Source organism: Pseudomonas sp. fls2-241-R2A-110, from assembly GCF_030209165.1.
In the GTDB taxonomy this organism is placed as follows: Bacteria; Pseudomonadota; Gammaproteobacteria; order Pseudomonadales; family Pseudomonadaceae; genus Aquipseudomonas.
In genome coordinates, this window is the sequence record NZ_JARVSN010000030.1 from 57672 (window position 1) to 113433 (window position 55762).

The 55762-nt window shown below is 59.2% G+C and carries 50 protein-coding genes and 2 pseudogenes; 29 read left to right on the forward strand and 23 right to left on the reverse strand.

Annotated features, from left to right (window positions below; genetic code table 11):
- Window positions 1-192 precede the first annotated feature (192 nt).
- A complete protein-coding gene (locus QRN31_RS24645) occupies window positions 193-402 on the forward strand; it encodes a co-regulatory protein PtrA N-terminal domain-containing protein (RefSeq protein WP_285435102.1) in 210 nt (69 codons plus the stop codon).
- Between the two features lie 73 nt (window positions 403-475).
- Window positions 476-1270 carry a glycosyltransferase gene (locus tag QRN31_RS24650; RefSeq protein ID WP_285435103.1) on the forward strand — a complete coding sequence of 265 codons (795 nt, stop codon included), beginning with the start codon at window positions 476-478 and terminating at the stop codon, window positions 1268-1270.
- A gap of 182 nt (window positions 1271-1452) precedes the next feature.
- Here the strand turns inward: QRN31_RS24650 and QRN31_RS24655 are convergent, their stop codons facing one another.
- On the reverse strand, window positions 1453-1764 hold the full coding sequence (locus QRN31_RS24655; protein ID WP_285435104.1) for a hypothetical protein: 312 nt from the start codon (window positions 1762-1764) through the stop codon (window positions 1453-1455).
- Between the two features lie 268 nt (window positions 1765-2032).
- On the opposite strand from QRN31_RS24655, the gene QRN31_RS24660 reads away from it, so the two are divergent.
- The 6 genes from QRN31_RS24660 to QRN31_RS24685 all read left to right on the forward strand — a co-directional run bounded on the left by QRN31_RS24660 (window position 2033) and on the right by QRN31_RS24685 (window position 8215).
- Complete coding sequence (locus QRN31_RS24660) at window positions 2033-2977, forward strand: chromate resistance protein ChrB domain-containing protein (protein ID WP_285435105.1); 945 nt, start codon at window positions 2033-2035, stop codon at window positions 2975-2977.
- Window positions 2970-4328, forward strand: coding sequence for a chromate efflux transporter (chrA, locus tag QRN31_RS24665; RefSeq protein WP_285435106.1), 1359 nt, complete (start codon window positions 2970-2972; stop codon window positions 4326-4328). The genes QRN31_RS24660 and chrA overlap by 8 nt, the downstream gene beginning before the upstream one ends.
- Window positions 4329-4476: 148 nt before the next feature.
- Window positions 4477-5328: a class I SAM-dependent methyltransferase gene (locus QRN31_RS24670; protein WP_285435107.1), complete on the forward strand. Its 852-nt coding sequence runs from the start codon at window positions 4477-4479 to the stop codon at window positions 5326-5328.
- 105 nt (window positions 5329-5433) lie between these two features.
- Window positions 5434-5880, forward strand: coding sequence for a GNAT family N-acetyltransferase (locus QRN31_RS24675; RefSeq protein ID WP_285435108.1), 447 nt, complete (start codon window positions 5434-5436; stop codon window positions 5878-5880).
- A 167-nt stretch (window positions 5881-6047) separates the two neighbouring features.
- On the forward strand, window positions 6048-6593 hold the full coding sequence (locus QRN31_RS24680) for a DinB family protein (protein WP_285435109.1): 546 nt from the start codon (window positions 6048-6050) through the stop codon (window positions 6591-6593).
- 989 nt (window positions 6594-7582) lie between these two features.
- Window positions 7583-8215, forward strand: coding sequence for a VOC family protein (locus QRN31_RS24685; protein ID WP_285435111.1), 633 nt, complete (start codon window positions 7583-7585; stop codon window positions 8213-8215).
- Between the two features lie 54 nt (window positions 8216-8269).
- Here the strand turns inward: QRN31_RS24685 and QRN31_RS24690 are convergent, their stop codons facing one another.
- The 5 genes and pseudogenes from QRN31_RS24690 to QRN31_RS24705 all read right to left on the reverse strand — a co-directional run bounded on the left by QRN31_RS24690 (window position 8270) and on the right by QRN31_RS24705 (window position 11740).
- Window positions 8270-8968 (reverse strand): ion channel, encoded by a 699-nt coding sequence (locus tag QRN31_RS24690; protein ID WP_285435112.1) that lies wholly within the window; start codon window positions 8966-8968, stop codon window positions 8270-8272.
- A 169-nt stretch (window positions 8969-9137) separates the two neighbouring features.
- Window positions 9138-9272: pseudogene (locus QRN31_RS31465) on the reverse strand (DUF6632 domain-containing protein); the annotation flags it as partial.
- 20 nt (window positions 9273-9292) lie between these two features.
- Window positions 9293-9814 (reverse strand): annotated as a pseudogene (locus tag QRN31_RS24695) (PLP-dependent aminotransferase family protein); the annotation flags it as partial.
- A 436-nt stretch (window positions 9815-10250) separates the two neighbouring features.
- On the reverse strand, window positions 10251-10736 hold the full coding sequence (locus QRN31_RS24700) for a YybH family protein (protein WP_285435113.1): 486 nt from the start codon (window positions 10734-10736) through the stop codon (window positions 10251-10253).
- A 17-nt stretch (window positions 10737-10753) separates the two neighbouring features.
- Window positions 10754-11740 (reverse strand): zinc-binding dehydrogenase, encoded by a 987-nt coding sequence (locus QRN31_RS24705; protein WP_285435114.1) that lies wholly within the window; start codon window positions 11738-11740, stop codon window positions 10754-10756.
- A gap of 136 nt (window positions 11741-11876) precedes the next feature.
- Here QRN31_RS24705 and QRN31_RS24710 point away from each other — a divergent pair, with 136 nt between their 5' ends.
- The gene (locus QRN31_RS24710) at window positions 11877-12764 is read left to right on the forward strand and encodes a LysR family transcriptional regulator (protein ID WP_285435116.1); all 888 of its coding nucleotides are present in this window, start codon (window positions 11877-11879) and stop codon (window positions 12762-12764) included.
- 82 nt (window positions 12765-12846) lie between these two features.
- Here the strand turns inward: QRN31_RS24710 and QRN31_RS24715 are convergent, their stop codons facing one another.
- From QRN31_RS24715 to QRN31_RS24735, 5 genes are all read right to left on the reverse strand, one after another.
- The gene (locus QRN31_RS24715; RefSeq protein ID WP_285435117.1) at window positions 12847-13428 is read right to left on the reverse strand and encodes an eCIS core domain-containing protein; all 582 of its coding nucleotides are present in this window, start codon (window positions 13426-13428) and stop codon (window positions 12847-12849) included.
- A gap of 168 nt (window positions 13429-13596) precedes the next feature.
- The gene (locus tag QRN31_RS24720) at window positions 13597-14715 is read right to left on the reverse strand and encodes an agmatine deiminase family protein (RefSeq protein ID WP_285435118.1); all 1119 of its coding nucleotides are present in this window, start codon (window positions 14713-14715) and stop codon (window positions 13597-13599) included.
- A 23-nt stretch (window positions 14716-14738) separates the two neighbouring features.
- The gene (locus QRN31_RS24725) at window positions 14739-15836 is read right to left on the reverse strand and encodes an extracellular solute-binding protein (RefSeq protein WP_285435119.1); all 1098 of its coding nucleotides are present in this window, start codon (window positions 15834-15836) and stop codon (window positions 14739-14741) included.
- A 1-nt stretch (window position 15837) separates the two neighbouring features.
- On the reverse strand, window positions 15838-16746 hold the full coding sequence (gene aguB, locus QRN31_RS24730) for an N-carbamoylputrescine amidase (RefSeq protein WP_285435120.1): 909 nt from the start codon (window positions 16744-16746) through the stop codon (window positions 15838-15840).
- Between the two features lie 4 nt (window positions 16747-16750).
- Window positions 16751-17803, reverse strand: a complete 1053-nt coding sequence (locus QRN31_RS24735) for an agmatine deiminase family protein (protein ID WP_285435122.1) — start codon at window positions 17801-17803, stop codon at window positions 16751-16753.
- A gap of 134 nt (window positions 17804-17937) precedes the next feature.
- Between QRN31_RS24735 and QRN31_RS24740 the strand changes: the two genes are divergently transcribed.
- Window positions 17938-18810 carry a LysR substrate-binding domain-containing protein gene (locus tag QRN31_RS24740; protein ID WP_285435123.1) on the forward strand — a complete coding sequence of 291 codons (873 nt, stop codon included), beginning with the start codon at window positions 17938-17940 and terminating at the stop codon, window positions 18808-18810.
- 3 nt (window positions 18811-18813) lie between these two features.
- Here QRN31_RS24740 and QRN31_RS24745 read toward each other — a convergent pair whose 3' ends face one another.
- Complete coding sequence (locus QRN31_RS24745; RefSeq protein WP_285435124.1) at window positions 18814-20166, reverse strand: dicarboxylate/amino acid:cation symporter; 1353 nt, start codon at window positions 20164-20166, stop codon at window positions 18814-18816.
- Window positions 20167-20259: 93 nt separating this feature from the next.
- Window positions 20260-21315, reverse strand: a complete 1056-nt coding sequence (locus tag QRN31_RS24750) for a tartrate dehydrogenase (RefSeq protein ID WP_285435125.1) — start codon at window positions 21313-21315, stop codon at window positions 20260-20262.
- A gap of 136 nt (window positions 21316-21451) precedes the next feature.
- Here QRN31_RS24750 and QRN31_RS24755 point away from each other — a divergent pair, with 136 nt between their 5' ends.
- The 8 genes from QRN31_RS24755 to QRN31_RS24790 all read left to right on the forward strand — a co-directional run bounded on the left by QRN31_RS24755 (window position 21452) and on the right by QRN31_RS24790 (window position 33637).
- Entirely contained in the window at window positions 21452-22363 is a 912-nt protein-coding gene (locus tag QRN31_RS24755; RefSeq protein ID WP_285435126.1) for a LysR family transcriptional regulator, read from the forward strand.
- Between the two features lie 668 nt (window positions 22364-23031).
- On the forward strand, window positions 23032-24201 hold the full coding sequence (wecB, locus tag QRN31_RS24760) for a non-hydrolyzing UDP-N-acetylglucosamine 2-epimerase (protein ID WP_414921826.1): 1170 nt from the start codon (window positions 23032-23034) through the stop codon (window positions 24199-24201).
- Window positions 24202-24242: 41 nt separating this feature from the next.
- On the forward strand, window positions 24243-26456 hold the full coding sequence (locus tag QRN31_RS24765; RefSeq protein WP_285435127.1) for a hypothetical protein: 2214 nt from the start codon (window positions 24243-24245) through the stop codon (window positions 26454-26456).
- Between the two features lie 12 nt (window positions 26457-26468).
- On the forward strand, window positions 26469-28583 hold the full coding sequence (locus QRN31_RS24770) for a glycosyl transferase family protein (protein ID WP_285435129.1): 2115 nt from the start codon (window positions 26469-26471) through the stop codon (window positions 28581-28583).
- Window positions 28580-31129, forward strand: coding sequence for a bacteriophage N4 adsorption protein A (locus QRN31_RS24775; RefSeq protein ID WP_285435130.1), 2550 nt, complete (start codon window positions 28580-28582; stop codon window positions 31127-31129). Before QRN31_RS24770 ends, QRN31_RS24775 begins: the two co-directional genes overlap by 4 nt.
- Before the next feature lie 8 nt (window positions 31130-31137).
- Window positions 31138-31791: an alginate O-acetyltransferase AlgF gene (locus QRN31_RS24780; RefSeq protein ID WP_285435131.1), complete on the forward strand. Its 654-nt coding sequence runs from the start codon at window positions 31138-31140 to the stop codon at window positions 31789-31791.
- Window positions 31788-32777 (forward strand): alginate O-acetyltransferase AlgX-related protein, encoded by a 990-nt coding sequence (locus QRN31_RS24785; protein WP_285435132.1) that lies wholly within the window; start codon window positions 31788-31790, stop codon window positions 32775-32777. Before QRN31_RS24780 ends, QRN31_RS24785 begins: the two co-directional genes overlap by 4 nt.
- A 77-nt stretch (window positions 32778-32854) precedes the next feature.
- Window positions 32855-33637 carry an alpha-amylase family protein gene (locus QRN31_RS24790; protein ID WP_502942522.1) on the forward strand — a complete coding sequence of 261 codons (783 nt, stop codon included), beginning with the start codon at window positions 32855-32857 and terminating at the stop codon, window positions 33635-33637.
- A gap of 24 nt (window positions 33638-33661) precedes the next feature.
- On the opposite strand, the gene QRN31_RS24795 is transcribed toward QRN31_RS24790, so the two are convergent.
- Complete coding sequence (locus QRN31_RS24795; RefSeq protein ID WP_350310393.1) at window positions 33662-34750, reverse strand: NAD(P)H-dependent flavin oxidoreductase; 1089 nt, start codon at window positions 34748-34750, stop codon at window positions 33662-33664.
- On the opposite strand from QRN31_RS24795, the gene QRN31_RS24800 reads away from it, so the two are divergent.
- From QRN31_RS24800 to QRN31_RS24815, 4 genes are all read left to right on the forward strand, one after another.
- Window positions 34695-34841, forward strand: coding sequence for a hypothetical protein (locus QRN31_RS24800; protein ID WP_285435170.1), 147 nt, complete (start codon window positions 34695-34697; stop codon window positions 34839-34841). The genes QRN31_RS24795 and QRN31_RS24800 overlap by 56 nt on opposite strands.
- Window positions 34842-35152: 311 nt before the next feature.
- On the forward strand, window positions 35153-36199 hold the full coding sequence (locus QRN31_RS24805; protein WP_285435135.1) for a GlxA family transcriptional regulator: 1047 nt from the start codon (window positions 35153-35155) through the stop codon (window positions 36197-36199).
- Window positions 36200-36420: 221 nt separating this feature from the next.
- The gene (locus tag QRN31_RS24810) at window positions 36421-39243 is read left to right on the forward strand and encodes a 2-oxoglutarate dehydrogenase E1 component (RefSeq protein ID WP_285435137.1); all 2823 of its coding nucleotides are present in this window, start codon (window positions 36421-36423) and stop codon (window positions 39241-39243) included.
- A gap of 122 nt (window positions 39244-39365) precedes the next feature.
- A complete protein-coding gene (locus QRN31_RS24815; RefSeq protein WP_285435138.1) occupies window positions 39366-40133 on the forward strand; it encodes a metallophosphoesterase in 768 nt (255 codons plus the stop codon).
- 23 nt (window positions 40134-40156) lie between these two features.
- Here the strand turns inward: QRN31_RS24815 and QRN31_RS24820 are convergent, their stop codons facing one another.
- A complete protein-coding gene (locus QRN31_RS24820; RefSeq protein ID WP_285435139.1) occupies window positions 40157-40636 on the reverse strand; it encodes a VOC family protein in 480 nt (159 codons plus the stop codon).
- 151 nt (window positions 40637-40787) lie between these two features.
- Between QRN31_RS24820 and QRN31_RS24825 the strand changes: the two genes are divergently transcribed.
- The gene (locus QRN31_RS24825) at window positions 40788-41459 is read left to right on the forward strand and encodes a class I SAM-dependent methyltransferase (protein WP_285435141.1); all 672 of its coding nucleotides are present in this window, start codon (window positions 40788-40790) and stop codon (window positions 41457-41459) included.
- Window positions 41460-41473: 14 nt separating this feature from the next.
- Here QRN31_RS24825 and QRN31_RS24830 read toward each other — a convergent pair whose 3' ends face one another.
- Entirely contained in the window at window positions 41474-42223 is a 750-nt protein-coding gene (locus QRN31_RS24830) for a glucose 1-dehydrogenase (protein WP_285435143.1), read from the reverse strand.
- 192 nt (window positions 42224-42415) lie between these two features.
- Here QRN31_RS24830 and QRN31_RS24835 point away from each other — a divergent pair, with 192 nt between their 5' ends.
- Window positions 42416-43297 carry an AraC family transcriptional regulator gene (locus QRN31_RS24835; RefSeq protein ID WP_285435145.1) on the forward strand — a complete coding sequence of 294 codons (882 nt, stop codon included), beginning with the start codon at window positions 42416-42418 and terminating at the stop codon, window positions 43295-43297.
- A gap of 98 nt (window positions 43298-43395) precedes the next feature.
- On the opposite strand, the gene QRN31_RS24840 is transcribed toward QRN31_RS24835, so the two are convergent.
- From QRN31_RS24840 to QRN31_RS24850, 3 genes are read right to left on the reverse strand one after another with little or no spacing between them, the layout of a single operon-like run.
- The gene (locus QRN31_RS24840) at window positions 43396-44373 is read right to left on the reverse strand and encodes a saccharopine dehydrogenase family protein (RefSeq protein ID WP_285435146.1); all 978 of its coding nucleotides are present in this window, start codon (window positions 44371-44373) and stop codon (window positions 43396-43398) included.
- On the reverse strand, window positions 44370-44771 hold the full coding sequence (locus QRN31_RS24845; RefSeq protein WP_285435147.1) for a VOC family protein: 402 nt from the start codon (window positions 44769-44771) through the stop codon (window positions 44370-44372). Before QRN31_RS24845 ends, QRN31_RS24840 begins: the two co-directional genes overlap by 4 nt.
- A gap of 29 nt (window positions 44772-44800) precedes the next feature.
- Window positions 44801-45544, reverse strand: coding sequence for an SDR family NAD(P)-dependent oxidoreductase (locus QRN31_RS24850; RefSeq protein ID WP_285435148.1), 744 nt, complete (start codon window positions 45542-45544; stop codon window positions 44801-44803).
- 138 nt (window positions 45545-45682) lie between these two features.
- Between QRN31_RS24850 and QRN31_RS24855 the strand changes: the two genes are divergently transcribed.
- Window positions 45683-46576, forward strand: coding sequence for an AraC family transcriptional regulator (locus QRN31_RS24855; protein WP_285435149.1), 894 nt, complete (start codon window positions 45683-45685; stop codon window positions 46574-46576).
- Window positions 46577-46599: 23 nt separating this feature from the next.
- Here the strand turns inward: QRN31_RS24855 and QRN31_RS24860 are convergent, their stop codons facing one another.
- From QRN31_RS24860 to QRN31_RS24870, 3 genes are all read right to left on the reverse strand, one after another.
- Window positions 46600-49173, reverse strand: coding sequence for a bifunctional diguanylate cyclase/phosphodiesterase (locus QRN31_RS24860; protein WP_285435150.1), 2574 nt, complete (start codon window positions 49171-49173; stop codon window positions 46600-46602).
- Window positions 49174-49282: 109 nt separating this feature from the next.
- Window positions 49283-49672 (reverse strand): c-type cytochrome, encoded by a 390-nt coding sequence (locus tag QRN31_RS24865; protein ID WP_285435151.1) that lies wholly within the window; start codon window positions 49670-49672, stop codon window positions 49283-49285.
- A 38-nt stretch (window positions 49673-49710) separates the two neighbouring features.
- Window positions 49711-50676, reverse strand: coding sequence for a GlxA family transcriptional regulator (locus QRN31_RS24870; RefSeq protein ID WP_285435152.1), 966 nt, complete (start codon window positions 50674-50676; stop codon window positions 49711-49713).
- A 105-nt stretch (window positions 50677-50781) separates the two neighbouring features.
- On the opposite strand from QRN31_RS24870, the gene QRN31_RS24875 reads away from it, so the two are divergent.
- Both QRN31_RS24875 and QRN31_RS24880 read left to right on the forward strand, forming a co-directional pair.
- Window positions 50782-51351 (forward strand): acyl-CoA thioesterase, encoded by a 570-nt coding sequence (locus QRN31_RS24875; RefSeq protein WP_285435154.1) that lies wholly within the window; start codon window positions 50782-50784, stop codon window positions 51349-51351.
- Window positions 51352-51402: 51 nt separating this feature from the next.
- Entirely contained in the window at window positions 51403-51705 is a 303-nt protein-coding gene (locus tag QRN31_RS24880) for a DUF7693 family protein (protein WP_285435156.1), read from the forward strand.
- Here the strand turns inward: QRN31_RS24880 and solA are convergent.
- Window positions 51695-52870 carry an N-methyl-L-tryptophan oxidase gene (gene solA / locus QRN31_RS24885; protein WP_285435157.1) on the reverse strand — a complete coding sequence of 392 codons (1176 nt, stop codon included), beginning with the start codon at window positions 52868-52870 and terminating at the stop codon, window positions 51695-51697. The two genes, QRN31_RS24880 and solA, sit on opposite strands and share 11 nt — an antisense overlap.
- A 556-nt stretch (window positions 52871-53426) precedes the next feature.
- Between solA and QRN31_RS24890 the strand changes: the two genes are divergently transcribed.
- Together QRN31_RS24890 and QRN31_RS24895 are read left to right on the forward strand one after the other, a co-directional pair.
- On the forward strand, window positions 53427-53786 hold the full coding sequence (locus tag QRN31_RS24890) for a DUF6124 family protein (protein ID WP_285435158.1): 360 nt from the start codon (window positions 53427-53429) through the stop codon (window positions 53784-53786).
- Window positions 53787-53929: 143 nt separating this feature from the next.
- Window positions 53930-55618 (forward strand): diguanylate cyclase, encoded by a 1689-nt coding sequence (locus tag QRN31_RS24895; protein WP_285435160.1) that lies wholly within the window; start codon window positions 53930-53932, stop codon window positions 55616-55618.
- Window positions 55619-55762: the final 144 nt, after the last annotated feature.

Consider the following 55762-nt stretch of genomic DNA (forward strand, 5'->3'; position numbering starts at 1 on the left):
GGCGTGGGCCGAAACACGCAACGCGATAAAACCTCCCGCCGTATTGATCTCCCCTCGCCCCCCAAAAATCCAGCCTCGCCGCCAACCTGTCGAAAAATTCATTTTGCGGAGAACAGGGCGAAAGGCCGTGAGCGTCAAGATGAGTTCAAGCCAACAAACAGTGTTGGCTCAACTCACTACTGGAGAACACTCATGAACAGCCTTAAAGCCCTTTTGATCGTGACCTTGATGACCGCCTCCGTCGCCGCAATGGCAGAGGGCGGTGGCGATACCGTGATGGACAAAATGGAAGCGGCAAGGGCGACCGCCATGATCTCGCTTCAACAGTCAGGGTCTGCCACGGCTACAGCCACTGCCAGCACCCAGAACACCTCCTCCAGTGACGTCTCGCGCTCGAATTGACCTTGTGTACGTCCCGTCACCGTTAAGAACGGTCTAGCGCGATATCGGTTAAATCATCGAGGTTCCACGGATTATGACTCGTCCAATTCCAGCGGCAGCCAACTACAGCATTGTGTTGGTTAACTACAAAACGCTTGATCTGACCAGAACCTGCCTCACGCTTCTGCAGGAGGCTCTGCGTGGGACAAATGTTCCGGTGATTGTGGTGGATAACCACTCCGACGATGCGAGCAGCGAGTACTTGCGCTCGCTGGACTGGATTGAGCTGATCGAGCGCAAGCACACAGGCCCCGAAGCCGGAAACATTGCCCATGGCCGTGCTCTGGATCTCGCTTTGGCACAGGTTGAAACCGACTATCTGTTTCTGTTGCACACCGATACCTTCATTTACGATCCGGCAGTCTTTGCCATGATGCTCGACCAATGCACGGAGCACCGCGACGTGGCCGCCGTCGGATGCCTGGAGCAACTGGATCGGGGTGTCGTTCGCTCGGCCTGGCGCCTGGCTTCACGTTTTTGCAAACACTACACCCGACGGAGTTTGCTGGCGCTCGGCGTTCAGGCAAGGGCGCCCAAGCCGTATCGAGAGGTCCACCTGAAGAGCTTTTGCACGCTGTGGAACGTGGCGTTCATCAAGCAACACGGCTTTCACTTTCAAATGGATAAACGTAATCCGGGCTATGAACTGCAGGATCGAATGACTGCCCTGGGCTACCAGGTACGTTTTATTTCACCGCAAAAGATCTTCCGTTACCTGGATCACATTCAAAGCGGCACCGTATCGGCGATGGGCGGTTATGCGCGAAGTCACCGGAGGGTCCGTATGTACGAGCAGGTGACCCAAGGGAAAACCCTGAGAGTCTGGTGAATGGATAGAACCGCATGCGCAAGTTCGAGGCAGCCTGGACTGTTGGCCACAACTTGCGCCGGTGCCTACAGACACACTCTGGGCCAGAGTGCAGTAGAAATGGCGTATTACCGTGCTTTGAAGGCAACCGGAAAACCCTGCTCGCACAGGATTCGCCAGCCTTTTGCAGTGCATCCGAGCGATTACGCTTTAGTGTTGATGAGCTCGCCGGTGATCTGCCCGTTACCATTCACAACACCAGCCGTTGGCGCTGCTGTGCTAGCGGGTTGATGTTGGTGCTTTTGCATCAAGCGCTGTGCCTGACGGTCACCATGCCCCGCCTCTTGTGCGGTTTGCGCGGCAGTCTCGGTAGCTTCTTTCAGTGCGGCTGCAACATTGCTGGCCGAGGAAGCAGTGGCCGTCGCCTGACTTTCTTTCGCCTGTGGCTGACTTTGGGTAGAACTCTGCCCATTGATAGTCACTGGATTTGATGCGGATACGGCTCCGATGGACATAGGTAACCCCTGATTGAGTGAGTTGCGCGTGCGTTCTTGGTTATTGCGATTACGTCAACAGTACCCATCAAGTCCCGGCTATCAGGACTGCCTTACTTGCCCTCCTCAATACCAACCCAAGGCAGCAGCCAGAGTAGGCGCGCAATTGTCTGGCCTCTGTCGGATCAATGTGAAAGCTTCGTGGTATTGAGTGACGACAGGGCAACTTTCCAATCCCCAAAACCCAGAGTAATGTAGTTGTTTCTACATAATGACTAGCTAACTCTACATGAACAATTGGCTAACCCTGATTCTTGGCTTGCCCACCGCCAATGCCACCGAACGCATGCGCGCCTGGCGTGCGTTGAGAGCTGCTGGTGCGGCAGTTCTGCGTGATGGTGTCTATCTGTTGCCGGACACCGACGCCTGTCGTGAAACCCTCGCCGCTGTCGAGCGCGACATCCTGGCGATCAATGGCACCGCATTTATCCTGCCCGTCGTCGATCCTGACGGGGAGCGTTTTGTCGAGTTGTTCGACCGTAGCGATGACTACAGCAAGCTACGCGCAGAGATCGAAGAGTGCCGTGGGCAGCTCAATCCTGAAAACGCATTGGCCATCACGAAACAGGTTCGCAAACTGCGCAAAACCTACGAGCAGTTGAGCAACATCGATTACTTCCCCGGCAAACCGAAAGAGCAGATTGATGCAGTCTTGCAGGAGCTTGAGATTGCCGTCAGCAGAGCCCTGTCTTCAGACGAACCGCACAGCCACAACCAACCCATCACGGTGCTCGACCGTAACGATTACCAAGGACGTGTTTGGGCAACCCGCAAGCGTCCTTGGGTTGATCGTCTTGCCTGTGCCTGGTTAATCCGCCGCTTCATTGACCCTGGCGCTAAAATCCTCTGGCTGGACACTCCACAGGACTGCCCCGCCGATGCCGTGGGGTTCGACTTCGATGACGCGGCGTTCAGTCATGTCGGCAACCGCGTGAGCTTCGAAACGTTGCAAGCCAGTTTTGCGCTTCAAGCGTCTGGCCTGGACCGCATTGCGGCTTTGGTGCATTACCTCGATGTCGGAGGCATTCAACCGGTGGAGGCTGCCGGCATCGAGCGCGTGCTCGCAGGGTTGCGTGAAACCATTCCCCATGACGACCATCTGCTGGCTGCTGCGAGCGCCATCTTCGACGGTCTGCTCGCCGTGTTTGTGAAAGAGGAACAACTCGATGAATAAGGTGGTGGCACCCATGGTTGAAGAAGAGCTGTCGAGGCCGCAAGCCGTCAGTTTGCGTGAGGCGTTCTGGTTTTGGCTGAAGCTCGGCTTCATCAGCTTCGGTGGGCCAGCGGGGCAAATTTCGATCATGCACCAAGAGTTGGTAGAGCGGCGGCGCTGGATATCCGAGCGCCGATTCCTGCATGCCCTCAACTACTGCATGTTGCTGCCCGGGCCGGAGGCCCAGCAGTTGGCAACGTACATTGGCTGGCTGATGCATCGAACCTGGGGAGGCGTGATTGCGGGGGCACTGTTTGTCCTGCCCTCATTGTTCATCCTGATCGCGCTGTCGTGGATGTATATCGCGTTCGGCGAAGTACCCGTGGTGGCCGGGCTCTTCTATGGGATCAAGCCCGCCGTGACGGCCATTGTGGTGCAGGCGGCCCATCGGATCGGCTCTCGGGCGTTGAAAAACAATTGGCTGTGGGTGATAGCGGCGGCGTCATTCACCGCCATTTTTGCGTTCAATGTTCCGTTCCCGTTGATTGTGCTGGGTGCTGCATTGATCGGTTATGTCGGCGGACGCCTGGCGCCCGAGAAGTTCAGAACCGGTGGCCATAGCGCTGCGAAAAAATCCTTCGGTCCGGCCTTGATCGATGATGACACCCCCTCCCCGGAACATGCCCGGTTCAGTTGGTCAAAACTGGCACTGCTGGCAGTGATCGCCGTCGGGCTATGGGCATTGCCGATGGGCGTTTTGACCGCAGTTTTTGGTTGGGAAGGCACCTTGACCCAAATGGGATGGTTCTTTACCAAGGCGGCATTGCTGACCTTTGGTGGCGCCTACGCGGTGCTCCCGTATGTCTACCAAGGCGCGGTCGGTCACTATGGCTGGCTAACCCCAACACAGATGATCGACGGTTTGGCGCTGGGCGAAACCACACCGGGGCCACTGATCATGGTGGTGGCCTTTGTCGGTTTTGTCGGCGCCTATGTCTCGCAGGTTTTCGGGCCCGACCAGGTGTTTCTGGCCGGGGCTGTGGCCGCCTCGCTGGTGACATGGTTCACTTTCCTGCCTTCGTTCCTGTTCATCCTCGCGGGCGGCCCGCTGGTGGAGTCGACCCACAACGAACTCAAATTTACTGCACCACTGACCGCCATTACCGCCGCAGTGGTTGGCGTGATCCTCAATCTGGCGTGCTTCTTCGGCTATCACGTGCTTTGGCCAAAGGGCTTCAACGGCAGCCTCGACTGGCCTTCAGCGTTGATCGCGATTGCTGCCGCGATTGCCCTGTTTCGCTTCAAGCGGGGCGTCATCCAAGTGTTGATGGGCTGTGCGCTCACAGGCCTGGCCGTGCATCTGCTGCGCTAGAGCACCCATAAAGGAGTTTGTGCTCTGCATAGAGGGAGATGCGCCGTTACTGTAGTATCGCCGCGCGCCGATTTTTGGATGCTGAGTGGTGATTACCCTTGCATCGCGCATCGGAATGGAGCTGTTTAATGGCTAACAAGGATATGGAATGAGTTTGCCTATAGATTTTTCTGCTGAGCAATACCTGTATCTACACCCTGACGTTAGATTGGCAGGAATCGATCCTGCAGTTCACTACTTGACGTGGGGGGTTCGAGAAGGCCGTCCTTACAAACCGAATACAGACCCGCTACTTCCTAAAGTAAAGGGAGAATTCCATTCGGATGGATTGAGGACGGTGCACAATCACGACTTCATGAGTGATCCACGTTATATCGCTGCGTATGACCGAGGCATGGAGGCCTCAGGCGCCGACTATCAATGGTACTGGCGCGTTCATCTAGGGCTTTGGGCCGCACGGACCGCAGCGAAACGCCAAGGTGATTTTGTCGAATGTGGTGTCAATTATGGCTTTCTAAGTTCAGCGATCATGAAAGACCTGGACTGGGACAGCACCGGCAAGATGTTCCATCTTCTGGACACTTACTCGGGCATCGATGACCGGTTTTTATCTGATGAAGAGAAAGACGGCGGTGTCTCTGGTAAAAGCCAGAAGTGGGTTGAAGACGGGACGTACACATCAAACATTGATGCGGTAAGAGCAAACTTCTCGGAATGGTCAAATGTAAATATCATTCAAGGCTCCATTCCTGAAACGCTGTCCCAGATCGACTCGACACAAATTGCTTACTTGCACATCGACATGAATTGCGTGCAGCCAGAAGTGGCGACCATTGAGTTTCTGTGGGATCGACTGGTGTCGGGGGCGGTCATTTTACTGGATGACTACGCCTACTTTGGCTATCAGCCGCAAAAGGACGGGATGGATCAATGGGCCGCAAAAAGGGATATTGCGATTGCCAGCCTGCCTACTGGACAAGGACTTTTGATAAAACCATAACCGGCGGCCTACACACCTGAAGATGGCCGCTACATGGGCGTTGATGTCCTTGGTAGCGGTCTTTTGAAAGCGCAGGAACGGGAATCGCCAAGTCAGGGACGATGAATGAAACGACTTGAGATTCAACGGATCGAGCACCTTCCGCCAGAGATCCTGAGCCTGGAAAAAGAGGCCATCGGGGAAGGATTCAGGTTTCTCACCCGCCTGATTGCCGAATGGAAATCCGGGGCTAATCGATTCGACGCACCAGGCGAGTGTCTGATGGCAGCGTATAGGGACCATTGCCTGATAGGCATCGGAGGCCTCTCGGTTGATCCGTATGCTCAACACGATACGGCAAGGCTTCGACGGGTATACGTTGCAGCTTCATCAAGAGGACTAAAAGTCGGACAAGCGTTGGTTGATGCGCTTGTCGAGTTCGCCTCTTATCGTTTTCGGATCGTACGCCTTTCTACTGATACACCTGAAGGAGACGCCTTCTATCGGCGTTGCGGCTTCAACCGATCAGATGATGAGCATGCCACCCATACCCTGTTTCTTGGCGACGCATGATTCAGGCAGCAATCGGCCAAATGAAGACATTCGCCGAGCCAAATGCAAGCACCCAGCAAGAACGGTCCCTCCCCTAGCTGCCCCCGAAACAACAAAGCCCAACACTAGACTGGGTTTCAAGATGAGCGTGGATCGCTTATCAAGTATTCATTGAAGGGATGAGCATGATGAGCCGAACCCGTCATATCCGCCTAATGGCGACCTATAACGAGTGGATGAACGCAAAGATTTATGAGGCAGCCAGAAGCCTGCCAGATGAAGAACTCTCAGTGGATAGGAAAGCATTCTTTGGTTCAATTCTTGGAACGTTGAACCATCTGGTGGCCGGCGACACTGTCTGGCTAAAGCGATTCGCCAAGCACCCAGCGAACTACTTGGCTTTGGGACCGATTCGGCAGCTTCCTACGCTCAAAAGCCTCGACCAGTTGCTGTTCTCGAATATCCGAGAACTTTCGGCACATCGAGAGTGGCTCGATCAGAAAATTGTCGAGTGGTCTTGCTCCATTGCAGAGTCGGATCTAGATCACACCCTCAATTACACAAGCATGAAGGGAATACCCGCTGACAGGGACTTTTATGGTTTGCTCATGCATTTCTTCAATCATCAAACGCATCACCGTGGACAAGTGACTACCTTGCTTTCACAAACGGGGGTCGACATAGGTGATACGGATCTGGTCGTCCTCATTCCATCCGAGCCCTGCGCAAAGTAGAAAAGCCCAGCTCAGCCACATGTGATCTGGTCGGCGAAACAGCGCAGCCATCCGGGCTGGTTGCCGATCCCGAGTGACGTCTAACGGCCAATAGCTGACCTTGCAGATCGGCTGCCAGAAAGCCACTTTTCCACTGCTATGCTAACAACGTCTGTTTCTACGCCAGAGACGAGCAGAATGGCAGCACTAGGCATTTCTTATTCATTGCACATCGTCAGAGGAACGCCCCGCGATGCGACACTCACTTAAGCATTCGAGACTTCGTTTTGGCTTTTTACTGACTGTTATCTCAATGGGGCTTACCGCTTGTTCCAGTAACGACAATATCAATACACCTGCCACAGCCATTGCTCGACCACCGATCGATGATAGCGAGACGTCTTCTGTACGTGTCACTACCAGCTGGATACAACACTCGCTTAGTCAAGCTGAATGCCTGAAGCACGCTCAATCAGCGCTTACAAAAGCGAGATATTTTGTTGATGCCGGAGACAGGTCCGTTTTTGGGTTTCGTCAAGGGATGACTTTTTCGATCCGCTGCGACTACGAAGGCGTTGCATTTTTAGCAGTGGCTTATCGCCACAGACCCAGTGTTGAAACGCAGGATCGGATCTTGAATGAAATAACCAGGTTATTTTAAGGACTAGTGACAGACAGCAATCGGCCAGGAGCAGCCAGTCACAACCGACGGAGAACAGCCCAAAGCGCATATTCATGACCGTCCGCTATTCTCTCCAAGCAGAGGCGTAAGTGAACGGCTCCAGCAAAATTTGTGGTTCGACCCACAACCTTAAACCGTAGGGAATTACCGTCGCGTTTGTCATCAACACCGCGGATACCGGGGCATCCAAGCATTGTGTCTTTGATAATGGGGCTTGGTAGCGAAGCCTCACTCACCTGAATTTCCACATCAGAATCATATTGCCAAATGGTCAATTTCAGTCTGACAGTACCTTGCTTGATAACGTACCGGTGTGATGGGAGCCGTTATGCAAACTTCGATGGATCATTTAGTCATCGTGGCGCCTACGCTGGAAGCGGGTGACCGCTTCGTGAGTCAGCGACTGGGTGTGGAACTTCAACCAGGCGGTTGCCATGCGCTTATGGGAACCCACAACAAACTGCTTCGGCTAGGTACACATGTCTATCTGGAAGTGATCGCGATTAACCCAGCGGCCCTGCCGGTGAATCGGCCTCGGTGGTTTGGCCTGGACGGGCTGCCAGACAATGTGCCTCCTCGGCTAGCCCATTGGGTTGCTAACGCCGACAGCTTGAAAACGCTTAGCCCGATGTTCACAGAGGTCGTCGGACAGGTGCAGCCGATGAGCCGAGGCGAATTGTGCTGGGATATTACAATTTTAGCGGACGGCGAACTGCCTTTGGAGGGGGCCGCCCCCAGCCTGATTCAATGGGGACAGCCGGTACACCCTGCAACGATGCTTGAAGAAAAAGGCTGCTCATTGCAGATGCTCGATATCTTTCATCCGGCGCCAGAGAGGATTAGCCAGTTGCTGGACGCCATGAATTTTTCCGGGCCAGTTCGACTTCACAGGTGCGAAAGCATTGAGGCGTCACGCCTGGTTTCCTCTATCGAAACTCCACGTGGCCTGAGGAATTTATAGGGCAAACATCGCGCCGCCATCCAGATGCCCAGAAGTGGTACAGCCAATCGACAGTCACTTCATCTGATTCGACGGATAAAGACCGGCAAGCCGCGCAATCACAACACCCACATAAAAGACGCCTGAAAACTCTTCGACCATCACCAGTGAACGGGCGTGGTTGGTCAATGGGAGAACATCACCGTAACCGGTGGTCGTCAGCGTTGTGAGGCTGAAATAGATCAGTCTGAAGAAAGTGCCGGGCTGCACAAAGTCGAGTTGGCCAGGACCGAATGAGCCAGGACTGGATACTTCGACCAAGGCATAGACGAAGAACCAAACGAAGGCCAGCATGATGTAACCCGCTAGCGCGCCATGCAGCTTGTCGGCCGTAATTGGCCCGCGCTTGAGAATATAGCGAAGTACTCCGCTGAACGAGACGGCAAGAGACGCCGCATAAGCTATTCCGGCAAGGTCAAGCATTGCGATGCTTTCAGCCCACAACGCCGTCCATTGAAGGCCAACCCCAAGTAACGCCAGCCCTGTTTTGAGGATGAACCCCATTCGAGTCTGCCTGGTGGCGAAAGCGCCCACGAGCAGCACGATTGAAAACAGGATGCCGAGCAACGTGCGAGCAAATAGGCCTTGTTCAAGAAAGGGAAACAGGAGGATCAATCCCAGCAAGAGCAACAATAGATAGGTGCAGGGCCCTCGCCCTATGACCATCTGAGCTAAATCTTCGTCGGATTCGGCTTTATCTTGCGGATTGTTCATACCGGTATCCCAGAGATTGAAATAACGCTCGAGATCTGACGCCGCGCGGTTGATATCGGACCGGGCCTTGGAAGAGACGGCAGTGAAATTCTAGTTCGGAATACAGGTGAGAGGATTCAGCCAATGCGTCGCATCGACCGGTTGAATCCACAGCCCAAACCGGTCACTTCGGGTAGTCCGAGTGACCGACGTGCCAGGCCCAGCCGGACGGCCAGAACAACATAAGTGGGTAGAGAGCAAGGCACGCGAGGCCAGCCAAAACTAGAACGACGCGCAAATACCTGAGGCGATCAACTACGGTCATGGCGGGCTCCTCTTTGGGGCTTAGTTAACCATCACCTCGTCCAGTGCCTGCTCGAGGGTGCTGACCGTGCGCTCGATATTGTGCAGCTTTTCGAGTCCGAACAAACCGATGCGGAAGGTCTGGAAGTCGGCCGGCTCGTCGCATTGCAACGGCACTCCGGCGGCGATCTGTAGGCCATGGTTGGCAAATTTCTTACCGTTCTTGATGTCGGCATCATCGGTGTAGCTCACCACTACGCCAGGGGCCTGAAAGCCGGCTGCGGCCACGCTTTTGATGCCTTTGCCGGTCAACATTTCGCGCACCCGATCGCCCAGAGCCTGTTGTTCGTCGCGGACCTTCTCGAAACCGTAGGCTTGCGTCTCTTTCATCACCTCGTTAAATCGCGCGAGGGAATCGCTGGGCATGGTCGCATGGTAGGCATGTCCGCCCTGTTCGTAGGCCTGCATGATCTGAAGCCACTTTTTCAGGTCGCAGGCAAAGCTGCTGCTATGCGTCTGTTCGATGCGCTCGAGCGCCAAAGCACTGAGCATCACCAAAGCGCAGGGCGTTGTAGACCTGTTTCAGGGTCGTGGAAATGTTCTTCATCACGCCTTGAAATGACTGGGACATGTGGTTGAGCGAGCGGTCGGTGTAGACCACTGAGTACTCGACCAGCCCTTCAGGATCAATATGGCCCGGGATTGAGCGACTTCTGTCGAGCGGCTGGCATCATCAGGTCGATTACTGGACCTAGCAATGCTCGCAGGCGGCTGCTGAGTGGTGGGATGGTGGACCTTAAAGGTTCCGACATCGTTACGTTCGGTAGATAACGACCGGTGACGCAGGGCAGAAGCCGATCCAAAGCTGCCTGTCGCGAAGGGCTATAGCCGACCCAAAACGGGCAAATCTTATTGCACGTTATGCTTATCCAAACCACTTTCGATCTGCCGGTGGTTTCCCACCGACATTTTCCATTTCGCCTGTGACAGTTGAGTCAACTTACTGCAACCTGGGGGGATTGGTGGTCGAGAAAATATAGCGCGCAAAGCGCCATTGACCATCGGTTTCTCGGTGCAGCAGGAAGATTTCCTGGTTGCCTTCGGCGCTGGCCTGCCGGTCGCCAGACAGCGGCTTGGCCGTTCCGTTAGAGCGCGTACGCGCAAACGCCCAGTCGCGTGACATCGGTCGGATCTCATCGATGGTAAAACGTATATCGAGCTTGATTGTGTTGAAAACCTGGCGATACGCCGCGCGCACTGCGTCACGGCCTACAGCCGGCGGGCTGTGCTGTGGCATGAACACAGCATCGTCTGCATACAAGGTCATGACGCGGTCGACGTCGGATGCGTTCAGTGCGGCTTCATAGCGGTTGAGTTGCTGGGTGACGGCAGTCTTCACCGAGTTCTCGGTGGCGGACTTGGCGGCCTGAGCCGTCATGGGTAGTAGAAACGCGCCGAGAACCAGCGCGATCAATGCGGTACGCATGGCAGTACTCCTTAATGTCAGAGCAAGACGACAAGCTTGCCAAGCGCGCGATCGCTTTCCATCAAGCGGTGCGCGTGGCGGACCTCGTCGAAGGCGAAGGTTTGGGTGCGGATGGAAGGCATCCGCTTGGCTGCAAGTTCCTTTGCGATCCACGGCAACGGCGTGTCCTGCAATGGCAAGGCTGGTGTTCCCAATAAGCCGCTCGGGAAGAAGTTCAGTCGCGTTCCGCCAGGCAGATCCTGCATCAGGTGGAATTTCTCCACTACCGGCGGGCCGCCGAGCAGCCCGATGACGCTCACCGCGCCGAACGGTCGCAGCGTCTTGATCGTGTCGCGCAGTGTCATGGCTCCGACGATTTCCAGTGCGGCGTCCACCCCTGCAGGCGTGATTTCGCGAACACGCTGAGCGATGTCACCGTTGTCGACGACCACCTCATCAACCCCAACTTCGTAAAGGCGTTGGATGTTCGCAGCGGTGCGCGTAGTGGCGATCACAGTCAGTCCGCGGGCCTTGGCATAGGCGATGGCGGCCAGGCCAACCGATGAAGTCCCTCCCCGCACCAGCAAAGTCTGGCCTTGTTGAATCGCTAAACTTTTGTCAAGCGCCCCCCAAACAGTGAGATACGCCTCCGGCAGTGTGGCAAGCTCTTCCCACGAGAGAGACGTGTCGTCCAGTGAGATCACATTGTTGCGCAGTACCGTAACCTGCTCGGCATAGCTGCCATTGCGGCTGAACTGCATTCCACCCATGGCCGTGGCCACGCGCTGGCCGGTGCGCAAGACACCTGAGGGGTCATGGATCACTTCGCCCACGGCCTCGATGCCGGGCACGCGTGGCGTGGTGATGTCACCCATTTTGCCAGCGCGCAGGTAGGTTTCTGCGCGGTTGAGGCCAAACGCACGGACGCGGATCTGCACTTCGTCCGGCGCTGGCTCGGGTGAGGGGATATCTCGCAGTTGCAGGACTTCAGGGCCGCCCGGTTGTTCAATCACATAAGCTTTCATGGTGGTTTCCTCAGGTACGTGGCTAGTTGCTTGAAACGATGTTTTCAAGCAAGTGAGTGCACTATCCACCACTCGTATATGGAAGATAATCCACGCTAGAGATAAGCTTCATCTCAAAAATGAGAGGAAAGCTGTAATGGACTTCAACGCCGTCCGGATGTTTGTCAGCGTGGCGCAGACCGGTAGCCTCTCGGCTGCAGCTGAGCGCCTGGACATTCCGCTACCCACCTTGAGTCGACGCATTCGCGAGCTTGAACAGCAGTTGAAGGTGCAACTGCTCGAACGTTCTGTACGTGGCACCAAACTCACTGATTCGGGGACGAGATTGTACGAACATGCCAGCCGTGGCATTGAGGCCATGATTGAAGGCGAACAGGCCGTGATCAGTGATCAGGCGCATTTGAAAGGGCGCTTGCGGCTGTCATTGCCACCGTCGTTTGAACCGTGGTGGGAGGTGCTGTCGGCTTTCCAACGCCGCTATTCGCAGATCCAGGTCAGCGTCTACACCACCGAGCGCCGCATCGATCTCATCGAAGATGGTGTCGATGTGGCGCTGCGCGTAGGCATGATCGCGCACGAGACTATGGTCGCCCGCCGCATGCTGACCTATCGTCACATTCTCGTGGCCAGTCCGGCATTGATTGAGCGGCTAGGTGCCCTCAATAGCGTCGAGGCTCTTTGCGGTTATCCATGTGCGGTCTGGAGCCAGAGTGCCAATGCGACATGGCAGCTGGGGGGAGTGGCATTCAAACCTGAGGCGATGCTGTCCACCAACGACTATGCGCACCTGCGCAGCCGGGCGTTGATCGGTGATGTGGTAACGGAGCTTCCGCCATTTTTGGCGGCGAGTGCCATCCGGGAAGGGAAGTTACTTGCGCTGCTTCCCGAACATCCACTACCGGAACAGCAAATCAACCTGCTCTACCCCTCACATCGCCATCCATCTGCCATTGTGCGGGCGTACCTGGACTTCTCGCAGGAGTACATGGGATACCTCGCAGAGGTGTCGTCTACTTCCGAGTAAAGGGCTGCTTTTGGCTGTGGATTCAACCGGTCGAAAGACGTCTTTGGCTAACGCCATCGCGACCTCGCTTTGAATCGTTGCCTCAATGTTCCCCTTCGCGCACCCACCGCCTGACTTGCGCCTGTATCGCATAAGCCGGCGCCTCCACTGCGTTGAAATCCTGGGTATAGCGCTGGGCAAATCCGTCGACGCCCCATTCCTGAAACTGTTGCACGTGCTTGAGTTCGTGGGCCCAGACGGCGAGGTTCTGTTCTGCGGTTTGAGCGTCCCGGAAGAGGATGACGTCGATCAGCGTCACAGCGCCGACATCGGGGTTTTGCAGCATCGCGGTGGCGGCGGTGAATTGGCTGGCATCGCTGACTTTGTAGCGCGCGGCATCAAGGACGCCGGGGTCGTACCAACGCAGCAGTTGCTCTCGGATGTGCGGCGGGATGGGCTGGATGTCGGCGCTGGCGGCTTCAGCGCGGGCTTGGGTCAGCCACTGCGCCAGTGCCGGGGCTGCGACCTGGTAAAGGGTGCCGAGCAGCGGGCTCAGGTCTGGCAGGCAGACGCAACTGTCCAGGCACACTTGTTTCTCGCCAGCGGGACAGTCGTTGGCGTGGGCTGGCACGACAAGCGCCAGGCCAAGAATAAACAGCGCCAGACGCGTGGTGATGGGCGACATGAGCCCCTCCAGGGACGCAGGCTGCGCGCACAGTGGGTCGCAATTGATGACGCTATGGATCATAGCCGCCCTACAAGATCAGTCTCCAGCGCAATGTCCCTATGGGCCGGAACGCCCCTCGTCATAGGCAGCAAGGGCGAAGGCATTGCGCCTTCGCTTCACTCCCGATCAGGCCACCGGCTGGTGACTGGTCACGCAGTGAATCCCACCGCCACCCGCGGCGATGGCATCGATATTCAGCTGCACCACTTCACGGTCAGGGTAAAGCTGCGACAACAGATCAAACGCTTTTGCATCCGCCACCCGGTCTCCAAATTCGGGGGCAATCACCGCACCGTTGACCAAAAAGTAGTTGATGTAGCCCGCTGCAAAATCCGGATTATTGCGGTTGAACTTGCTTTTGCGTGGGTTGAGCGGCGGCGACAGCGTGTGCACTTGCAGCGTGTGGCCGTCGGCATCGGTGGCTTTTTCAAGAATGTCCAAATGCGCCAGCGTCACTTTACGGTCGTATGAGGCGGGGTCGGTGTCGAGGTTGGCGACGACAACGCCCGGCGTGACGAAGCGGGCGTAAAAATCGACATGGGCATCGGTAATGTCCTTGCCCTTGATGCCCGGCAACCAGATGATTTTGCGCAAGCCCAGACGGTCTTTCAGTTCGGCCTCGACGTCGGCCTTGCTCCAGTCGGGGTTGCGGTTGCTGTTGATCCAGCTGCTCTCGGTCATGATCCCGGTGCCGTGACCATCGACTTCGATGCCACCGCCCTCGCCCACCAATTCGCTGCGCAGGTAACGGGCATCCGCCGAGTCGCCCACCTTGGCCGCCAGGTGCGCGTCCTTGTCATGCTGCTGCTTGTTGCCCCAACCGTTGAAGTTGAAATCCACGGCGCCGAGCCCCCCTTGCCCATCGATGACAAAGTTGGCGCCGATATCGCGCATCCAGATGTCGTCGAGTTCGGTGCTGACGTAGCTGATGTTACGCGTGCCGCAATGTTCTTCGGCCAGCGCGCGCTCGCGCTGGCGACAGAACACAGTGACCGGTTCATAGCGGGCGATAGTGCGGGCGATCAGGCCGATGGCCGCTTGAACGTCGGCGGTGAAATCGGCCCAGATAGCCTCCTGTGCGCCAAAGGCGATGAAGGCCCGCTGGTGTCTGTCGCCCTCATCCGGCATGTACCAGCGACCCTGAGTCGCTGCTTGCACAGGCGCAACGCTGAAGCCGATGGAAGCAGCGGCACCGAGACCGGCAATGGCGGTTACCTGTTTGATGAAATCCCGACGCGTCGGCATGTATTGACCCCTGTTTGAAGCACTCATTTCGCGGTGGCCGTCTTGAACTTGGTCCAGGTGCGCATGCGCGCCCGCATGTCGGCCTGGGGAATGTCCTTGCCCGGAATCAGCCGTGCATAGGTGGCCTCATCGAGGTAGATGTCCGGGTTGTTGCGCATCGTCGCATCGACGCTCGGCCGCGCCTTGGCGTTGGAGGTCGGGTAGCCGGTGAAATTGCTGATGGCGGCCATGTTCTGCGGGCGCATGACGAAGTTGATGAACGCGTAGGCGTATTCCGGGTGTTTGGCGTCGACCGGAATGGCCATGGTGTCCATCCACACCGTGGTGCCTTCACGGGGGATACGGTATTCGAATCGGGTGCTCTTGCCGGCGCTGTCCGACGTGCGTTGCGCCTGGGTCATGTCGCCACTGTAGCCGAGGGACAGGCACAGGTTGCCGTTCACCAGATCGGTCACCGGCTGCGACTGGAACTTGCGGATGTACGGCCGCAATTTCATCAGCAATTCACTCGCTGCCGCCAGGTCCTGCGGCTTGGCGCTGCGCGGTTCACGACCTAGGTAATTAAGCACCACTGCCAGCACTTCGTCTGGCGAGTCGATCATCGAAATGCCGCAGTCGGCAAATTTGGCGGCCAGTTCCGGCTTGAACAGCATGTCGAGGCTGTTGACCGGCGCATCCGGCGAGCGTTGTTTGATTTGTTCGGCATTGTAGGTCAGGCCGATGGTGCCCCAGGTGTAGGGCACAGTCGCTTGGCTCGAATGCTCATACTGCGCGCGCAGCTTCTGCAAACCGGACTCGACGTCATTCAGGGCGGTGAGCCTGGAGCGGTCCAGCGGCAACAGGCTACCGGCGCGCATCAGGCGCTCGGCAACCGTGTCGCCAGGGAAGATCAGATCATAACCACTGCCGCCGGCGAGCATCTTGGCTTCCAATGTCTCGCTGCCATCCATGACGTCGTAGATCACCTTGATCCCGGTTTCGGCGGTGAATTGAGCGAGTGTGTCTTCGGCAAAATAATCGGCCCAGTTGTACAGCCGCAGGGTTTTCTCTTCAGCGCGCAGCGATGGCGAGGCGAGTGCCAGACCCAAGGCGGCGAGCAACAGCGTGTGGGGAATGCGCATGTCAAACTCCTTGAGTATTCCAGCGTGAGTGAGGGTGGCGACCGTCCTGACTCAACAGCGCGCCGTACATATCCGGCCGGCGGTCACGGTAGATGCCCCAGCTCAGGCGTTCTTCGCGAATCGCGGCCAGGTCCAGGCTGTGGACCAGCACCCCGCTGCTGTCCCGGTCGGCTTCGGCGAGCAGCTTGCCCTTGTGATTGCAGATGAATGACGAGCCGTAGAAGCTCATCTGCAAGTCTGGATCGGTGGTTGCCACCTCACGACCAACACGATTGGCCGCCACCACCGGCAGGATGTTCGCGGCGGCGTGACCGCGCATGGTCATCTGCCAATGATCGCGCGAATCCAGCGTGGCGCAGCCCGGTTCGGAACCGATGGCTGTGGGAAACAGCAAGACTTCGGCGCCCATCAGCGCCAGGCAACGGGCGGTTTCGGGGAACCACTGATCCCAGCAGATGCCCACGCCAAGACGCCCGAATGCGGTGTCCCAAACGCGGAAGCCGGTATCGCCGGGGCTGAAGTATTCCTTCTCCTGATAGCCAATGGCGTTGGGGATATGGGTCTTGCGATACACCCCCAGCAAACGCCCGTCGGCATCCGCCACGCTCAACGAATTGAAGTAGGCATTGCCGGCTTTCTCGAACCAGCTCAATGGCAACACCACCCCCAACTCTTTGGCCAAGGCGGCAAAGCGCTTGAGCACCAGGCTGTCTCGATATTCTTCGGCCAGCGCCAGGTGTTTGTGGCTTTGTTCGATGCAGAAATACGGTGTGGCGAACAGCTCTTGCAACAGGATGACCTGGGCGCCCTTCCCGGCCGCCTCTCGGACCAACTCTTCGGCCTGATCGAGGTTGTGCGGTAAATCCCAAGTGCAAGGCATCTGCGTGGTGGCAATCGTCAGCGACGTCATGGGATCAACCCTCCACCGGCCAGGCCGGTTGTTGTTGGGTGATGCAATGCACCCCGCCGCCGCCATGCGCCAGATGGTTGATTCGCACCGGCACCACCTCGCGCCCCGGGAAGGCGTGCGTCAACACGTCGGCCGCCGCGTGGTCGGCGTCGATGCCATAGGCCGGCATGATGATCGCGTTATTGGCGATGTAGAAATTGGTGTACGAGGCGCAGAACACTTCGGCGTCGCTGTCCACGGCCTCGGTGGCTTCATACAACTCGATCAGCTCGAACCGTCGGCCGTTGGCATCGGTGGCCAGCTCCAGCGCACGACGGTTTTCCCGGGCGACCTCGGCATACACCGATTGCGTGTCGTGGGTCGCGTCCACCAGCAGCACGCCGGGACGAGCGAACGCACAGACACCATCGACGTGGCCATCGGTCATGTCGCCGGTCACGTAGTCGGGATCGCCCGGCAGCCAGATGGTTTTCTTCACGCCCAGCAGACGGGTGAAGATCTCCTCGATATCGGCCTTGGTCATGCCCGGATTTCGATTGGGATTGAGCAGCACCGATTCGGTGGTGATCAGCGTGCCCTCGCCGTCGACATGAATCGCGCCGCCTTCATTGCTCAACGGTGTGCCGAAGCACTGCACCCCCAAATGATTGAGGGCGCGGCGCGCCAGGCTCTCATCCAGGTCGTGCGCCGACTTGCCGCCCCAGGCGTTGAAGCGCCAACTCACCCCGGCCATCCCGTGTTGCGGGTGACAGACGAAGCTTGGGCCTGAGTCCCGGCACCAACTGTCATTCACCGCCAGTTCGATCAATTCAATGTTGGGCCCGCACAGCGCTTTGGCATTGGCGACTGCAGACGGATCGACCACCATTTTCACCGGTTCGAATCGGGCAATGGCGTTGGCGACCCGGGCGAAATCTTCTTGCACCAACGGCAAGGTAACGCCCCAACCCGACTCCCAGAGTGCCCGGTTGTGCGGCCAGACCATCCAGGTCGCGGCGTGTTTCACCCACTCGGCCGGCATCCACCAGCCACTGTTTTGAAGTTGGTTCTGCTGCATGATAAAAAGCCCCATAGTTAAGCCATTGTGTTCAACAAAACCGCCTTTTCGGTCTTGGCATGCATGCTACGGCTGTAAAAACGGGCCAACAAACGATGGATTTTGCAGAAAAGTGATTAGAGGAACTTATCAATATGCTCAAGCACTGGCCCCCGCTCAGCACCCTTCGCGGCTTTGAAGCCGCCGCCCGCCTGGGCAGTTTTCACAAGGCGGCCGACGAATTGCACCTGACGCAATCGGCCATCAGTCAGCAGATTCGAACGCTTGAGGCATACCTGGAACAGCCGCTGTTTTTCCGCAGTGGGCGCAGCGTCAGCCTGACCGATGCCGGCCACGATTTGCTCAGCACCACCCAGGCGTTATTGCAGCAATTGGCGGTCGGCATTCGCCGCCTCGGGCAATATCAGAAACCCAACCAACTGGTGCTCAACACCACACCGACATTTGCTCGTCATTGGCTGCTGCCACGCCTGGGGGATTTTCGCCGGCAGCACCCGGAGGTCGACCTGTGGATTTTCAGCACCGATGAAGTGCCAGACATGACCACCCAGACCATCGACCTCGCCGTGCGCGACGACATCAGTTCCCAGGCCGAATGCAGCTTCAAAGTGCTGCACGCCGACCGCCTCTACCCGGCGTGCCACCCGGATCTGTTGGCGTTGCCCGCCGGGCAACGCACCACGCTTCATGGTGAGCGGGAAATGGACTGGAGTCATTGGGCCGTGGAGGCCGGGATTGATGTCGGCCAGAAGGATCAGGGATTGAATTTCTCCGATCCGGGCCTGTTGCTGGACGCAGCATGCGCAGGGCTCGGCATCGCGCTGGTCAGCCAATTGCTGAGCCAACCAGCACGCGCCGGCGGCGTGTTGCAGCCCTTGGTGGAGGACACCATTCGCGGGCCGAACTGGGCCTTGTTGACCCATCGCGACAGTGAAAACAATCCGCTGGCGCGCAGCTTCGTCGACTGGCTGCTGAGTAACCTGGAGGCAGCCAGCCAGACGACGTAGCGTTTACCCCTGAGGAACGCTCTTGAAGCCAGGCAACCGGGTCGCCGTCGATGACGTCACTGCGCCGAGGTCTGCCTGAACCGTCTCAGGCTTGTCCTCGTCGACCACCTCCCCGTTCAGCGCCTTGTTCATCTTCACGGTGTCCAGTGCGCCGACCCATTTGGCAATGGCCAGGGTGCCGACGCCGTTGCCGATGGTGTTGGTGATCGCCCGCGCTTCCGACATGAATCGGTCAACGCCCAACAGCAACACCATGCCCGCCACCGGAATGGTGCCCAGTGACGACAACGTCGCCGCCAGAATGATGAACCCCGAACCGGTCACACCGGCAGAACCTTTGGAGGTGAACATCAGCACCGCCAGGACGATCAACTGATCCGTCAGGGTCAGCGGCGTGTTGGTGGCCTGGGCGATGAAGATCGCGGCGATGGTGTAGTAGATCGCCTGACCGTCCGGGTTAAAGGTCAAGCCCGAGGGAATGATCATCCCCGCCACGGGCTTGGAGACACCGGCCTTTTCCATCTTGGAAATCATCTGCGGCAGCACCGATTCCGAAGAGCTGGTGCCCAGCACGGTGAACAGTTCTTCCTTGATGAACTTCAGGAACTTCCACAGGCTGAAACCGCTGTAGCGACAGATCGGCCCCAGCACGAAGATCACGAACACGGCGCAGGTCAGATAGACGCAGGCCATGAGTTTGCCGAGCGAGAACAACGAACCGAAACCGTATTTTCCAATGGTGAACGCGATGGCACCGAAGGCACCGATCGGCGCCAGGCGCATCACCATGTTGACGATGCGGAACATCCCCTGCATCAGGCTATCCAGCGTGTCGACGAACACTTTTGCCCGCGGCCCCACATGCGCCAGCGCAATGCCGAGCAGGATCGAAAACAGCAGGATTTGCAGCACGTTGCCCTTGGCGAAGGCATCGACGATGGTGTCGGGGATGATGTTCATGACGAAGTCCATGAACGAGGTGTGTTTCACCGCCGTGGTGTAGGTGGCCAGGCTTGAAGTGTCCAGCGTGGCGACATCGATGTTCATGCCGGCGCCGGGCTTGAACACATCAACCACCACCAGGCCGACGATCAACGCCAGCGTGGACACCACTTCAAAATACAGCAGCGCCCGAAAGCCCACACGACCCAACTCTTTCATGCTCTCCATGCGGGCGATGCCCGTGACCACGGTGAGGAAAATCACTGGCGCGAGGAGCATTTTGATCAGTTTGATAAAGGCATCGCCCAAGGGTTTGAGCGCGGTTGCGGTTTCAGGAATGAACACCCCGACGATGGCGCCAAGGATGACGGCGATGAGGACTTGAACGTAGAGTTTGCCGAATATGCTTTTCATGACAGGGCCCTGATTTTTTATTGTTGTCAGGAAATGCCAAGGGAGCGCATGCAGTGACCGGCCCCTTGGCGTTGTGCCGCAGTACGACTTGAATCAGCGCTTGATCAGCTCGATCAGCGCATCAGTGATCTGCCGGGTAGTGGCCGTGCCGCCCAGGTCCGGAGTGTGCAGACCGCTCTCGGTGACGGCCTCGATGGCCGACATCAGGTGTTTTGCGGCAACCACTTCACCCAGGTGTTCGAGCATCATCGCCGCCGTCCAGAACGTCGCAATCGGGTTGGCCACGCCTTTGCCGGTGATGTCGAAGGCCGAGCCGTGGATCGGTTCGAACATCGAGGGGAATTTGCGCGACGGGTTCAGATTGGCCGTCGGCGCGATGCCCAGGCTGCCGGACAACGCCGCAGCCAGGTCGGACAGAATGTCGGCGTGCAGGTTGGTGGCGACGATCACGTCCAGGGTCGACGGTTTGAGCACCATGCGCGTAGTCACGGCGTCGACCAGTTCCTTGTCGATCCTGACATCAGGGAAGTCCTTGGCGACTTCGTAGAAGATCTCATCCCACAACACCATGCCGTGTCGCTGGGCGTTGGATTTGGTGACCATGGTCAGGTGCTTGCGCGGACGGCTTCGGGCCAGCTCAAAGGCAAAGCGGTGAATGCGTTCGACCCCGGCACGGGTAAACACCGACACTTCGGTGGCGACCTCTTCAGGCAGGCCTCGGTGAACGCGACCGCCGTTGCCGGAGTATTCGCCCTCGGAGTTTTCACGCACCACCACCCAGTCGATCTGATCGCCGTTGAGCAGCGGGCTCTTGACCCCAGGCAGTACGCGCGCCGGCCGCACATTGGCGTATTGATCGAAACCCTGGCAGATCGGCAGGCGCAGGCCCCACAGGGAAATGTGATCCGGCACGTTGAGCGCACCGACCGCGCCAAAGAAAATCGCGTCGAAGGTTTTCAGTTCTTCCAGACCACCCTCGGGGATGTAGAAACCGTTTTTCAGGTAATTGTCCGAGTTCCAGTCGAAGTGCTTGAAGGCCAGTTCGAAGCCCGATTGCTTCGACAACGCTTGCAGCACCTCGACGCCTGCGCCGATCACTTCAACACCGATGCCATCACCTGGAACCGCAGCAATTTTGTATGCGCTCATGGTTGACTCCACTCTCGTAACGTTCTTGTTTTGCCTGTTGAACGGGCTGTTCAATCAGGGTGTGAGCGGAGTATATGTAGTGAACAAATGAGTGTGAGTTACTCAAAATCACTACATACATGAATACAGGTTACGAATGAGCCAGACCCTGGATTTGTCGTTTTTCTACCTGTTGGCCAATAAAGGCAGCCTCGCGGCGACGGCACGGGAACTTGGCGTCACTCCGCCGGCGGTGAGCAAACGCCTGAGCGCACTGGAAGCACGGCTGGGCATTCGCCTGGTCAACCGCACCACGCGCTCGATGAGCCTGACCTCGGAAGGCGAGCTGTATTTTTCCCATGCCGCGCGCATCCTGACGCAGATCGATGAGGTCGAGCAGTTGATCAGCAGCAGCCGGGCGACGCCCAAAGGGCTGATCCGCGTCAACGCCTCGCTGGGATTCGGGCGCCGTTATATTGGCCCTGCCCTCGGCGCCTTCTTCGCGCAATACCCTGAGGTGGAAATCCAGCTGGAAATCAGCGATCACCCACTCGACCTGGCCACGCACGGGTTTGATCTGGGCATTCGTTTTGGCACCCTGCCCGATGCCGCTTTCCATGCGCGCAAGATCGCCTCCAATCGCCGCCTGCTCTGCGCCTCGCCGCTGTATCTGGAAGAGCACGGCGTCCCCCAACGCCTCACGGATCTACAGCAACACAACTGCATCTTCCTGCGGCAAAACGAAACGCCCTACGGCGTGTGGAGTTTTACCAACGGCGGGCGCACGCAAAACATCAAGGTGCGCGGCGCATTGGGCTGCAATGACGGTGAAGTGGCCCTGAACTGGGCGCTGGAAGGCCACGGTATTCTGCTTCGGGCCGAATGGGATATCGCTCGCTATGTGCGCAGCGGTCGCTTGCGCCTGGTACTGGAGGATCAGACCCCCACCCGCGCCGATGTCTATGCCGTCTACCCGCAACAATTGCACTTGTCGGCACGGGTGCGCAGCCTGATCGATTTTCTGGTGGAGCGTTTCAAACACATTGATCATTTGGAAGAACAGGAATGAGCCCGGGATTGAAACGGACTGACCGATCGTCACTGGAACGTTATTGAACAACGTCTATTTTGACAAGTGAACGTACACTATCACTAGTGCGCGTTAGTTGACGCCAACTGATCAATAGCGCCTGACAATATTCAGGCGTCATTAAAGCAGCCACATCAATCGCCACACCAGAAACTTAAGCCACTGAGACCGAAAACCGCGACCACAACCATTAATGATTAATTCAGCAGAAATGACGAACGGACACAAAATAAATAAAATCATTTAAAAACAACGAATTAACGAAATAATACCAACTCTACGAGACCGCATCGAAAATTAGCAAAACCAACACAGACCGGGCGCAAATATAAAAAGTTTCAAACTTATTTATTAAATAAAATAGTGCATATAACACTTTTAAATATTGACCATAGCTGCTAATAATCCGCCCGCCACCGGGTTCTTAAGGCGTCATACCCTTCTCACATGAAGTGAACATCAGCCCTCAAGCTGACTATTCCGGTTTCAACTAACCCCCATACAACGCCAGCTTGTTCAAGTTTTAATAAAACTCGAGCCAGCTATTGTGCTGCGCATAAAACTGCGCGAGGAAGGGCATCATCGCTCGTCATCAATCCAGGATTAAAATCCTATCGATTTTCGGTACCCGTCCAGAAGCCATCAAGATGGCGCCTTTGGTCAAAGCCCTCGCTGCAGAACCTGGCATTGATTCGCAGATCTGCATCACTGGCCAACACCAAAGCATGCTTAAACAGGTGCTGGATCTGTTCGACCTGAAAGCCGATTACACCCTCGATGTGATGACGCCGAAGCAGACGCTCAACTCGCTGACAGCGGCGCTCTACGCGGCGATTGACCCAGTGCTGGACTCGACGTGCCCGGATCGGGTGCTGGTGCATGGCGATACCACCTCGGCCATGGTCGCCGCGATGGCCGCGTTCCATCGCCGCATCCCGGTCGGCCATGTCGAAGCCGGTTTGCGCACCGGTGATATCTACAGCCCGTGGCCGGAAGAAATGAACCGCCGCTGCATCGACCTCGGCGCGGACATGCTGTTTGCACCGACTCACGAATCGCGGCAGAACCTGCTCGACGAACGCCTGCAAGGGCGCACGTTCGTGACCGGCAATACGGTGATCGACGCGTTGCAGATGACCGCACAGCGCATCGAACGGGACGCAGACCTGCGTGCCAGCCTGGACCAGCAATTCTCGTTCCTGCAGAGCGGCCGCAAGGTTCTGCTGGTGACCGGGCATCGTCGGGAGAACTTCGGCGAAGGCTTCCTCGATATCTGCAAAGCCCTGAGCTATCTGGCTCGGCGTGCCGACATCCAGATCGTCTATCCGGTGCACTTGAACCCCAATGTCATGGGCCCGGTCACCGAACACCTGGGCGGCCTGCCCAACGTGCACCTGATCCAGCCGCTGGACTACCTGGCCTTCGTGCGCCTGATGCAACGGGCACACGTGATCCTGACCGACTCCGGTGGCGTGCAGGAAGAAGCGCCGTCGCTGGGCAAACCCGTACTGGTCATGCGCGATGTGACCGAGCGACCTGAAGCTGTCGCCGCGGGCACCGTGCGGCTGGTCGGCACCTCGCCGGACTCGATCATCGAGGGCGTCAACGCACTGTTCGATGACGACTTGCTGTGGCGTCGCTGTTCCCTGGCGGCCAACCCTTACGGCGATGGCCTGGCCAGTTCGCGCATTGTCGACGCACTGATGGGCCGTCCGGTCGATGAGTTCATCGTCGCCAGCCCTTTGCCAAAATTCCTGCACTTGCCGTCAGGGGTGCCGGTGGCCGAGAAAAATCACCCGGCTTTCACCGCTCAGTAACCCAAATCACTTCTCCCCTTATCAGCTCGAGATCTACCTGAATGAAGTCTTCCGTTGCCATCCATACGGGTGCGCTCAGCGCCCTCGCCTGTGGCGTGAGCCTGCTCGCGCTCATGCCGACCTTTGCCTTGGCCGCGGACAGCCCGCTCACCCAGGCGATCAACCGGCTCAATGCCGATACCCGACAAGAGCGTGAGATCCGCTTGAGCGATCTGGGGATCGACGCACCGATCATCCTCGGTTCCACCGATTCGCGACGTGAACTGTATCTGCCGGTTCCGGCAGGCGTGCCGCTGACGGATGCATCGCTCAATTTCGACGCCAGCTACCTCAATGGCGAAGGCGGCCGCAACACCTTGATGCTGTCGCTGGATGGCTATCCGGTGAGCGCGCAAGGGCTCAGCGAACCTCAGGGCAATGCCAGCGCGATACTGGGCGTGGACAAGAAAGCGCGCGACAGCGGCTCGGTACGCCTGGGCATCGCCTGGTCATCGGTCGTGTCGCGCGTGTTGTGTGAAGACCAACGCGCCATCGGCAACGTATTGCGCATCGAACCGGACACCCGCCTCACTTATAGCTACGACGCCAGTCTTTTACAGGACGTCGGTGCTGCCTGGACCGCATTGCCTGGCAAACCGGGGATCATGGTTGCGCCAGGCACTGTGTCCGCTGAAAGCTACGACGCCGCCTGGCGCCTTGGTGTGGCGCTGGAGCGAATCGGCAAGCACGCCCGCATCCTGCCCTTCCCGGCACTCCAGGACAACGTTGACCTGAGCGGCCTGCACATCCCGGCCGAGCTGCTGTCGATCCCGGCCTTTGCCAGCCTGAACGGCAAAGGCTCGCAGGTCCTGGCGAACCCGGCGCAAATCGGCGCGCTGCTGATGTTGGGCCAGACCCCGAACGTCCAGGCTGACCTGGCGATCAACGACCCGCAACTGCTCAAGGCCGTCAATGACGCCCTCGACGCCTTGCAGAGCCAGATTCAAGGCCTCGACGCCTCCGCCGTCACCGCTTTCACACAATGGCGTGCACAGCACATCAATGCAGGCCTGGCCGCCACCGGCACGGACAATGTGCGTCTGGCTCTGCTAGGCACACGTCCGGTGCTGATGATCGCGCCGCAAGCGACCGGCAAGGCCTTGGCCTTGTTCAGTTCGGCCTGGAACTCCCTGGCCCGCAGCCGTCAATTGACGGTCAGCGAAGCCCAGTTGCCACTGAGCGCCGATGGCCGCGTGGCCTTGTCGCGTCTTGGCGGCAGCCCCGGCGCCATCGACGTGCTGGCCAAGTCCGACTGGAGCACCTCGTTCCCGCTGGGCAGCGTGGCCTACGACGGTCGCCTGCCGGTGAAAGCAGTGATCGACGTGTCAGCCGCTCCCGGCGCCTCGGACACTGATCCGGTGGCCTCGCTGTTTCTTAACGACTACCTGATTGGCGCGCAACAGCTGGTGGCCAACGGTGAAAAGCAACGCATCGAAGCGCGCATCCCGCGTTACGCCTTGGGCGCGACCAACGTGTTGCGCGTGTCGTTCCAGCGCCAGCCTGTCAGCGATCGCTGCCTGGAAACGCCGCAGGCGTTCCCTGTCTCGGTATTGCCGACCAGCCATATCGTGCTGGAAAAAACCACGCTGGGTGATGACTTCTCCGGCATGGCTGCGCGCTTTGCCATGGACACGCAAATCCTCGTGCCACAAGCCTACCTCGATCACCCGGCAAGCAGTTTGCCGCAGGTGATTTCGGTCGCCGACGCCGCCGGTGTTTCGCCGCTGCGGGCAAATCTGAACGTCAGCGCCGACCCGAAGAACTCGGTTACGCCGGACAAACCATTCCTGGCCTTCGAGTTGCCGATCAAGGACAGCAAAGAGTCGGTGCTGGTCGATGACCAGGGTCGTCTGCGGGTCAATCACAAGGATCAGCTATTGCTGGACGTGCATCCCCTCAACCACCTGGCCTCGTTGCAAGTGGTCGATGCCGGCAGCCAGCACGGTCTGGTCTATCGCACCCTGGGCGCCGACGCGCCACGCTTCGCCAAGCAGGTTCTGCTGAACCGCGGCGACGTCGCCATCCTCGGTGACAACGGCACACTGACCACCTTCGACACCCAGGATCCAAGCGGCAGCCAACTGATCGACAACGAAGAACCCAAAGGCCTGGATGCCTGGCGCACGCCGTCGCTGCTGTGGCTGATTCCCGGCGGCATTCTGTTGGTCCTCATCCTGTTGTTGGCTGGCCGTAACGCCCGTCGCAATCGTCAATAACGGTACCCTTCGATGACGTCGCTTTATTGGCCCTACTGGCTGGCCCACTACTACAGTTTCCTGGAGTTCTCGACCATCGTGGTCGCGGTATTGATCCTGATCTCCGGGGTTGACGATCTGTTCATTGACCTGTGGTACTGGTCTCGCCGCCTGTTTCGCAAGTTCACCGTGGGCCGCAAGTACCGGCCGCTGACCGCCGAGCAACTGATGGCCAGGGACGAACAACCCCTGGCAATCATGGTCCCGGCGTGGCTGGAATACGACGTCATCGCGCCGATGATCGAGAACATGGTGTCGACCCTCGATTACCAGAACTATGTGGTCTTCGTCGGCACCTACATCAACGACCAGCGCACCATTGATGAAGTGGAGCGCATGCGTCGACGCTACAAGCAGTTGCATCGCGTGGAAGTCCCGCATGCCGGGCCGACCTGCAAGGCCGACTGCCTGAACTGGGTGATCCAGGCGATTTTCCTGCACGAGAAAACCCACGGCATGACCTTCGCCGGCGTCGTGTTGCACGACAGCGAAGACGTGCTGCACCCGATGGAATTGCGCCTGTTCAACTACTTGCTGCCGCGCAAGGACATGATTCAGTTGCCTGTGGTTTCGCTGGAGCGCAACTGGTACGAATGGGTGGCCGGCACCTACATGGACGAGTTCGCCGAATGGCACGGCAAGGACCTGGTGGTGCGTGAAAGCATGACCGACACGGTGCCGTCTGCCGGCGTCGGCACGTGCTTTTCACACCGTGCGTTGCGCGTGCTGGCCGGGGAAACCCAGAACCAGCCGTTCAACACCGACAGTCTCACCGAGGACTACGATGTCGGCGCACGCCTGGCCAAGGTCGGCATGAATGCGATCTTCGTGCGCTTCCCGGTCAAGTTTCGCGTGCTGCGCAAATCGTGGTTCCGCAAGCCGTACGAATCGACCCTTACAATGCCGTTGTGTGTGCGTGAATTCTTTCCCGACACCTTCCGCACCGCGTTCCGCCAGAAAGCTCGCTGGACCCTTGGCATCGGCCTGCAAGGCTGGGAGCAAATGGGCTGGAACGGCTCGCTGGCCAACCGTTATCTGCTGTTTCGTGACCGCAAAGGCGTGGTGACGGCGTTCGTCAGCATCATCGCTTATGTGATTCTGGTGCAGCTGCTGGCGTTGATCATCCTGCGTCACAGCGGTCTGTGGGACGTGAGTTTCCCGACCCCTTTCGAAACCAACGGCTTCATCAAATACCTGTTGCTGGCCAACGGTGCCGCATTGGCCTGGCGTATCGCCCACCGCTGCTACTTCACCACCGTGCTCTACGGCTGGCAGCATGGTTTGCTGTCCATCCCGCGCATGGTTGTCGGCAACTTCGTCAACTTCATGGCCGCCTCCCGGGCCTGGCGTATGTTCCTGGTCGGCAAGGTCATGAACCGCAAGCTGGTGTGGGACAAGACCATGCACGACTTCCCGTCCACCGACCTGGTCGCTGTCGCACCGCGCAAGCTGGGCAGCGTGTTGCTGTCCTGGCAGGCGATCAACGAAACCGACCTGCAAAGCGCCCTCACCGAACAGAAAACCCGGCATATGCCTTTGGGCCGTATTTTGCTCAGCAACGGCTGGCTGGATGACGAGACCCTGGCTGAAGCCATCGCTTTCCAGAACGACCTGCCGCGCGTGTTCGATCTGGCGAACAAGGCACAGGACGCCAACCAGACGCTCGACGATGAATTCGCCCTGCGCTGGCGTGTGGTGCCGCTTGGCCTGAACGCAGACGGCCTGGCGCAAATCGCCGTGGCCAGTCCGCTGCCGGCCGAAGGTCTGCAACAGATCAGCGATGAGCTGGGCAGTGAGCCGGTGCAACTGATCGCCCGGGAAAGTGAAATCGTTGCGCAATTGCGTCAACTGAATGTGCGCGACGGCCAGGCCGTACCGGATGCCCGTGCGCCGCTGTTGGGCGACCTGCTGATCGAGATGGGCCTGCTGGATCGCGAGGTGTTCGATCGCGCCATGTTGCAGTACCGCCCGCAACGTCACGGACGCATCGGCGACTATCTGGTCGACAGCGGCGTGCTGCCCCGCGAAATCATCGAAAAGGCCGTGGCACGTCAGCACAGCCACTACCCTGCGGAGCTTCCGGCATGAATCGCCCCTTGTTGACCCTCATGGCCACGGGGCTGAGCCTGATACCTGCGCTGGCCCTTGCCGAAAACCTGCCGCTGCCATTGACCGGCCCGGCCTATGTCACCGCCAACGAGGCCTACAGCGCCTACGAACGCAAAGACTACGACCAGGCCATCGCCAAGGCCCGCGAAGCACTGCGCCAGCGCGCCGACATCACTCGATTGAATACGCTGATTGCGCTGGCTCAACGCGACAAGGACCTGCGCGACCATCCCAAAAGCTACTCGCCGTCACGCCAGGCTCCGGGCTTCGGTGCCGCGGCCCAGGCCTTCAAGGCCTATGATCGAGATGACTTCGGCACGGCGGCTCTGGCGGCACGCAAAGCCATCGCGCAAGCACCCAAACGCATGGATTATCGACTGCTGTTGATCGAATCCCTGCAGCGCCAGCAACATCTGCAGGACGCCGATCAAGCCACCACCCAGGCCTTGGCCGTCTTCCCCAATGACGATACGTTGCTGATGCGTCGCGAAGCGATTCGTCGTCAACTTGCCGCACCGCTGGCGGTTGAAGGCTATCGCGCCCTGGAACAAGGCCAAGTACCGCTGGCCGTGGACCGGGCGCAAAAAGCCGTCGCCTGGGCGCCGGAAATCGGCGCCAACCAGCAACTGCTGATCAGTGCCCTGCTGGCTGCCAACGATTACCGGGGCGCCGAACAGGCCGCGTCCGGCGCCTTGGCCCAGGACGATGGGGAAATCGCTCCGTGGATTCTGCGCAGCTATGCCCTGGATCGTCAGGGCAAGACCCAGGCCGCTCAGGCGGACCTCAATCACGCCCTGGCCATCGAGGGCTTGCTGGAAACCGAAACCCGCGACATTCGTTTCTTCGCTGCCGACGCCGCACTGGCCCATGGCGAGCCTCAGCAAGCACTCGATCACTTGCAACCGCTGGCCGACGATGAAGGCGGCGAAGTGGCCCGTCGACGCACCGCCGCCCGTATGGCGTTGCGCCAAAAAAACAACGGTGCGAATGTCAGCGCGCGCTTCCCTGCCCCGGCCTTGAACTGTCAGGAAACGGCCTTCGGCCTGGTCTGCGATATCTGGCCGGGCAACCAGCGCGACGGCGGCACGGACATGGCGACCCAGGCTTACGCGGCCCTGGCCCGCAAAGACCCCGCGACGGCAGCGGCCCTGGCGAACCAGGCCATTGCCCGTGCGCCACAGAATCCGGCGTACCGCCGCTTGCTGGTCAGCGCCTTGAGTGACCAGAAACGTGTGCCCGAAGCCATCGCGGCGGCCAGCGAAGGTCTCAAGATCACCGGCGACGACGCGCGACTGCTGGCCCAACGCGGCCGTCTGCGTCAGCAAGCGGGTGACGATGCCGGGGCTCGCCAGGACTTCACTCAAGCCTTGGCACTGGGCAGCCTGCCCGCTTACGAAGAAGCCAGCCTGTATGCCGCCATCGGCCAGCGCCGAACCGCGCGCGAACGGCTGCAACAAGCGCGGGACACCGGTGAACTCGAATCGATGAGCGACCTGCAAATCGCTTACTTGTCGGTCCAGGCCGGCGACGATGACAGCGCCCATGAGTCGTTCCGCAAGGCCGACGCCCAGACCCGACTCACGCCGACAGCCACTCAGGATGCGGCCTACAACGCGATGCGGGTCAATCACGACGAACAAGCCGTCACCTACTTCAAGCGCGTCATCGATTCGACCAATGCCGGTGATCTGGACCTGACCCCACAGCAGCTGTTCGACACCCGTCGCGCGGTGGCCGATGTGTCGCGCACCTGGGGCTTGACCAACACCACCAGCTATCGCGGCAACAGCACCAGTAGCGGCCTGAGTTCTGCCCCGAGCGGTGGCAGTGGCAGTACCAGCAACGACAGCGTGCAAAACAGTACCGAACTGTCCTGGCGTCCTTTGGGCTACCGCAACGCACGTTTTGTCGAACTCTACGGTCGCGTCACCGACACGCTATGGAGCAAGAACAGCGATTCGGATACCGGCGTCGATGCGTTGCAAGGCGCCGTGGGCGTGCGGGTCAAACCGTTTACCTCACTGAACGTAATGGCCGCCGTCGAGCGCACCTTCCCCTTGGGATCGTCGAATGTCGACGGTGACTGGTTGCTGCGCCTGGGTTATGGCTCCAGCATCGGCACCGACCTGCGGGTCGATACTGACAGCTGGTGGACCTCGCAGCTCTACGCCGAAGGCGGTCATTACGTCAACGCCTCGCGCAACTACTTCAACAGCGAATGGCAGGTGGGTCGCAGCTACGCCATCGGCGGCGCGGGCTCGCGCTGGGTGACGTTCCCGCATGTGGTGGCCGCGTTCGACTACGACTCGAAGATGAACAGCGAGACCGGCGCCGACGGCAGCGACCACACATCGTCCGGCAAGGCCGGCGGCATTGGCGTGGGCAACAACGTGCGCTACTGGTTCCGCGAAGACGCGTACAACGCGCCCCGCTCCTACGTGGATTTCTCCCTGCAATACCGTGTGAAGGTGCTGGGTGAAGACAACGCTGAAGGCGTGTTCGCGCGCCTGACCTACTCCTATTGAGGACTTGCATGAACGTTCGAATGTGTTTGTGGCTGGGTCTTGGCCTGCTCCCGATGGGGGCGCACGCCGCCTCTGAAATCGCCCAGCTGTATGCGCCAAAACTGCCGGAGGGTTCGGCCTGGTTGCGCGTGGTCAATCCGTCCGACACGGCCCGGCAAGTGCGGGTGGACCAAGGCGCAAGCATCGCCCTTTCCGCGCAAACTACGGTGGCCAGCCCTTTTCAGGTGGTGGACTCGCGACAGCCGCTGCACGTGACCGTCAATGGTCAGGAGATCAAAGGCCTGAGCGCACCGAAAAGTGCGTGGGTCACGTTGATCCTCGACAGCGACCCGACACGGGCGCCGCGCCTGGTGATCGACCCGCCGTTGCGCGGCAAGGACCTGCGCGCCGAACTGAATGTCTACAACCTGGCCAACGGTTGCGACAAGGCCGAGGTCAAACTGGCCAATGGCGCCCCTGTCTTCAATCAGCTGCCGTTCAACGGCCAGGCCCAGCGCACGATTAACCCGGTGCAAGCGACACTGGTTGCCTCCTGCAATGAAACCGCGAGCCTGCCGTTGAAGCTCGCGCCCTTCAAGGCCGGTGACCGTTATAGCCTGTTCCTGGTCGGCTCCCGCCAGGCGCCACGCCTGATTGGCCTTGTCGACCAGAGCGCACCATGAACCTTCAATTGAAATCCGCTGGCCGCCCTCCTCGCCTGTCGATTCCCGGCATGATCGCCGGCCTGTTATTGAGCCTGTCCGGCGCCAGCGTTCAAGCGGCCTCAGCGGTGATCACTGGCGACGGAGGCTGGTTATTCCCGGCCTGGGAAAGCCTGAGCAAGGTCGACAACACCGGCATGGCCCGCAACATCGCGCTGGTCAAAACGCTCCAGCAGCAACTGCAACGCGAACACATCGGGCTGATCGTACTGGTCGTGCCCATGAAAGCGCCGTTCTATGCCCAACGCTTGCCCGCCGATCAGCCGCTGAGCTCAGCGGTGAAGCAGCGTTACGCCAATTTGCAGAGTGACCTCACTCGCGCCGGGCTGACCACACTGGACATCAAGCCGATCCTGCAACGCACCGAGGTTGGCCAGCAGACCGCGTTTTATCGTGCCGACTATCACTGGACGGCCTGGAGCGCGGAAAACACCGCCGATGCCACCGCACAACTGATCACTGAGCGTTACCGCCTGCAAGGTCAACCCGGGGGGGGTGCTGCATTGGGCCAGTGGTTCGAACGCCGCGCCTTCGGCGACCTGGCGAGTAACTTTCTGCCAGCGATCAAGCGCAAGGCCATTGGTCGCGACATCTACACCGTGCGCCATCAGGCTGAGAACGACTTGCTGATTGATGATGCTCCGGCGCCGGTTCAAGTCATCGGCAACAGCTTTGTCCAGCCTTACCTGGGCTTCACGCAAAAGCTTTCCAATGCCCTGGACCGTCCCGTTGCGCTGACCTGGAATCCCGGCGACGTCGGCCCGTGGGCTACGCTGCTGCAATACCTGGAGTCGGCGGATTTCGCCCAACACAAACCACAAGTGATCGTCTGGCAATTCAACGAGGGTCAGTTCCACCTCGGTCCGGATGCAGCCGCCAACTGGAACGCCAAAGGCGTCACCTCGCTGAGCCAATGGCATCAACGCATCGACAAGGCACTGCCGTGAAGATTCTTGGCTACACCGTCAGCCGGGCAACACTTGCCGGACTTTTGTTTGCCGCCACTCTCGGTGCAGGTACCAGCATGCTCTATGTGACCCACAACAAGACCCTGGAACCTGGGATTGTCGGCATCGTCTGGCAGCCGGACAACAAGACTGTCGGCATCAATGGCCACTGGGAAAAACTTGGCGCACGTGAGCTGCTGGTGCAATGGACGGTTGTCGACGACCAAGCCTTTGTGGCCGGCACCGGCCTGCCCAGCGTACCGGTTCTGCCCGACTGGGCGCGCATCGCCAAGGCGCCGTGGGCGCAGGATGTGATCGTCGGACTGGCCGGTTACTTCAGCGAAAACCGCTCCCGCGACAACATCGAGCAACTGGCCGCGACCTCGGAGCGCATCGCCAAGTTGCCGACGCCGCTGCACGTCACCGGCTGGTATTTCCCCGCCGAAGTCGACCCCAGCTGGACCCGCGCCAAAGAACTCCCCGCCCTGCTGGCCAAGCTGCCGCGCCCGTTATGGATCAGCGTGTACGACGGCGCCAACATCGGCCCCGCCGCCACCGCCGACTGGCTCAAGCAATGGCTGCCCAATGACATCGGCGTGTTCTTCCAGGACGGCGTCGGTGTCTACGCCCGCACCGCACCCGTAGCCAAAACCTACGCCGACGCCCTGAGCCAACGCCTGGGCAAAGACCGCGTGCGAATCATCGTCGAAGCCTTCCGCCCCCGCTTCGGTGGCGGATTTCGCTCCGCGACCGCCGCCGAACTCAAGCCGCAACTGGCGGCGTATAACGGTTATCCGCTCTACCTGTTCGACGGACCGCACTACGTGACGCCGGAGTTGGTCAATCAATTGGCGCAATAACGCAGCCCCTTCATCTACGCCGACTCAAATGGAACAGTGTCGGTGCAAAATTCTTGGGGTCTCGCTGACGAGTTCTTCCATCAACGCCTGCGCGCTGTCGTGACGAATCAGCGCGGCGGATTGTCCGGCCGACAGTGACACAAAACCATCGTGGCCTTGATTCAGTGCGGTTTTCCCCAATTGCCCCATGTACCAGGCCTGGACCGGATAAGGCGCGATAGTCGAATTCTCGCGACTCAGCTCACGAGTCATGACGTTTGGAAAACTCCTCGCCAGACGCCCCGTGAAGGCTTTCGTCAACGTCGTTGATTGCGTTTGGCCCATGGACAGGGCTTGGCGATGCGGCACACTGGCCGCTGACTCTTTGCAGGCCAGAAACGCAGTGCCGATCTGCACGCCGTGCGCGCCCAACGCGAGGGCTGCCGCCACACCGCGCGCGTCCGCCACGCCGCCTGCAGCGATAACCGGCACTCGAACGTGGTCCACGACTTGGGGAATCAAGGAAAACGTGCCGGTCAGCGACTCTTCGGCCGGTCGCAAGAACGACCCTTTGTGGCCACCAGCCTCAAACCCTGACGCCACAATGCAATCGACACCCGCCGCTTCCAGGACTTTCGCTTCCTGCACCGTGGTTGCCGTCCCCAGCGTCAAGATGCCCAATGACTTGCACGCCGCCATAATGGCGACCGGTGGAACGCCGAAAACGAAGCTGAAGACCGGTGGCTTGATCTCCAGCATGGCCTCTAACTGGTGACTCAGATCAGGAATGAACCGTTCTGGTCTGGCCGGAACGTCCTGACCCAGTTGCGCGTAATACGCACGCAAGAACTCACCGCTCAGATGCGCGTCTTTGGCGCTTGATTCCATCGCTTCGGCGTTGGACATCCACAGGTTGATGGCAAACGGTTTATTCGTGGCAAGACGAATCTGCCGGGCCGCTTCGATCATCTGTTCCGGTTCCAGCGACTGCATGCCAAAAGAGCCCAAACCGCCGGCATTGGATACGGTACTGACCAGCTCAACGGACGAAGGGCCGCCCCCAAAAGGACCTTGAATAATGGGAAACCTGATCCCCAGCAGTTTTGTTGCGGGCGTGTCGCACCACATCGGCATTCACTCCGGTTACCGACGTACACCGCCGGAAAAGTTATTGGGCCCGGACCGTTTCAAAAACATCGACCTGCCCGCAGAGCCTCTAGCCTAGGGGTAAACCGCGATGCATCGCCTGCTTTGCTGCTGCACTTTAGAGCCAATTCATAGCGATTTCCGGCCAGCGCCGAACGCACTTTAGAGACGCCAGTTAATCAACTGGCGGCGGTCGATAGCTTGTCTCTACAATCGCGGCGATGAAACGCAGTGCGCCTCCTGCGCGCAGATTGTGCGCGTTGAGAGCGCAAATGAAAGAGACAACACACGCTAACAGCGAGAGACTGTCGGGTACCCGCTGTGAAGCCGCCATGGATCCCGGAGCACACCGCTTTCACTCGCCCACGGAGGCCGAAAAGGAAGGTTCAGATGAGACTTGCACTGGTTGTTTTTGAGGGGGTCCAGGCGCTGGATGTTGCCGGCCCGCTCGATGTCTTTGCGGAAGCCAACTCGTTCCTGCCGGAAGGCCAGCGCTACGATGTCTCGATGGTTGGAGTGCAACCGGGAAATATACGCTGCTCAAACGGTATGGAGATTGTCGTTCCCTATCACTATCAAGATTATCCCGGCCATTGCGATCTGCTTCTGGTGGCAGGTGGTCCGAAAATGCCTGACGCACCGCCAGAGGAAGGTTTTCTGGATTGGCTGCGCTATCAGGCGGATGGTTCCCGGCGCTTTGGATCAGTGTGCAATGGCGCCTTCATGTTAGGCCACGCCGGCTTGCTGGATGGCCGCGAAGTGACTGCACACTGGAACCATGTGCAGCGCCTTGAAGATCAGTTTCCTCTGGCGCTGGTGCGCCCCGACAAAATCTTCGTGCGCGACTGCGACCTTTTTACCTGCGCCGGCGTATCGGCAGGCATTGATTTGTGCCTGTCGCTGATCGCTGAAGACTGGGGCAACGAACTGGCGGTCTCCGTGGCAAAACGCCTGATCGTGTACATCCACCGAGAGGGTGGGCAATCCCAGTCGAGTCCGTTCCTGGCCCTGCGCCCCGAAGAACATTCAATCGTCACCACCGTGATGCGCTACGTCACCGAGCACATCAGCGAAGCGATTTCCATGGACCAACTGGCGGACGCGGTCTCGGTGAGCCGTCGTACTTTCTCAAGGATTTTCTCCAAATACGCGGCGGTAACGCCTGCCGTTTTTGTTGAACAAGTGCGGGTCGACCATGCCCGCAAGATGCTTGAAGACACCGATGCCCCGCTGAAGACCATTGCATTCAATTGCGGCTTTCATAACTCGACGCATATGCGCATGATTTTTTCACGGCGCCTGAACACCACACCCAAAGAGTACCGAAGCCGCTATCGAAGCACCGAGCACCGTGCAGAAACAATAAACGTGAAGGCTTCGCCTGCGTTGAAACAGCCATTGAAAAAAATCAAGGCAGTCGCCACCGCAAACCAATGATCATCCAGTGCGCGGCGCTCTGCATCAAGGTTATCAAGCAGCGCTTTCAGGCCAGACTCGATCACTTTCCGGTCAAGTGCGAGCCACTTTCATTCGGGCGAACACTTGGCCAGGAATCGACTTTTATTGGCTGTAAACAGCAACACCTACCGCATGACCGACGTTCCTTTTTCGCTAGCATCGCTCTCACTAATCGAGGGTAGAAAAGCGAGGAATCAACGATGCAAAGCCAAAAAACTTCAGTCTTGTACGGTGGCAACGCCTCCTATGTTGAAGAACTGTATGAGTTGTTTCTCGCGGACTCCCTGGCCGTTTCAGAACAATGGCGCAGCTACTTTGAATCCCTTCGGCTGCCCCTCGAAGACGGCGAACTTCACATCGACGACATCGCGCACGCACCGATCGTCGAACAGTTTGTGCAACTCGCCCGCCGTACCGGACAACAGTCTCTGCCGGCCACGACTGCAGACCCGCAAGTCGCTCGCCGGCAGTTGGCGGCTCAATCATTGATCGCAGCGTTTCGCATGGTCGGCGCGCGGCGTGCCGACCTCGATCCGCTGCGATGGGCGCCCTCACCTCCCATGCCGCAACTGTCGCCGGTGTTCCACGGGCTGGAAAGTGGAGACCTGGCAAAAAAAATCGAACTGCCAGGCCAGCATTTCTGGAAAGGCGACGCCTCAGTCGCTGACCTGGTGTCGGCATTGGAGGCAACCTACTGTGGAACGCTGGGCACAGAGTTCATGTACCTGAGCGATGCATCGGAGCGCGATTGGTGGCAACAACGCCTTGAGTCGACGCGCGCAAAACCGACGCTCGACCCCGAGAAAAAACTGCGCATTCTTGAGCGTCTTTCGGCGGCGGAAGGTTTCGAGAAATACCTGCATATCCGCTACACCGGCCAAAAGCGCTTTTCGCTGGAAGGTGGCGAGTCGTTGATCGTGCTGCTGGACGAACTCATCAGCCATGGCGCGAAAAATGGCGTCCGTCATGTCGTCATGGGCATGGCTCACCGCGGCCGCTTGAATGTGCTGGTGAACACCGTTGGCAAGCCACCGGCGTATCTGTTCGACGAGTTCGAAAACAAGGCAGTGAATGTTCTGCCCGCCGGCGATGTGAAGTACCACAAAGGCTTCACTGGCAACATCGACACGCCAGATGGCGCGGTAAAAGTCGTGCTGGCCTTCAACCCTTCGCACCTGGAAATCGTCAACCCGGTGGTGCAAGGCATGGCCCGCGCTCAAAGCGAGCAGTACGAACTGTCCGAGCGTGGCGCGGTGCTGCCGGTAGAGATTCATGGCGACGCGGCCATTTCCGGCCAGGGCGTGGTCATGGAAACCTTGAGCCTGAGCTACACAAAGGGCTATGGCACCGGCGGCACCGTGCACATTGTGGTGAACAATCAGATTGGCTTTACCACCTCCGATCCGCAGGAAACCCGATCCTCGTTTTTCTGCACCGACATCGCCAAGATGATCGAGGCGCCTGTCCTACACGTGAACGGGGATGATCCGGAAGCCGTCGTGCATGCGGTACAGCTCGCACTCGACTATCGCAAAGCGTTTGGCAAAAGCGTGGTGATCGACCTGGTCTGTTTCCGGCGCCACGGCCATCAGGAACAAGACACGCCGAACATCACCCAACCGCTGATGTACCGATCGATCGGTGCTCACCCGGGCATCCGTCAACTCTATGCCAATAAACTGGTCGTTTCAGGACTGCTCACTGACGAGGACGTCTCGTCTGTCGCGCAGACTTACCGCGATCACCTGGAAAACGCGCAGTCTGATGCACTCGACGACAGCAGCGAAACCGGCTCCCTGGCCGTGGACACGGCTCACCCCCACAGCCAGGACACCGGCTTTTACTCGGCCCCTACACTGGAGCAGATCAAAGCGCTGGCGGCGCGCGTTTCGCAGCTTCCCGCCGACCTCAAACTGCACCCTCTTGTGGCCAAGGTCATCAAGGGCCGGCAGGAGATGGCAACCGCTGCAAAACCATTGGATTGGGGCATGGGTGAACACCTGGCCTTCGCTTCGGTGCTGGCGACAGGGGTTGATGTCCGACTCAGTGGCGAGGATAGCGAGCGAGGCACTTTCAGCCACCGGCACGCGGTGTTGAATCCACAGAATCGTGAAGTCCGTGGGCAGGGTAAATATCGCCCCCTGGACCACGTGGCCCCAGGGCAACAAGGTAAGTTTACGGTGATCAACTCGGTGCTGTCCGAAGCGGCGGTCCTGGCCTTCGAATACGGCTACACCATTGCTCGACCTGACGCCTTTGTGCTGTGGGAAGCGCAATTTGGCGACTTCGCCAACGGCGCGCAGGTCGTCACCGACCAGTTCATTGCGGCGGGTGCCGCCAAATGGGGTCAGCACAGCGCATTGACCCTGTTGTTGCCTCACGGGCAAGAAGGTACGGGGCCGGAACACGCCTCCGCCAGGCTTGAGCGCTACCTGCAATTGTGTGCCCAAGACAACATGCGGGTGTGTCAGCCGACCACGCCGGTACAGTTCTTCCATTTGCTGCGACGTCAGGCGTTGCACGCCGCACCGCGGCCATTGATTGTGATGACGCCCAAATCCTTGCTGCGCCATCCAGAGGCGGTGAACGAACTTGAAGAGTTCACCACGGGCTCTTTCCAGGAGGTCATGGGTGAGCGGTTTACCACGACCGAGCAGGATGAAAAGGTGACCCGTGTGATCGTCTGCTCGGGGAAAATCTACTATGAACTGCAGGCGCACCGTCGTGCCGTCAATGCAGAACATATTGCGTTGGTCCGTCTGGAACAGCTGTTTCCCTTCCCTTACGAGGCCGTGGCTGAAGAGTTCGCGCGTTACAAAAACCTGGAATCGGTGGTCTGGTGCCAGGAGGAAGCCCGAAATCAGGGGGCATGGAAATTCGTCGATGATTATCTGCGCGACATCACCCCCGAGGCGGTCTCGCTGCGTTACGCCGGCCCCCCACCCGGTGCGTCCACGGCGCCTGGCACTATGAGCATGCACGTTGAGCAGCAAAACCTGGTCCTGCAAAGCGCGTTTGCTTAAGAAGACACGGGCGCCCCCTCGTTCCCATCGTGGGTTCGTGAGGGCCTCGCCACACTTGTCGCCAGCAGCGTTGACCGCGTAACGTGCACAGGCTGCCCTTCACATCAGTCAGGAGTTGATCAATGCGCATCGCCTTGCTGTCCGACATCCACTTGTCTGTCAACGCAATCCCCTTTCCCGAAGTGGACGCCGACATTGTGGTGCTCGCCGGCGATATCTCCCGCCCGGCACGGGCCATTGAGTGGGCCAGATCCTGCCCTTTGCCGATCGTGTATGTGGCGGGCAACCACGAGTTTTATGGCAGTGATCTGGTCTCGACCTATGCGCATTTCAAAAGCTTGACCCAAGGCACGCAGATCCACGTGCTGGAACGCTCGCAGTACATCCACAAAGGCGTGCGATTTTTGGGTTGCACCTTGTGGTCCGACTATCGTCTTTTCGATGACCCGGAGGAGCGAGCCCACGGCATTGCTCTGGCGACGAATGTGATCCGGGATTTCACCCACATAAAAATCTCACCCGATTTCGACGATCCGTTCACCCCGGCAGTGTCCCAACTGCTGTTCTTGCAGACCGTCGCCTGGCTGGAAGAATGCTTCCGCCAGGACCGTACGATTCCCACCGTGGTGGTTTCGCATTTCGCGCCGACACGGTTGAGCATCAGCCCGCTTTTCCAGCGCTCTGCGATTAACGCGAGTTTCGTTTCAGACCTCGAGTCCCGCATCCAGGACTGGCAGCCGGCACTCTGGCTACACGGTCACACCCACGGGAGCTTTGACTATCGGATCGGCAATACCCGCGTCATGTGCAATGCCCGTGGCTATGCAAAAGATGGCATCAATGAAAACCCTCACTTTGATGACACCTGCGTGATTGACCTGGCTGTTTGAGACACGGTCCTCGCCATGCGGAGTCAGCCCTTAACAGCCGCTTCGATTGCCGCGACGTCGATTTTCCCCATCTGCATCATGGCGTTGAACGCACGTTTGGCCGCCGCTTGATCAGGATTGTTGATCGCATCCGTCAGGACGCGAGGCGTGATCTGCCACGAGATGCCCCATTTGTCCTGGCACCAGCCACAGACGTTTTCCGCGCCGCCGTTGCCGACGATTGCGTTCCACAAACGGTCGGTTTCGGCTTGGTCGTCGGTCGCCACCTGGAACGAAAAAGCCTCGTTGTGCTTGACCCCTGAACCGCCATTCAACCCAAGGCAAGGGATGCCCATCACTGTGAACTCGACCGTCAAGACATCGCCCTGCTTGCCCGCCGGGTAGTCGTCAGGCGCGCGAAGAATGGTGCCCACGGCGCTGTCGGGAAAGGTCTTGGCGTAGAACGTCGCAGCGTCCAGCGCAGTGCCGTCGTACCACAGGCAAATCGTGTTTTTGCTGACCATTTCGGATCTCCAGAATCGGGAGTGAATGATCATTCTAGTAGAGCCGCCAACCGAGCTACTTCGCCCGTCCGCAAAACTGACCAAACGCAGTTGCGTCCAGTTGCACGCACTTGTCCTATTCTGTATCCAGCCAACCACTCTGGACACCGACATGCCCGCCCCCGAATCCAACCTTCTGCAAAGCTGGCACCACAACGCCCAACCCTGGATCGAAGCCATCCGCGGCGGCACCATCGAAAGCCGCCTGCAGGTCACCGACCAGGCTATCTTGCTCGCGGTGCAGGGCCGTCAGCCCGCACGGGTGTTGGACCTGGGATGTGGCGAAGGCTGGCTGCTGCGTGCGTTGACTGAACGAGGCATCGAAGTGGTCGGTGTCGATGGCGATACAACGCTGGTCGAGGCAGCGCGAGTGGCGGGCTCTTCACCCGTGCATGTGGCAAGTTATGAGGCGTTGGTGGATTCGACGGTGGACATTGGTCGCGACTTCGACCTGATCTGCGCCAACTTCGCCCTCCTGCACCAGGACATCATTCCGCTGCTCGCCGCCATGAACGCGCTGCTCGCCCCTGGCGGCGCGCTGGTGATCCAGACGCTGCATCCGTGGACCGCCGCAGGAGATGACTATCAGGATGGCTGGCGCGAAGAGACTTTCGCCGGGTTCAAGGGCCAATGGAAACCGATGCCGTGGTATTTCCGCACCCTGTCCAGTTGGCTCAATGCCCTGGACATGGCGGGATTTCAGTTGACTGCCTTGCAGGAGCCGCAACACCCGCAAAGTCCTGTGCCGCAGTCGTTGTTGATGGTGGCTGAGCCTCGGGGTTGAGGCCTTTACGGTGTTTAGTAGCCAACCCCTCGTACGCCACCCGAAGCCCGAATGGATTCGCCAGTTATCCAATGCGAGTCTTCGCATGCCAGGAACACGGCCAACGGTGCAATGTCTTGCGGCTCGCCGAAACGACCCAGAGGTGTACCGGCAATCAGCTTTTCGCCAAATTCACCGGCGAAATTGCCGTCAGTTGCCGGCGTGTTGGTGTGGCCCGGCAAGATTGAATTGACCCTGATACCCCGTGGTCCGAGCTCCCGGGCCAAGGCGAAGGTCAACGTATCGACCGCGCCCTTGGTGGCCGAATAAACGCTGGAAGCCAGGTACGGATCCGTGCTGAGGATCGAGCTGATGTTGATGATGCTGCCCGATGGACCAAACAATTTGACGGCTTCTCGAACCGCTAAAAGGTACCCGAGCACATTGAGGTTGAATTGCTGGTGGAACGCTTCCTCGGTGAGGTCTTCGATCATTTGAAACACCGCGACGCCGGCATTGTTCACGAGAATATCGAGCGTCCCGAATTCAGCCTTGACGGTATCGAACAAGCGAACCACATCGGCGGCCTTGCTCATGTCCGCCTGAATGCTGACGGCGTTGCCGCCCTGGCGCTGAATCTGTGCAACCACCGCGTCGGCTTCAGGCTGGCTCGACGCATAATTCACGACGACTGTAGCGCCCACGGCACCGAGTGCTTTGGCGATACCGGCACCGATACCTTTTGATGCGCCGGTGACAATCGCTATTTTTCCTTCGAGTTTCATGCAATGACCTTCTTCAATTGAGTGAGGGTTCGCCAGCGCAAGCAGCCAGGTCTGAAGGCCTGGGCGCAACGTGCCGCCTACCCACAGTATTCGGGCATGCGAAGGTGATGCGGTTGCCGGTTTCTCTTCGATGCTTGCCTATTCTTCTCACATCGCTTGCGTTGCCTTTGGCGCGGCCTCATGTTCAAGCGCATGAACACTGCAATCGATGAACTGCGCCGTCTCGTGATGCGCGCCGACAACAAATGGACGGACACCGGGCTGCCGCGCGTAGCGATGGTCCAGGCCGAGGCGTGTGCGAGCCAGGTTTATCAACCGATGCTGCACCTGGTGCTTCAGGGCGCCAAGACGCTGTCCATCGGGGATCAGGTTTTGCAGTACGGGCCGATCACCTATTTCCTGGTGCCCGTGGATGTGCCCGCCACCGGCGAGATCCACCCGAGCGGGCCGGGCTTGCCATACCTTGCGATCAGCCTGACCCTGGATCCCGCCGTGATTGCCACGTTGCTGGTGGGCGAATGTCCGCCGAGGGAACGGCGAAACCCGAGTCGTTTTTGTGCCGTGACGGCGCCTGCCGAGATGATCGATGCATGGCTGCGCATGCTGCGGCTCATTGACCGTCCAAACGAAGCGGCGGTGTTGGCGCCCATGATCGAGAGAGAAATCCTGTTCAGGGTTTTGCAAGGACCGCTGGGGGGAATGCTACGAGAAATGGCGCGCCCGGACGGCCATCTGGCACAGATCCGTCGCGCCACCCAATGGATCGGCGAGCATTACACCGAACCCTTTCGGGTCGAGCCGCTCGCCGCGTTGGCCGGAATGAGCGTCGCGGCGTTCTACCGTCATTTCAAGTCCATCACAGGCCTGACGCCGATCCAGTATCAGAAGCATCTGCGCCTGCTCAGGGCTCGATGGTTGCTGCTGTTCGACCCTCGTGATGCCGCGTCGATCGCCTTCACCGTCGGCTATGAAAGTGCCTCGCAGTTCAGCCGCGAATACTCCCGCCTGTTCGGCTTGCCACCGGCCCGTGATGCGGCCAGGTTCAAATCGCCGACGGCGCCGGGCCGAGGGTAGCCTGCTGGCATTTCAAACACCGTAAAGGACGCCTGGATCGCCGGTACGCCAGACATTGTCGACCGAGACCTCAGCCGGACTCACCCGCTCAGCCAGCGCTACAAATCGATGATCGTCGTCCCGGCAATCGTCTTGGCGAAGTCGACGCCAAACAGCCGCGCAGGGGTCTCAAAACCCGGATTTCTTTCACCGCCCAGCACCCGCCGCGCCGCCTCCACAGCCGCCAAAGGTGTGTAGGTGTAACCGTTGACAGTCTCGATCACTGACCGCGCCACGCTGCCGTCGGCCCCTGTGACTTCTGCCACGGCACGGGCGCGGTGGGCCTCTCGTTGCTGAGCGTTTGGGCCGTCGGGGAGCAGTGACAGATCGCCTTCGGGGAAGGCATCGCCGGTGATGTGCACGAACATCGCAATATTGGGGATGTCGGTGGAATGCCAGGCGGTCACCAAATCACCGAAGGACAGCGGCGCGCACAGTGCCGGACCCTCGCCAAAATCGAAGTACTGCGCCTGGGCATCCGGCGTTGCTACGAGCTGCCCATCGACCCGTGCCAGAAGGCCGGCACCGATAATCTCGCCGACACTCAGGGCCGATCCCCGGGACATGGAACCCGCAACTTGAAGCGCCACCCGTAATGACTGCGGATCCTGCACTCGGCGAGCGACATGCATCGCCAGGCAATCGGTCGGCACCACGTCCCAGCCAACCCCGGGCAGCAACATGACACCCGCCTCGGCAGCCTGAGTGCCAAGCCGTTCCGCCAGCCGATAGACGTTGATCTCAGCCGTAATGTCCAGATAGTCGACCCCGGCCTTGATACAGGCCTGCATCAAGGGGGCTGCCGTCTGGGCAAAAGGCCCGGCGAAGTTCAGCAGCACGCCGATGCCGTCCAGGGCGTCAGCCGCCTGGTCATCGGGTGAGAACACGCGATAGGGCACGTCCAGTCGCGCAGCCAGCGACGCCAGTTTTTCGCCATTGCGCCCGGCGATCACAACGTCCAGCCCCAGCGCCGTGGCATGCTCGGCCGCCATGCGACCGGTGTAGCCCGTCGCCCCGTAGATCATTAGTGTTTTCATTGGGCGTGCTGCCAGTTCTTGTAGACGAATTCGAGGCTGTAACCGTCCGGGTCAAGGACATTGGCGGCGTAATAGTCGGGATCGTAATGTAGGCGTGCGCCGGGGGCTCCATTGTCCACCGCGCCATTTTCCATGGCGGCGGTGTAGGCGGCGTTGACCTCGGCCTGACTGTTCGCCACGAAGCCGACATGCACTGCCCGTCCCTCGACCACACCCTCGCGCAACCAGAAAAACACCCGCCCATTGGCACCGAACCCCTTCAGGTCCGGATGGCCCGGCGGACCGTTCTTGCCGTCGTAGTCGAGTCGCGCGGTAATGCCAAGCGGTGTCAGTGCAGCGGTGTAGAAATGGATGGAGCGCTCAATGTCGCTTACCGAAATAAAAACATGATCAAGCATGGTGGTTGCCTCGCTGTTGAGATGCTGATTCAGATGCAATAACCGCCCGCGACTTCAATCGTCTGAGCGTTGATCCAGCGCCCTTCCTCGGACAGCAACATGGCGATGACATCCGCGACATCCTGGGGCTCGCCGACCCGGCCAAGGGCGGTTTGCGAGGCCAGCATCGCTTCGAATTCGTCATTCAAACCGCCACCTAGATCGGTGCGAATCGCCCCTGGTGAGACGGCATTGGCACGGATGCGCCGAGGGCCAAATTCTTTGGCCATGTAACGGGTCAACACGTCGAGTCCGCCCTTGAAAGCGGCATACGGCGCGACGCCTGCGGTGGCAACGCGGGTCGTGGCGCTGGTCAGGTTGACGATGCTCGCGCCCTCGCCCATCAACGGCAGCAACGCTTGTGTCAGGAAAAACGGGCCCTTGAGATGAACATTAAGCAGGCCGTCAAATTGCGCCTCGGTGACCGACTCCAGGGGATTGAATACGCCGTGACCGGCGTTGTTCACAAGACCGTCGAGCGTTTCCACCCCCCAGGTGTCCTGCAAGGTCAGTTGCACCGTGTCTCGAAAACGCTCGAAGCGACTCACGTCGCCAACCTCCAGCTCAAGCGCTACGGCCTTGCCGCCTGCTGCCTGGATACGTTGGACTACAGAGGCTGCAGCATCAGCGTTGCTCTTGTAGGTCAGGATGACGCCCATGCCGCGTCGGGCGCAGAGTTCGGCCGTGCTGGCGCCGATGCCCCGGCTGCCGCCGGTAATGACGATAACGCTCATGTGCTGCTCCAATGTCACTGAATTGAGTCACCACAGTAACCATCGCCTTCGCAACGCACGCAGCCATTCCTGCCCAAATCCTGCCTGTTTCTGCTTTTCGCTTGCCTGGGCATACACGCCTGAGGTCAGATGTTCGCCATGACAAACCCATTGAATGAACTTCGCGCACTGGCAAGCCGGGCCGAAAACCGCCGCACGGAAACGGGCATCCCGAGAGTCGCCATGGTCCAGGGCAAAATCCCTGAGCACATGCTCGCCGCCGTTTACGACCCGATGATCAACCTGATCCTGCAAGGCAGTAAATCCATGACCATCGGCGACCGTACGCTGCGCTATGACCCGGCGACGTACTTCGTCATGTCCATCGAATTGCCTGCGGTCGGTCAAGTACACCCCAGCGCTCGCGGTGAACCGTACCTGGCCGTCAGCCTGACGCTCGACCCGATCGTTCTGGCAACGCTACTGGCCGATCTTCCCAAACCCATCGGGCATCACAACCAGGACCCTGGCTTTTCGGTAGCCGCCGTCACCCTCGACCTGATGGATGCCTGGGTGCGCATGCTGCGATTGATGGACCGCCCCGACGACATTGCGGCCCTGGCGCCAGTCTACGAACGAGAGATTCTGTACCGTGTCCTGCAAGGCCCTAACGGCTGGATGCTGCGTGATATCGCGGCCCCCGACAGCGCCATGGCCCGGGTCAGCCAGGCGATTCAGCACATCCGTCGCGACTTCGCCGAAACCATTCGGGTGGAGGCCCTGGCACAACGTGCGGCGATGAGCGTGTCAGCCTTTCACCGGCACTTCAAAGCCGTCACCGCGCTGAGCCCATTGCAGTATCAGAAAAGGGTGCGCTTGCTCCAGGCCCGGATGCTGTTAGTGGCCAACGCCAGCAGTGTCACCGGCGCGGCATTCGAGGTGGGTTATGAAAGCGCCACGCAATTCAGCCGCGATTACGCGCGGGTATTCGGCTTGCCGCCCGCTCGAGATGCCGCCAGGATTCTTGGCGAAACCCGAAGCCAGCCGCGTTAGAGCAGCATCCATTAAACAGCGCTTCAGCTGACTTCTTCTTCCCTGACACCGACCAAGGTATTGAACGCCTCAACATCCAGCGGCCTGCTCAGGAAGTAGCCTTGACCTTCATCGCATGACACCGCCTTGAGCAACTTCAGTTGTTCAGCGGTTTCGATGCCCTCCGCCGTCACGGTGAGTGCCAGCGCACGCCCCAGGCCGACGATGGCCTGGATAATCGCCTTGTCATCCTCGCTTTCATCGAGCCGGTTCAAAAAGCTGCGGTCTATCTTCAGGCCATCGAAAGGAAACGCGCGCAGATAGCTCAGCGAAGAATACCCGGTGCCGAAATCGTCCATCGCTATGCGCACGCCAAGGCGTTTCAGTGTGCGCATGATCTCCAGCGCGCCTGAAGCATCTTCGAGCATGACGCTTTCAGTAATTTCCAGTTCTACGCGGGCGGGGTCGATGCCAGAATCGTCGAGCGATTGCTGAATGCGCTCAATCAAATTGCCCTGTTTGAACTCGGTCGGTGACAGGTTGACGGAGACGAACAGACTGTCCGGCCATTGTGCGGCGCTGGTGCAGGCGGTATTGAGCACCCAGTTGCTCAAGGCAAGTATCAGCCCTGATTCTTCGGCAATGGGGATGAATGTGTCGGGGGAGATCAAGCCGTGCTGGGGATGTTTCCAGCGTACCAAGGCTTCGGCGCCGACCATCTTTCCGTCGGCGATTCGATAGCGGGGCTGGAAATGCAGGCGCAGTTCGCCGTGCTTGATCGCGAAACGCAGATCGTTTTCCAGGCGACGACGCTCAATGATCTTGGCATTCATATCACCAGCGTAAAAACGCCAGGTGTTACGACCCGCGGCCTTGGCCTCGTACAAGGCAATGTCCGCATAACGCAGCAGCTCAGCCGCTTTGCTCGCGTCGTTTGGCGCCATGGCGATGCCAATGCTGGCGCTGACAAACACCTCTTGCTCATCGATCGCGACCGGCCGCTCGATGGATTCGATCAGGCGATGACAGAGTGCCTCGACTTCGTCCTGGGAACTGACGTCGGTGAGGATCAACACAAACTCATCCCCGCCGACCCGGGCGACAAGGTCGCCGTGGCGTACGCAATCCGCCAGGCGGCTCGACACTTCATTCAGAACAAGATCGCCTGCCGCGTGCCCAAGCAAGTCGTTGACCGGTTTGAACCGATCCAGGTCCAGGCTGAGCATGACCAGCGGTGAATCTTCGCTTGGCATTGCCTTGAGCTTACCGTCAAGAAACTCCTGCAGACGTGTCCTGTTGGGTAGCCCGGTCAGGGAATCATGCTGTGACAGAAACTCGATGCGTCGGCGGGCTTCGACTTCTTCCGTCACATCAGTGGCTGTACCCCGGAACCCTTTACAGGGCATGTCTCGGGCCGAGAGACGAGTGATTCGCTCCCGTCCCTGGGGATCCACGTAGCGACACTGGATAGTGATATCGGGACGCCGGTTCGGGAGGCTCAGCCACTGAGATAATCGGCCTGATTCAGTACCCAGCAGATCATCCATTGGCGCACCAATCCAGGCATTCTTAGAAAGTCCGGTGACGGCCTCAAATCGCTCCGACAGATAAGTGAAACGCCAGTTCGCATCGATTTCCCAGACCCAGTCCGAGCTGGCTTCGACCACGTCGCGAAAACGCGCTTCGCTGGTGGCAAGGGCCTCCTGACTGTTACGCAGCGATGCGTAGCTGGCGTCCAATGTGAGCGCAGCGACAGTCGCGCGCCGCAATATCACCCAGGTCATCAGGCACACCAATAACGCGGCGATGCCAATCAGTGGCAACCCTATTCCCAACAAGCGCAGACCCGGCCTGGACGAAACCCAACGCAGATTGCCGACGGTGCCGTCATCGCCCAAGGCAAAGAGCGACTTTGGATCAACGTCATCGGCGGTGGCGACACGCAAGCCATTTACCCCGAAATCGTTGCCTATCGCCTGGAGTTTGGCGTCTTCCAGCATGTCCACGAAAATCAGCACCGACGGCAGTCGGTCATCTGCCGTCACGGTCGGATCCGTCCCCGGTGTAATCGCGGCGGCCGCGACAAGGGCCGGTACGCCGCCAATATTGATGAAGGCGGTGGTCGGCGTTTCCGATTCCGCGCCTGCACGAGCCTTGTCGAGAATCGAGTCAACGGAACGCCCAAGCCACTGGGCGAGATCGACGGATTTCAACTCCCCGTTGACGACCGAGTAGACAGCGCGGTTGACGTCATTGACGACAAACAGGCCCTGGATGCCAAAATCCGCGTAAAGCGTGGAGCCAACGTTTTGTCGCACGAAGGCCCAATTGGGGTCCACTTGGGTGTGCAGGTGCTTGTATGCATCACCCCAAAATGCGTAATCCTTGACGGTCAGGCGCAGGGATTTTTCCAGCGATTGCACCGCTTTCTGCGTGTAGAAAGCACTTTCGGCCTCCTCCGTACGGTCTAAATCCCGGGCAAGAAAAACCAGTGAAACGCTGGCCAGCAAAAACACACCGGCCAGTAACCCCACAAACTTGAAAAGAGAGGCCCGAGCCAACGATACGCTCGTACGGTTGGAGAGGGAGGAAACGATAGAAGCGAGATTGTTCGGCATGATTTACCGCAGGTCGTTGGTGCAAGGCGCTTGCATACAACGCTATCGGCGGCGTTGTGAGATCTATGAGCGATCTCGTTTTCTAAGCCGCCATTTGCGACAGAAGGCTCTATTGCGGCTGAAACGTCTGAAGATACGCCAACAGGTTGTCGACTTTTTCCGGATCGCTGAGCCCCCAGAAAATCATGCGGGTGCCGGGCACGACGGATTTTGGCGCTTCAAGGTAGGCGGTCAGGGTTTCGCGGGTCCAGACGATGCCGGCTGATTTCATGGCATCGGAGTATTGATAATCCGGGGTACTGCCTGAACGGCGGCCAAAAATGCCGTTGAGCTGCGGTCCGAACGAACCTCGCGCCGATTCGCCGACCTGATGGCAGCCGCCGCACAGGCGCGGGAACAATTTCGCGCCTGCTTCAGCATCGCCGGCCGCGTGAGCGGGTGCGCCTGATAACCCGGCGTGGAGTACCAAGGCCAAGGTGAGTGCTGCGGCTTTGTTCATCTGTTGCTCCGAAAAATCTGTGGCTTGTCACGGGTGAGTCAATTGGCGGCCGGTTGAAACTTCTTCCGGTAAGCCGCCGGGAGCAAACCTACGCGCTGGCGGAAGAGTCTACGGAATGAATTACCGTCTTCGTAGCCCACGGCGTAAGTGATGCTGTCCAGGGTCATGCGGGTGGATTCGAGCAGTTGCTTGGCTTTTTCCAGGCGCAGCGTTTGCAGGTAGGTAATGGGCGTGTAGCCAGTGGCGTCCTTGAAGCGCCTTTTGAAGTTGCGCACGCCAAACCCGAATCGCTGGGCGACATCATCAATCAGCAGCGGCTGATCGAAGTGCTGCTCCAGCCAGTTTTGCGTGCGCAGGATGTCACTGTCCCCATGGTTCTTCGGCAATGACCACATGACATACACCGACTGCTCGCTGCGCACCGTGTCGACCAGCAAGTATTTGCCACACTTTTGCGCCAGCTCCAATGAGGCGAAACGGCGCACCAGGTGCAGCAAAAGGTCCATGGCGGCACTCGCGCCACCGCTGGTGATCACGCGATTGTCTTCGCAGAGGATCTGCGTTTCCTCCAGGCAGGCTTGGGCATAGCGACGACGAAACAGGTCTGCAAACGCCCAGTGCGTGGTCGCCCGGACACCGTCCAGCAAGCCTGCTTCGGCCAGCATGAACGCCGCCGTACACATTGACGCCACCACCGCGCCCTGTGCGTGTTGTTGACGCAACCAAGGCCCATGGGCCGAAAAGGTCGGCAAGGCGTCCTTCAAGGTGAAAAGAAATCCGGGAATCAACACCAGATCGGTTCGCGGGATCTTGCCGGTGGACCGATCCACCCTCAGCGTCTGCCCTCCCCACGCGGCGACATCATCGCCATCAAGGGAAGCGGTCATCACATCAAAAGGCGCGCCGGCCGTGTCGGCAAACAGATTCGCGGCGCTGAGGACTTCCAGGGCCATGGTTGCGCTGGCGGCGGAACATTGGTCCGCGAGTAAAAGCGTGACATGCATACAGGACCTCGTTGCGCTTTTCGCATGTAATAAGTCATTTGCGCACCTACCTTACCCGATTCCTGCGCCGTAAAGTGCCGGGGTCATTCAATCTTCGGCGTACTTATGAATCTCTGGTTCCGACTGTTTCTCATGCTGTTTCGTCGTCCGTGGCGCAAGCCGGTCGACGCCCTGGCTACCACCGTCATCCGCCTGCGCGTCTGGCCTTTCGACCTCGACCTCAACCGCCACGTGACCAATGGCCGCTATTTCACTCTGGCCGACATCGGACGCTTGGACTATGTGCTACGCAGTGGCGCATTCCGGGTGGCGCTGCGCAATAAAGCCGTGCCGATCGTGGGCGATACCTGGGGCAAGTTCCGTCGCGAGCTCAAGCTGTTCGAAGCGTTCGAGATCCACACGCGGATGCTTGGCTGGGACGATAAATGGAGCTTTATGGAGCACCGCTTCGTCAGCAAGGGACGCGTGGTCGGCGTGGTCGTGATGCGCGGACTGTTTCGCGCGGGCAAAGGCCAGGTTGCTCCCGGCGAGTTCGCCCGGGAGCTGGGTCTGGCGCAACAGTCGCCCTCGATGCCCGCGTGGCTGACAGACTGGTCGCAAAGCTGTAACGACATGAGCCGCGAGCTTCGAGAGGAAGAAGGTCAGCCCGCCCGGCGCCCACAGACGGTCGAATAAGTTGAGTGCGCCCGTTATCCTGTGTCTCCCGATATTTCACCGGAGACACCTGTGCCACCCCTGACCGCCCGCGAGGTTTACCAGCCATTGCGCGATGCCGCGCTGCAAGTCCGGCCGCTAAAGCGCCTCGACGAACAGCCCGAACCTGGCCATGTGCACATCGACATCGAAGGCTGGCGCCTCAGCCTCCTCTTCGAGGGCAATCGCCTGCGCCACTGCCAACGATGCCAAAGCCCGGACGGTCGCACAGGTGAGCTCGACAGCTGGCAACGTTACGGCACCGATCCGGTGAGTTTGCTCAGCACCTGGGAGCTGGCGCAGATTGAACGGCTGTGCGCTGAAGTCACTCAATAACGCCCTCAAAGCGCTTCAACGAAAACGCCGACAGATCCAGGTCACTGCTGCCCCGCACACACCATTGCGCCAACGCCTCCCCCAGCGCGGCGGAATGCTTGAAGCCATGCCCGGAACAGGCGGACACCACCAGGGTATTTTTCAGTGAGGGATGCTCGTCGATGATGAAGTGGCTGTCCGGCGTCACGGTGTAGGCACACACCGCCGACTTGGCGACCCGCGAGCTGACACCGGCTATCTTGCCGCGCACGTGGGTGTCGAACATCTCTTGTGCTTCGGCGGCGCTGACGGTTCTGTCCAGCGTATCGGGCGAAGATTGTTCGCTGTACTGCTCGGTCGCGACTTTCAGGCTGTTCTCGCCGGGCAAGGGGGGAAAACCATAGCTTGCATCATCGCCGGCCCCCTGATGGCGGATGAACGTCGGCGAGACCGGCGCAAATTGCGCCACTTCTTCCAGCTCGAACCAGAACAATGTCTGACGACACACCCGCAGCAAACGGTCGAAGGGGGCGCCGAGCAAACCTTGAGACCACATGCCGGCGCTGATCACCACCTTGTCGGCAACGATCGTGCGCTGATCGGTCGTGACCGTGACGCCCTGCTCGTCCGAGCGGATCTGCATGACGGTTTCCCCCTTGAGCAGCGTTGCGCCCAGTGCTTCGGCGAGCTGCAGCTGCACGGCAATGCTGCGCTCGGGCCGGACATAGCCGCCACTGGGTTCGAAGTAGCCGACCGCTGTGTCCAGCACCGGTGAAAACTGCGGGAAGCGCTGGCGAATCTGCTCCGCCGACAATCGCTCGTGTTCGATGCCGTGGGTTTGCGCCAGGTGCAGGGTGCGGTGGGTGAAGTCGCTGGCATCGTCAGCGTCGTAGTCGGGGCCGGAGGTCATGACCAGCACGCCACACTGTTCGAACAGCGACTCGCCGGACAGCGCTTCGAGTTCGCGCCAGATTCGGTGGGAATTGCGCACGATGGGCAGATAGGTGGCGCCCTCCCCGACCGAAAGCCGGGTGATACGCGTGTCGCCGTGACTTGAGCCTTGATCGTGGGGAGGATGGTGGCGGTCGACGCCGATCACATTAACGCCGGCCTTGGCCAGTTGATACAGAGTGGCAGCACCCATCGCGCCCATGCCGAGAACCGCTACTTCACACCGATGTTCCATCCCTGCCCCCACCGAAAACCAGATGATTGAAAAGCCTCCAGCATAGGCGATTCGTTCTGATTTTTCAGTGGCGGCACAGATGATCTCCAGCAACATCGCAAACGCCGGATTGTCGTTGTTCTCTCGGCTCGGGAAGGTTGGGGGGGTGAGCTGGTTCGGGTCGAGTCAGGAATTCGCTGGTGTTTATCGAGGTTTAAACATCGCCGGAAGGTGTCTGTTTAAGCGAGCTCAAGGTTACGTCCTGAAAGCTACAAAACCTTGCGCCGTTGCCTACGACTGCACCAGAATCCGCCGGCTTGTGCGCCTGGGGGCTGCTCGGTAACTTGATTCCCGTCACTGCTCATCAGTGATCGGGTTTAGTCGCCCGGCTAAGGTAATGCGGTCGCACGAGCAACGTCAGTCAGGTATTCACCTGTACTTTATGGCAGCTGTGCGCATGGCGTCTTCGGACGCGCCGGATTTTTGCCTTTCCTTGCCGGTCGACTAACTTGCGCACAGCTGCCTCCCTCGTTTAGTCGCGAGTTGGTTGCAGCCCTACTACAAAAGGGAAGCATCTATGTTCAAAGTAACGCCCAACCCACCGGACAACGATCCGGCCTCCCCGTACGAACCCGATTCAAAGAAATTCCACGAAGCCGCCGAGCGAGCGCTCGACTACCACTTCCCGTCGAACGCCGACGTCAAAGCCACACCACGAATCCGTAGCACTCTGTTTTCCGTTGACCCAGAGGCCACGGCCGAAACTTTGGCGGTGTATCTGGTCGAGACGCTGGCCTCGGTCGATGTGATGGTCCATCAGTTGGTGGATCATCTGGAGGGTGAATCGCGTTATGCCCTGCTGGGGATTTCCAACAGCATCATGGTCGCGGAGATCACGGCGAATCGGGTGCTGGATAAGATCGATCCGCCGGCGTAGAGGCGGTCTGCTGTGCAGCGGTCCCTTTTGGGGCCGCTATCGCAAGAGGCTCTTTCCCAAAGGGCCATGAAAGCGCCGCCACTGGCCGCGCGCCCTCCATTGCGCATACCATGCGCGACTCTAAAAAATTCAGATAGGCCCCCATGATCAAAGCCAGTCTGCGCAGCCACCTGACACTTTGGTTTGCCGGTTTGTCGCTGCTTACGCTGCTGAGCGTGGGTTTCTATGTCGGCCATATCGCCACCGAGCAGATGAAGCAGGCAAGCGGCAATGCCTTGTTGAGCACCGCCCGATCTGCCGCTGAGCTGTTGGGCGCGCAGTTGCGTGAGCGGCAGCTCGAAGTGTCCCTGCTCAGTCGCGCCCCGCTGTTCAGGCATGGTGACCTCGACGATCCGGACATCCTGTCGTCGATGGAACTGCGTTCGCAGTCCCGCGCCGAGTATGCGTGGATGGGCGTGGCGGACGCCGACGGACGCGTGCGCCAGGCTGTAAATAATCTGCTGGTCAATCAATCGGTAAAAGAACGCCCCTGGTTTCAGGCCGGGTTGCGCGGCGCCTATACCGGCGATCCTCACGAGGCGGTCTTGCTGGCCAAACTGTTGCCGGGCACCGCCAATGGCGAGCCGCTGCGCTTCATCGATTTCGCCGCGCCGATACGCAATGCCGAGGGCCAGGTGATCGGCGTGCTGGGCGCTCATGCCCATTGGAGCTGGGTGACGCGCATTGTCGACGCAGCCGTGCTGCACAAAGGCACGACGCCTGAGGTGCAAGCACTGATTGTCGACCACGACGGCAAAGTGCTCTACCCGGAATCGCTCATGGGGCAACAACTGGCCAACATGCCGCAGGCACAGGAAAACCATTCCGACACTTCGGGCTGGTCAGTGGGCAATGGCTACCTGACCAGCGTTGTCGCCGTGCCGACGCCATCGAGTACGAACCTTGCGTGGTACATCGCTGTTCGACAGCCGCTGGACATTGCGCTTGAGCCGGCACGTATCCTGTTTTACAAGTTGCTGATGCTGGGCGTCATGGCCGCCATCGTGTTCGCGCTGGTGGCGTACTACCTGGCGCTGTACCTCAGCCGTCCGATAGAGCTGCTGGCCAAGTCGGCCCAACAAGTCCAGAACCAACAGCCCGGCGCGACGTTCCCCCGGGAACATTCGGTGCTGGAAATTGCCCAGCTTGGCCAGTCTCTTCAGGGCATGACTCAGTCTTTGCTCGGCAAGGAGCGCGAGTTGCAGGAGGCCAATGCCTCGCTGGAAGCCACTGTCGCACAACGCACCGCCGCCCTCACCCAGGCCAATGCCGACCTGTTGAAACTGGCCACCCATGACGCGCTGACGGGCGTGTACAACCGGCGGCGGTTCGACGAGAAACTGGTTGAGTGCAGCCTGCTGTATCAACGCACCGGACGCCCGTTTGCGTTGCTGTTCATCGACGCCGATCACTTCAAGCAAATCAACGACACCCACGGCCATGCCATCGGCGATGAAGTGCTGCACCAACTGGCCCGCCTGATTCAGGACAATACCCGCGCCACGGATTTCGTGGCCCGCTACGGTGGCGAGGAATTTGCGGTGCTGTTGCCGGAAGTCGAGGAACCCGAGAGCCCCGAGATCGTGGCAGAAAAGATCCGCGCCGCGATCGCCACCGCTACCTTTGCCTCGGTCGGTGGTCAGGTCACGGTCAGTATCGGCATTGGCCTTGCCGAAACTTCCGATAGCAACGCCACGGCGCTGATCAATCGCGCCGATCAGCAGCTCTATCAGGCGAAACGGGCGGGAAGGAATCGGGTGTCTCGAAATGCTGGCGTTGCTGACCGCCACTGACTGCCGCGATTTCTTAACTTCCAGCATCGAAAAAGCTCGGGGGAATCGTAATGCTGGGGGTGTTTTGGGGTTGGGTACATATCCGTTTCTGCGGTAACGGCGGCTATTGGTTCCGCTCTTACAGCGGGTTACTTGGAAAAGCGC

Bases quoted from the DNA above. Each gene is read 5' to 3' on its own strand.
- QRN31_RS24790 (WP_502942522.1), top strand. From the start codon at position 32,855: ATGCTCTATGTGACCCACAACAAGACCCTGGAACCTGGGATTGTCGGC.
- QRN31_RS24685 (WP_285435111.1), top strand. From the start codon at position 7,583: ATGCAAACTTCGATGGATCATTTAGTCATCGTGGCGCCTACGCTGGAA.
- QRN31_RS24815 (WP_285435138.1), top strand. From the start codon at position 39,366: ATGCGCATCGCCTTGCTGTCCGACATCCACTTGTCTGTCAACGCAATC.
- wecB (WP_414921826.1), top strand. From the start codon at position 23,032: ATGGCGCCTTTGGTCAAAGCCCTCGCTGCAGAACCTGGCATTGATTCG.
- QRN31_RS24690 (WP_285435112.1), bottom strand. From the start codon at position 8,968: ATGAACAATCCGCAAGATAAAGCCGAATCCGACGAAGATTTAGCTCAG.
- QRN31_RS24845 (WP_285435147.1), bottom strand. From the start codon at position 44,771: ATGCTTGATCATGTTTTTATTTCGGTAAGCGACATTGAGCGCTCCATC.
- QRN31_RS24840 (WP_285435146.1), bottom strand. From the start codon at position 44,373: ATGAAAACACTAATGATCTACGGGGCGACGGGCTACACCGGTCGCATG.
- QRN31_RS24670 (WP_285435107.1), top strand. From the start codon at position 4,477: ATGAGTTTGCCTATAGATTTTTCTGCTGAGCAATACCTGTATCTACAC.
- QRN31_RS24725 (WP_285435119.1), bottom strand. From the start codon at position 15,836: ATGCGCATTCCCCACACGCTGTTGCTCGCCGCCTTGGGTCTGGCACTC.
- QRN31_RS24890 (WP_285435158.1), top strand. From the start codon at position 53,427: ATGTTCAAAGTAACGCCCAACCCACCGGACAACGATCCGGCCTCCCCG.
- QRN31_RS24875 (WP_285435154.1), top strand. From the start codon at position 50,782: ATGAATCTCTGGTTCCGACTGTTTCTCATGCTGTTTCGTCGTCCGTGG.
- solA (WP_285435157.1), bottom strand. From the start codon at position 52,870: ATGGAACATCGGTGTGAAGTAGCGGTTCTCGGCATGGGCGCGATGGGT.
- QRN31_RS24775 (WP_285435130.1), top strand. From the start codon at position 28,580: ATGAATCGCCCCTTGTTGACCCTCATGGCCACGGGGCTGAGCCTGATA.
- QRN31_RS24895 (WP_285435160.1), top strand. From the start codon at position 53,930: ATGATCAAAGCCAGTCTGCGCAGCCACCTGACACTTTGGTTTGCCGGT.
- QRN31_RS24755 (WP_285435126.1), top strand. From the start codon at position 21,452: ATGAGCCAGACCCTGGATTTGTCGTTTTTCTACCTGTTGGCCAATAAA.
- QRN31_RS24855 (WP_285435149.1), top strand. From the start codon at position 45,683: ATGACAAACCCATTGAATGAACTTCGCGCACTGGCAAGCCGGGCCGAA.
- QRN31_RS24825 (WP_285435141.1), top strand. From the start codon at position 40,788: ATGCCCGCCCCCGAATCCAACCTTCTGCAAAGCTGGCACCACAACGCC.
- QRN31_RS24810 (WP_285435137.1), top strand. From the start codon at position 36,421: ATGCAAAGCCAAAAAACTTCAGTCTTGTACGGTGGCAACGCCTCCTAT.
- QRN31_RS24740 (WP_285435123.1), top strand. From the start codon at position 17,938: ATGCTCAAGCACTGGCCCCCGCTCAGCACCCTTCGCGGCTTTGAAGCC.
- QRN31_RS24655 (WP_285435104.1), bottom strand. From the start codon at position 1,764: ATGTCCATCGGAGCCGTATCCGCATCAAATCCAGTGACTATCAATGGG.
- QRN31_RS24870 (WP_285435152.1), bottom strand. From the start codon at position 50,676: ATGCATGTCACGCTTTTACTCGCGGACCAATGTTCCGCCGCCAGCGCA.
- QRN31_RS24860 (WP_285435150.1), bottom strand. From the start codon at position 49,173: ATGCCGAACAATCTCGCTTCTATCGTTTCCTCCCTCTCCAACCGTACG.
- QRN31_RS24735 (WP_285435122.1), bottom strand. From the start codon at position 17,803: ATGCAGCAGAACCAACTTCAAAACAGTGGCTGGTGGATGCCGGCCGAG.
- QRN31_RS24680 (WP_285435109.1), top strand. From the start codon at position 6,048: ATGAGCCGAACCCGTCATATCCGCCTAATGGCGACCTATAACGAGTGG.
- QRN31_RS24805 (WP_285435135.1), top strand. From the start codon at position 35,153: ATGAGACTTGCACTGGTTGTTTTTGAGGGGGTCCAGGCGCTGGATGTT.
- QRN31_RS24830 (WP_285435143.1), bottom strand. From the start codon at position 42,223: ATGAAACTCGAAGGAAAAATAGCGATTGTCACCGGCGCATCAAAAGGT.
- QRN31_RS24850 (WP_285435148.1), bottom strand. From the start codon at position 45,544: ATGAGCGTTATCGTCATTACCGGCGGCAGCCGGGGCATCGGCGCCAGC.
- QRN31_RS24765 (WP_285435127.1), top strand. From the start codon at position 24,243: ATGAAGTCTTCCGTTGCCATCCATACGGGTGCGCTCAGCGCCCTCGCC.
- QRN31_RS24645 (WP_285435102.1), top strand. From the start codon at position 193: ATGAACAGCCTTAAAGCCCTTTTGATCGTGACCTTGATGACCGCCTCC.
- QRN31_RS24745 (WP_285435124.1), bottom strand. From the start codon at position 20,166: ATGAAAAGCATATTCGGCAAACTCTACGTTCAAGTCCTCATCGCCGTC.
- QRN31_RS24780 (WP_285435131.1), top strand. From the start codon at position 31,138: ATGAACGTTCGAATGTGTTTGTGGCTGGGTCTTGGCCTGCTCCCGATG.
- QRN31_RS24865 (WP_285435151.1), bottom strand. From the start codon at position 49,672: ATGAACAAAGCCGCAGCACTCACCTTGGCCTTGGTACTCCACGCCGGG.
- QRN31_RS24710 (WP_285435116.1), top strand. From the start codon at position 11,877: ATGGACTTCAACGCCGTCCGGATGTTTGTCAGCGTGGCGCAGACCGGT.
- QRN31_RS24675 (WP_285435108.1), top strand. From the start codon at position 5,434: ATGAAACGACTTGAGATTCAACGGATCGAGCACCTTCCGCCAGAGATC.
- QRN31_RS24820 (WP_285435139.1), bottom strand. From the start codon at position 40,636: ATGGTCAGCAAAAACACGATTTGCCTGTGGTACGACGGCACTGCGCTG.
- QRN31_RS24720 (WP_285435118.1), bottom strand. From the start codon at position 14,715: ATGCCGACGCGTCGGGATTTCATCAAACAGGTAACCGCCATTGCCGGT.
- QRN31_RS24705 (WP_285435114.1), bottom strand. From the start codon at position 11,740: ATGAAAGCTTATGTGATTGAACAACCGGGCGGCCCTGAAGTCCTGCAA.
- QRN31_RS24700 (WP_285435113.1), bottom strand. From the start codon at position 10,736: ATGCGTACCGCATTGATCGCGCTGGTTCTCGGCGCGTTTCTACTACCC.
- QRN31_RS24715 (WP_285435117.1), bottom strand. From the start codon at position 13,428: ATGTCGCCCATCACCACGCGTCTGGCGCTGTTTATTCTTGGCCTGGCG.
- QRN31_RS24650 (WP_285435103.1), top strand. From the start codon at position 476: ATGACTCGTCCAATTCCAGCGGCAGCCAACTACAGCATTGTGTTGGTT.
- QRN31_RS24795 (WP_350310393.1), bottom strand. From the start codon at position 34,750: ATGCCGATGTGGTGCGACACGCCCGCAACAAAACTGCTGGGGATCAGG.
- QRN31_RS24835 (WP_285435145.1), top strand. From the start codon at position 42,416: ATGAACACTGCAATCGATGAACTGCGCCGTCTCGTGATGCGCGCCGAC.
- chrA (WP_285435106.1), top strand. From the start codon at position 2,970: ATGAATAAGGTGGTGGCACCCATGGTTGAAGAAGAGCTGTCGAGGCCG.
- aguB (WP_285435120.1), bottom strand. From the start codon at position 16,746: ATGACGTCGCTGACGATTGCCACCACGCAGATGCCTTGCACTTGGGAT.
- QRN31_RS24770 (WP_285435129.1), top strand. From the start codon at position 26,469: ATGACGTCGCTTTATTGGCCCTACTGGCTGGCCCACTACTACAGTTTC.
- QRN31_RS24660 (WP_285435105.1), top strand. From the start codon at position 2,033: ATGAACAATTGGCTAACCCTGATTCTTGGCTTGCCCACCGCCAATGCC.
- QRN31_RS24750 (WP_285435125.1), bottom strand. From the start codon at position 21,315: ATGAGCGCATACAAAATTGCTGCGGTTCCAGGTGATGGCATCGGTGTT.
- QRN31_RS24785 (WP_285435132.1), top strand. From the start codon at position 31,788: ATGAACCTTCAATTGAAATCCGCTGGCCGCCCTCCTCGCCTGTCGATT.
- QRN31_RS24800 (WP_285435170.1), top strand. From the start codon at position 34,695: ATGGGAAACCTGATCCCCAGCAGTTTTGTTGCGGGCGTGTCGCACCAC.